The organism is Acidimangrovimonas pyrenivorans (genome assembly GCF_042643245.1).
Taxonomy (GTDB): domain Bacteria; phylum Pseudomonadota; class Alphaproteobacteria; order Rhodobacterales; family Rhodobacteraceae; genus Acidimangrovimonas; species Acidimangrovimonas pyrenivorans.
In genome coordinates this window covers 2,501-57,878 of sequence record NZ_JBHRSK010000013.1, presented here as the reverse complement: position 1 = coordinate 57,878, position 55,378 = coordinate 2,501, and the positions used below count along the sequence as shown (strand labels likewise).

Annotated in this window: 50 protein-coding genes, 2 tRNA genes and 2 rRNA genes (2 of these 54 cut by a window edge); 26 read left to right on the top strand and 28 right to left on the bottom strand. The window is 66.9% G+C overall.

Going from position 1 to position 55,378, the window contains the following annotated elements; all coding sequences use genetic code 11:
- A protein-coding gene (locus ACFOES_RS15350) for an OST-HTH/LOTUS domain-containing protein (protein ID WP_377834186.1) crosses the window boundary here: on the top strand, window positions 1-457 show its end. 1,775 nt of this gene lie to the left of the window's left edge; 457 of the gene's 2,232 nt are visible here — the last part of the coding sequence; the start codon falls outside the window, past its left edge; the stop codon is at window positions 455-457.
- A 794-nt stretch (window positions 458-1,251) separates the two neighbouring features.
- On the opposite strand, the gene ACFOES_RS15345 is transcribed toward ACFOES_RS15350, so the two are convergent.
- A complete protein-coding gene (locus ACFOES_RS15345) occupies window positions 1,252-1,812 on the bottom strand; it encodes a recombinase family protein (protein WP_377834185.1) in 561 nt (186 codons plus the stop codon).
- Window positions 1,813-2,076: 264 nt separating this feature from the next.
- Window positions 2,077-3,159, bottom strand: coding sequence for a hypothetical protein (locus ACFOES_RS15340; protein WP_377834184.1), 1,083 nt, complete (start codon window positions 3,157-3,159; stop codon window positions 2,077-2,079).
- Window positions 3,160-3,327: 168 nt separating this feature from the next.
- On the opposite strand from ACFOES_RS15340, the gene ACFOES_RS15335 reads away from it, so the two are divergent.
- Together ACFOES_RS15335 and ACFOES_RS15330 are read left to right on the top strand one after the other, a co-directional pair.
- Entirely contained in the window at window positions 3,328-3,507 is a 180-nt protein-coding gene (locus ACFOES_RS15335) for a hypothetical protein (RefSeq protein WP_377834183.1), read from the top strand.
- A gap of 141 nt (window positions 3,508-3,648) precedes the next feature.
- Window positions 3,649-3,954 (top strand): hypothetical protein, encoded by a 306-nt coding sequence (locus tag ACFOES_RS15330; RefSeq protein WP_377834182.1) that lies wholly within the window; start codon window positions 3,649-3,651, stop codon window positions 3,952-3,954.
- Between the two features lie 469 nt (window positions 3,955-4,423).
- Here the strand turns inward: ACFOES_RS15330 and ACFOES_RS15325 are convergent, their stop codons facing one another.
- The 10 genes from ACFOES_RS15325 to ACFOES_RS15280 form a co-directional block, all read right to left on the bottom strand.
- Window positions 4,424-6,526 (bottom strand): hypothetical protein, encoded by a 2,103-nt coding sequence (locus ACFOES_RS15325; protein ID WP_377834181.1) that lies wholly within the window; start codon window positions 6,524-6,526, stop codon window positions 4,424-4,426.
- Between the two features lie 183 nt (window positions 6,527-6,709).
- On the bottom strand, window positions 6,710-6,880 hold the full coding sequence (locus ACFOES_RS15320) for a hypothetical protein (RefSeq protein WP_377834180.1): 171 nt from the start codon (window positions 6,878-6,880) through the stop codon (window positions 6,710-6,712).
- Window positions 6,881-7,069: 189 nt separating this feature from the next.
- Window positions 7,070-7,264, bottom strand: coding sequence for a hypothetical protein (locus tag ACFOES_RS15315; protein ID WP_377834179.1), 195 nt, complete (start codon window positions 7,262-7,264; stop codon window positions 7,070-7,072).
- Between the two features lie 56 nt (window positions 7,265-7,320).
- The gene (locus ACFOES_RS15310) at window positions 7,321-7,689 is read right to left on the bottom strand and encodes a hypothetical protein (protein WP_377834178.1); all 369 of its coding nucleotides are present in this window, start codon (window positions 7,687-7,689) and stop codon (window positions 7,321-7,323) included.
- A gap of 126 nt (window positions 7,690-7,815) precedes the next feature.
- A complete protein-coding gene (locus ACFOES_RS15305; RefSeq protein WP_377834177.1) occupies window positions 7,816-8,073 on the bottom strand; it encodes a hypothetical protein in 258 nt (85 codons plus the stop codon).
- Window positions 8,066-8,284 (bottom strand): hypothetical protein, encoded by a 219-nt coding sequence (locus ACFOES_RS15300; RefSeq protein ID WP_377834176.1) that lies wholly within the window; start codon window positions 8,282-8,284, stop codon window positions 8,066-8,068. Before ACFOES_RS15300 ends, ACFOES_RS15305 begins: the two co-directional genes overlap by 8 nt.
- A gap of 32 nt (window positions 8,285-8,316) precedes the next feature.
- Complete coding sequence (locus ACFOES_RS15295; protein ID WP_377834175.1) at window positions 8,317-8,514, bottom strand: hypothetical protein; 198 nt, start codon at window positions 8,512-8,514, stop codon at window positions 8,317-8,319.
- Window positions 8,514-8,969: a hypothetical protein gene (locus ACFOES_RS15290; RefSeq protein ID WP_377834174.1), complete on the bottom strand. Its 456-nt coding sequence runs from the start codon at window positions 8,967-8,969 to the stop codon at window positions 8,514-8,516. The genes ACFOES_RS15295 and ACFOES_RS15290 overlap by 1 nt, the downstream gene beginning before the upstream one ends.
- A complete protein-coding gene (locus tag ACFOES_RS15285) occupies window positions 8,969-9,511 on the bottom strand; it encodes a hypothetical protein (protein ID WP_377834173.1) in 543 nt (180 codons plus the stop codon). The genes ACFOES_RS15290 and ACFOES_RS15285 overlap by 1 nt, the downstream gene beginning before the upstream one ends.
- 421 nt (window positions 9,512-9,932) lie before the next feature.
- Window positions 9,933-10,009 (bottom strand) — tRNA-Met (locus tag ACFOES_RS15280).
- Between the two features lie 262 nt (window positions 10,010-10,271).
- Here ACFOES_RS15280 and ACFOES_RS15275 point away from each other — a divergent pair.
- A complete protein-coding gene (locus ACFOES_RS15275) occupies window positions 10,272-10,877 on the top strand; it encodes a cytochrome b/b6 domain-containing protein (protein ID WP_377834172.1) in 606 nt (201 codons plus the stop codon).
- Here ACFOES_RS15275 and mprF read toward each other — a convergent pair.
- A complete protein-coding gene (mprF, locus tag ACFOES_RS15270) occupies window positions 10,863-13,529 on the bottom strand; it encodes a bifunctional lysylphosphatidylglycerol flippase/synthetase MprF (protein WP_377834171.1) in 2,667 nt (888 codons plus the stop codon). The genes ACFOES_RS15275 and mprF overlap by 15 nt on opposite strands.
- A 249-nt stretch (window positions 13,530-13,778) precedes the next feature.
- Between mprF and gndA the strand changes: the two genes are divergently transcribed.
- The 3 genes from gndA to ACFOES_RS15255 all read left to right on the top strand — a co-directional run bounded on the left by gndA (window position 13,779) and on the right by ACFOES_RS15255 (window position 18,319).
- Complete coding sequence (gene gndA, locus ACFOES_RS15265) at window positions 13,779-15,197, top strand: NADP-dependent phosphogluconate dehydrogenase (RefSeq protein WP_377834170.1); 1,419 nt, start codon at window positions 13,779-13,781, stop codon at window positions 15,195-15,197.
- Window positions 15,198-15,260: 63 nt separating this feature from the next.
- Complete coding sequence (gene mutL / locus ACFOES_RS15260) at window positions 15,261-17,156, top strand: DNA mismatch repair endonuclease MutL (protein ID WP_377834169.1); 1,896 nt, start codon at window positions 15,261-15,263, stop codon at window positions 17,154-17,156.
- Window positions 17,153-18,319, top strand: a complete 1,167-nt coding sequence (locus ACFOES_RS15255) for a DNA recombination protein RmuC (RefSeq protein ID WP_377834168.1) — start codon at window positions 17,153-17,155, stop codon at window positions 18,317-18,319. The genes mutL and ACFOES_RS15255 overlap by 4 nt, the downstream gene beginning before the upstream one ends.
- 91 nt (window positions 18,320-18,410) lie before the next feature.
- Here ACFOES_RS15255 and ACFOES_RS15250 read toward each other — a convergent pair whose 3' ends face one another.
- Complete coding sequence (locus ACFOES_RS15250) at window positions 18,411-19,553, bottom strand: saccharopine dehydrogenase family protein (RefSeq protein ID WP_377834167.1); 1,143 nt, start codon at window positions 19,551-19,553, stop codon at window positions 18,411-18,413.
- Window position 19,554: 1 nt separating this feature from the next.
- Window positions 19,555-20,622, bottom strand: coding sequence for a saccharopine dehydrogenase (locus tag ACFOES_RS15245; protein ID WP_377834166.1), 1,068 nt, complete (start codon window positions 20,620-20,622; stop codon window positions 19,555-19,557).
- Between the two features lie 121 nt (window positions 20,623-20,743).
- On the opposite strand from ACFOES_RS15245, the gene ACFOES_RS15240 reads away from it, so the two are divergent.
- Entirely contained in the window at window positions 20,744-21,943 is a 1,200-nt protein-coding gene (locus ACFOES_RS15240) for a hydantoinase/carbamoylase family amidase (RefSeq protein WP_377834165.1), read from the top strand.
- A 70-nt stretch (window positions 21,944-22,013) separates the two neighbouring features.
- Here the strand turns inward: ACFOES_RS15240 and truB are convergent, their stop codons facing one another.
- Window positions 22,014-22,919 carry a tRNA pseudouridine(55) synthase TruB gene (gene truB / locus ACFOES_RS15235; protein WP_377834164.1) on the bottom strand — a complete coding sequence of 302 codons (906 nt, stop codon included), beginning with the start codon at window positions 22,917-22,919 and terminating at the stop codon, window positions 22,014-22,016.
- Between the two features lie 87 nt (window positions 22,920-23,006).
- A complete protein-coding gene (rbfA, locus tag ACFOES_RS15230; RefSeq protein ID WP_377834163.1) occupies window positions 23,007-23,429 on the bottom strand; it encodes a 30S ribosome-binding factor RbfA in 423 nt (140 codons plus the stop codon).
- Between the two features lie 96 nt (window positions 23,430-23,525).
- On the opposite strand from rbfA, the gene dapB reads away from it, so the two are divergent.
- Together dapB and ACFOES_RS15220 are read left to right on the top strand one after the other, a co-directional pair.
- Window positions 23,526-24,335, top strand: coding sequence for a 4-hydroxy-tetrahydrodipicolinate reductase (gene dapB, locus ACFOES_RS15225; protein ID WP_377834162.1), 810 nt, complete (start codon window positions 23,526-23,528; stop codon window positions 24,333-24,335).
- A 10-nt stretch (window positions 24,336-24,345) separates the two neighbouring features.
- Complete coding sequence (locus ACFOES_RS15220) at window positions 24,346-24,852, top strand: DUF1643 domain-containing protein (protein WP_377834161.1); 507 nt, start codon at window positions 24,346-24,348, stop codon at window positions 24,850-24,852.
- Between the two features lie 90 nt (window positions 24,853-24,942).
- On the opposite strand, the gene ACFOES_RS15215 is transcribed toward ACFOES_RS15220, so the two are convergent.
- Window positions 24,943-26,106: a calcium-binding protein gene (locus tag ACFOES_RS15215; protein ID WP_377834160.1), complete on the bottom strand. Its 1,164-nt coding sequence runs from the start codon at window positions 26,104-26,106 to the stop codon at window positions 24,943-24,945.
- Between the two features lie 324 nt (window positions 26,107-26,430).
- Between ACFOES_RS15215 and rpsO the strand changes: the two genes are divergently transcribed.
- The 3 genes from rpsO (at window position 26,431) to ACFOES_RS15200 (ending at window position 30,907) form a co-directional block, all read left to right on the top strand.
- Window positions 26,431-26,700 carry a 30S ribosomal protein S15 gene (rpsO, locus tag ACFOES_RS15210; RefSeq protein WP_377834159.1) on the top strand — a complete coding sequence of 90 codons (270 nt, stop codon included), beginning with the start codon at window positions 26,431-26,433 and terminating at the stop codon, window positions 26,698-26,700.
- A 619-nt stretch (window positions 26,701-27,319) separates the two neighbouring features.
- On the top strand, window positions 27,320-29,461 hold the full coding sequence (gene pnp / locus ACFOES_RS15205) for a polyribonucleotide nucleotidyltransferase (RefSeq protein ID WP_377834158.1): 2,142 nt from the start codon (window positions 27,320-27,322) through the stop codon (window positions 29,459-29,461).
- Between the two features lie 243 nt (window positions 29,462-29,704).
- The gene (locus ACFOES_RS15200; RefSeq protein WP_377834157.1) at window positions 29,705-30,907 is read left to right on the top strand and encodes a TIGR03862 family flavoprotein; all 1,203 of its coding nucleotides are present in this window, start codon (window positions 29,705-29,707) and stop codon (window positions 30,905-30,907) included.
- On the opposite strand, the gene ACFOES_RS15195 is transcribed toward ACFOES_RS15200, so the two are convergent.
- From ACFOES_RS15195 to ACFOES_RS15185, 3 genes are all read right to left on the bottom strand, one after another.
- The gene (locus ACFOES_RS15195) at window positions 30,883-31,347 is read right to left on the bottom strand and encodes a DUF1203 domain-containing protein (RefSeq protein ID WP_377834156.1); all 465 of its coding nucleotides are present in this window, start codon (window positions 31,345-31,347) and stop codon (window positions 30,883-30,885) included. The two genes, ACFOES_RS15200 and ACFOES_RS15195, sit on opposite strands and share 25 nt — an antisense overlap.
- A 65-nt stretch (window positions 31,348-31,412) precedes the next feature.
- A complete protein-coding gene (locus tag ACFOES_RS15190; RefSeq protein WP_377834155.1) occupies window positions 31,413-31,796 on the bottom strand; it encodes an HIT domain-containing protein in 384 nt (127 codons plus the stop codon).
- Between the two features lie 8 nt (window positions 31,797-31,804).
- On the bottom strand, window positions 31,805-33,382 hold the full coding sequence (locus tag ACFOES_RS15185) for a DUF5928 domain-containing protein (RefSeq protein ID WP_377834154.1): 1,578 nt from the start codon (window positions 33,380-33,382) through the stop codon (window positions 31,805-31,807).
- A gap of 150 nt (window positions 33,383-33,532) precedes the next feature.
- On the opposite strand from ACFOES_RS15185, the gene ACFOES_RS15180 reads away from it, so the two are divergent.
- Window positions 33,533-34,351: a sulfotransferase family protein gene (locus ACFOES_RS15180; protein ID WP_377834153.1), complete on the top strand. Its 819-nt coding sequence runs from the start codon at window positions 33,533-33,535 to the stop codon at window positions 34,349-34,351.
- A gap of 277 nt (window positions 34,352-34,628) precedes the next feature.
- On the opposite strand, the gene ACFOES_RS15175 is transcribed toward ACFOES_RS15180, so the two are convergent.
- Window positions 34,629-35,615, bottom strand: coding sequence for an adenosine kinase (locus tag ACFOES_RS15175; protein WP_377834152.1), 987 nt, complete (start codon window positions 35,613-35,615; stop codon window positions 34,629-34,631).
- Window positions 35,612-36,256: an endonuclease III gene (gene nth, locus ACFOES_RS15170; RefSeq protein WP_377834151.1), complete on the bottom strand. Its 645-nt coding sequence runs from the start codon at window positions 36,254-36,256 to the stop codon at window positions 35,612-35,614. Before nth ends, ACFOES_RS15175 begins: the two co-directional genes overlap by 4 nt.
- A gap of 237 nt (window positions 36,257-36,493) precedes the next feature.
- Between nth and ACFOES_RS15165 the strand changes: the two genes are divergently transcribed.
- From ACFOES_RS15165 to ACFOES_RS15150, 4 genes are all read left to right on the top strand, one after another.
- Window positions 36,494-37,375, top strand: coding sequence for a methylated-DNA--[protein]-cysteine S-methyltransferase (locus tag ACFOES_RS15165; protein WP_377834150.1), 882 nt, complete (start codon window positions 36,494-36,496; stop codon window positions 37,373-37,375).
- Window positions 37,376-37,480: 105 nt separating this feature from the next.
- The gene (locus ACFOES_RS15160; protein WP_377834149.1) at window positions 37,481-38,146 is read left to right on the top strand and encodes an OmpA family protein; all 666 of its coding nucleotides are present in this window, start codon (window positions 37,481-37,483) and stop codon (window positions 38,144-38,146) included.
- 103 nt (window positions 38,147-38,249) lie between these two features.
- Window positions 38,250-39,017, top strand: coding sequence for a FadR/GntR family transcriptional regulator (locus ACFOES_RS15155; RefSeq protein WP_377834148.1), 768 nt, complete (start codon window positions 38,250-38,252; stop codon window positions 39,015-39,017).
- Between the two features lie 10 nt (window positions 39,018-39,027).
- Window positions 39,028-39,423, top strand: coding sequence for a DUF4937 domain-containing protein (locus tag ACFOES_RS15150; protein WP_377834147.1), 396 nt, complete (start codon window positions 39,028-39,030; stop codon window positions 39,421-39,423).
- Between the two features lie 69 nt (window positions 39,424-39,492).
- Here the strand turns inward: ACFOES_RS15150 and ACFOES_RS15145 are convergent, their stop codons facing one another.
- A complete protein-coding gene (locus ACFOES_RS15145; RefSeq protein WP_377834146.1) occupies window positions 39,493-40,233 on the bottom strand; it encodes an SDR family oxidoreductase in 741 nt (246 codons plus the stop codon).
- 134 nt (window positions 40,234-40,367) lie between these two features.
- Between ACFOES_RS15145 and argB the strand changes: the two genes are divergently transcribed.
- The 7 genes from argB (at window position 40,368) to ACFOES_RS15110 (ending at window position 47,531) form a co-directional block, all read left to right on the top strand.
- Entirely contained in the window at window positions 40,368-41,261 is an 894-nt protein-coding gene (gene argB / locus ACFOES_RS15140; protein WP_377834145.1) for an acetylglutamate kinase, read from the top strand.
- An 8-nt stretch (window positions 41,262-41,269) separates the two neighbouring features.
- The gene (locus ACFOES_RS15135; protein ID WP_377834144.1) at window positions 41,270-41,920 is read left to right on the top strand and encodes a ferredoxin; all 651 of its coding nucleotides are present in this window, start codon (window positions 41,270-41,272) and stop codon (window positions 41,918-41,920) included.
- Window positions 41,917-42,423, top strand: a complete 507-nt coding sequence (locus tag ACFOES_RS15130; RefSeq protein ID WP_377834143.1) for a SixA phosphatase family protein — start codon at window positions 41,917-41,919, stop codon at window positions 42,421-42,423. Before ACFOES_RS15135 ends, ACFOES_RS15130 begins: the two co-directional genes overlap by 4 nt.
- A gap of 206 nt (window positions 42,424-42,629) precedes the next feature.
- Window positions 42,630-43,898 carry an imelysin family protein gene (locus ACFOES_RS15125; protein ID WP_377834142.1) on the top strand — a complete coding sequence of 423 codons (1,269 nt, stop codon included), beginning with the start codon at window positions 42,630-42,632 and terminating at the stop codon, window positions 43,896-43,898.
- A 98-nt stretch (window positions 43,899-43,996) separates the two neighbouring features.
- Entirely contained in the window at window positions 43,997-45,427 is a 1,431-nt protein-coding gene (locus ACFOES_RS15120; RefSeq protein ID WP_377834263.1) for a di-heme oxidoreductase family protein, read from the top strand.
- Window positions 45,427-46,455, top strand: a complete 1,029-nt coding sequence (locus tag ACFOES_RS15115) for an imelysin family protein (protein ID WP_377834141.1) — start codon at window positions 45,427-45,429, stop codon at window positions 46,453-46,455. The genes ACFOES_RS15120 and ACFOES_RS15115 overlap by 1 nt, the downstream gene beginning before the upstream one ends.
- Window positions 46,456-46,466: 11 nt before the next feature.
- On the top strand, window positions 46,467-47,531 hold the full coding sequence (locus tag ACFOES_RS15110; RefSeq protein ID WP_377834140.1) for a DUF1513 domain-containing protein: 1,065 nt from the start codon (window positions 46,467-46,469) through the stop codon (window positions 47,529-47,531).
- Window positions 47,532-47,852: 321 nt separating this feature from the next.
- On the opposite strand, the gene ACFOES_RS15105 is transcribed toward ACFOES_RS15110, so the two are convergent.
- The gene (locus ACFOES_RS15105) at window positions 47,853-48,323 is read right to left on the bottom strand and encodes an Lrp/AsnC family transcriptional regulator (RefSeq protein ID WP_377834139.1); all 471 of its coding nucleotides are present in this window, start codon (window positions 48,321-48,323) and stop codon (window positions 47,853-47,855) included.
- 123 nt (window positions 48,324-48,446) lie between these two features.
- Here ACFOES_RS15105 and ACFOES_RS15100 point away from each other — a divergent pair, with 123 nt between their 5' ends.
- Window positions 48,447-51,839, top strand: coding sequence for an indolepyruvate ferredoxin oxidoreductase family protein (locus ACFOES_RS15100; RefSeq protein WP_377834138.1), 3,393 nt, complete (start codon window positions 48,447-48,449; stop codon window positions 51,837-51,839).
- A gap of 362 nt (window positions 51,840-52,201) precedes the next feature.
- Here ACFOES_RS15100 and ACFOES_RS15095 read toward each other — a convergent pair.
- From ACFOES_RS15095 to ACFOES_RS15085, 3 genes are all read right to left on the bottom strand, one after another.
- Window positions 52,202-52,278: transfer RNA gene (locus ACFOES_RS15095), tRNA-Met, on the bottom strand.
- A 105-nt stretch (window positions 52,279-52,383) separates the two neighbouring features.
- Window positions 52,384-52,498: ribosomal RNA gene (gene rrf / locus ACFOES_RS15090) — 5S ribosomal RNA — on the bottom strand.
- Between the two features lie 178 nt (window positions 52,499-52,676).
- Window positions 52,677-55,378, bottom strand: a 23S ribosomal RNA gene (locus tag ACFOES_RS15085); it runs 135 nt beyond the window's last position.

The window sequence follows — 55,378 nt, the reverse complement described above, 5'->3', positions numbered from 1 at the left end:
TGCCTCTCAAGGCATTCTTCTTTCAAGGATTGGCGCGGAGGCAAGGCAGCACTTTGACTTCGACGGAAGAATCCCGGATTCACTTGGATTTAGGAGCTATGTTGAGCTTCTGAATAGCATTGAAGGTATTGATGTCGTAGGTGAGTCCGCTGGCGCTCAGCGCGTTTTCCGTTCCTCTAGTGTTGAAAAATGGCAGCACCCTGACATTCCCACCAACAAAACTGATCAAATCAATCTTGAAATATTCTCGACATGGCTATATTCAATTTTGTCACTCCCCAAATACATAGATGGGATTCTTCTTTCTCAACTCGGCCATGAAGCTCGAAGGCATTTTGAAGTAAGTGGAAAGATTCCACAAATTCTTGGATTTTCAAACTATATTGCGCTTATTGATGTCATAGATGGCGTGTCAATAACTGGCAGTGCGCCGCGCCAGCGCGTATTAGCATCCTAGGTCGAGCACTTTATGGGGAAGAGATGCTGCTGCTTTGCAGGCCTCCCTGCCCTTTCTTACTTGTGCCCTTTGCGCTAGACGCATCGAATTGATGCCTCCCTCCACCTTCTCGTCAGGCGAGTGTGTTAGAGGCGACTTCAGAGTGAACAGGAGACAGGCTTACATCAATATTTGGTGGACATGCTCTGCGGCGCGGACGCTGTGGCGGATAACCCCCGGCCTGAGTATTGCAGGGATAGCCTTCGCTTCACGCTCAGCATCGCGCGGGGACGAGCCGCTGGAAATTGAGAAGACAGAGAAGCTTTCCAGCGGCCCCGGGCTATGGACAGGCCCAACGGGAATGGAGCGTCCCCGCGCCGGTCTGAGTGGCTATAATTATACCGTAAAAGGGCCTCAAAGTCCCGGATTTGGCCAAAACGGGTCACTTCACATGTGCACCAAAATATTACCGGTTTACCCAAAAAAATTTGGGGCCGGAAACGGGAAAGCAGGCCCCCCTTGTTTTCCCGGCGGGTCCCCCTTTTCGAGTGCGATGTGTCCCGGATACAAACCGGATGTGAAGTGCAAGATTCACCTACCCTGTGGTTTGCGGTTTGCACGCATACAGCTACCGCGCCTGCGTCCATATATTGAGGTAGGGGTGCCTTGGGACCCCAGAGATAGTGTCTGAAGGGTTGCCCGCTGACGCGGGCTCGCCCAATCCGCCTCACTTTCAGATTCCGCCCTATCAGGCAGCCTCAGAGGCGTGGGGTGTGGGCCGGATGGGGATGCGCCGAGGCGCCCGTCACCCGCCGTCAGGCGGGCGTCTCTGCGGCGTTCAGGATGCGATAGACGGACGTCCTGCCGATCCCCAGCTTGCGGGCAATCTCGGTCGGGCTGACGCCCGCCTTATGCAGCCCCAGAACCTCGTCGGACTGCGCCCGCACGGTAGGCTTGCGGCCCTTGTATTTGCCCGCCTCTTTGGCCTTCTGGATGCCTTCGCGCTGCCGTTCCAGCATCATTTCGCGCTCAAACTGGGCGACCGATCCAAGCATATTGAGCAACAGCGTTCCAGTCGGCGTGCTGGTGTCCATGTCCAGCGCAAGGATGCGCAGATTGGCGCCTTTCGCCCTTATTTCATTGACGATTTCACCCATGTGCAGCACCGAACGCGCGAGCCTGTCGAGCTTCGTGCACACCAGCGTGTCGCCTTCGCGCAGGTAGTCGATAGCCGCCGTCAGGCGGGGTCGTTCCCCGGTTGCGGAGGTCTGTTCCTCAAACACCTTGTCGCACCCCAGCGCGTCCAGATCGCGCTTCTGAGCGGCGAGTCCTGCCTCTTGCTCCAAGGTGCTGGTCCGAGCGTAGCCGATAAACATGATACCTCCGAATCTGTTCCACATACATCTTAGGATGTTGTGCCAAATCTGTTCCAAAATGGCAATGTTAATGTGTGTGGAACACTGAATCTGTTCGGGGTGTGTGTTCCGTTCAGGCAGGGTCTTTTGGAACGCGATGGTGGCCGCGTTAGCGGCGCTTAGCGCCGTTTTCGGCTATTCCTGACTAAAACTGTCATGACCGACAAAGTGAACTGATCGGTCCATGTTGCTACAGTCGATCTCGACGGCGGCTGACAGGGTGTTTCAGCGGTCCGTGTCGTCAAAAAGGTCGCCGTTTGCAGGTGGGGTCTCAGCATTGGTGAACTGGCCAAGCATTGCCCGGACGGCATCGTCACTGAGAGGGTCCGCCAGCTTCTCTCCGTTGAACTCTAGAACCCGGAGAACTCGTCTATTCTTGATACGCTTGCCGACAACCTGATAGGCCCACTGCACTTTCAGGTTATCGAGGACGTCAACGATTAGGTCTTTCCTCTTTACGTGAAACCAGAACTCGGCGTCTTCGATTACAAAGAAGCACTCTCTCCGAACCGAATCCTTGCCTTTCCACTGCCTCGCTTTCTGATCGTCCCGCTCCCAGTTAGGAGAGGTGACCCGGACGTTTTCAATAGCCAGCATCCAAGGCAACGGCTCGTCTTCCTTCTCCTTGCGCTCTGGTTTTTGAGCTCGCTCAGGGAAGGAGTTTCTTGGGATTGGAAAATCACCCTCAGGAGTAAAGCCGATCCGCTTGACCTCGCGGTCGTCGATGCAGGCGCGGTAGAAATCTCCGCGCGCTTCGAGCGCATCAATCATCCGGTCGTCACCGTCAATGCCGAGCAAGCGTAGTTTGATGGGGTCCTTCTCTAAGACGCCCCGGGCCATATCCGTGACGAGCTGAGCGCCAACCCTGCATTGCTCGGATGTGTCCTTAGGCACAGGGGGTGTCACGCTGGTGGGTGGCTGCTCAGCCTCCAGCGCAACTTTGCCCTTTTCCAAGAGATCGTGCGAGGTCTCACCGACCTGTTTCGCCCAGTAGACGGAGGGTTTGCCGGTCAAGCCTTCGATGTATGCGGAACCAACATCTGAGTTCACGAAAGCAAACACACTGCCAATACTGGTGACAAATATCGCGAGCTTGGAAAGGAATGTCCCCGGTTCAGGAGGGAGCACGATGATTTCATAGTCAAGCGTTCCGTCGAACAACTCTGCATTCAGAGCCCCGATTACCCGGCTAGCGCTCTCAGCGGTGCGTATGAAGGTTTCCAGCTTGAGGAAGTGTTCGGAAACGTCGAAGTGGAAATAGAGCCGATCCGATTGCCGCTCGAAGCTCCATTCGTCGATTTCAGGCATGCTGGGCGCCCACTATCATCACAACCATATGTTGAGGCTAGACGAAGCATGTGGCGCGAAGCAAGGAAATCTGACCTTGCACGCCCATACGGCCGCGACCGGTCAAGATTATCTAGACACATGTCGAGCGGTCGGCCTAGATGTGCGCAATCAGAAGGAGAGAGCGCTATGGCAATTGAAGATCATAAGCTTTTCAATGAGTGGGACGAAGCTCTGACGAACCTAAAAGAGGCCCACGAAACGTACTCCAACGCTCTTCGGGTCGGTGCAGGTAATTTGGCCTTGGCAAAATTCGAATGGGACGAGGCTCAGAAGCGCTATAACGAAGTTTCGGATCGCCTTGAATAGAGGGCACCTCACGCGCAGGCGTCGGAGCTGTACATGGCCCTGCGATGCGAGGCGCGTCGGCGTGAGGGTTGCGGCAGCTTGTCGCAGCACTATGTAGTGGAGGTGGCGTGCAGCGGACGCGCCCTGACATCGGAGGTGACCATGGGCGGTGCAAAGCGTGCGATGATGGAACACGAGGACAACCTTGCGGCAGCCACCGGATACTTGGTGGACAAGGGGGCCTTGGAGTTCTGCGAGTTCCACGGGCTGGCATACGGAGGCGGCTACAGCGACTTGGACAGCGACTTCTACCGGTTCGCCATGGCAGACCGGAATCGCGGCGAGAATGGTCCTGTCCCGTGGGCGGCAGAGTTGGAAGCCCGAGAATATACGGACGTGCTCAAGGAAGCATACGAAGAACACGCAGCCGACGAATGCTACGCCTGCGCAAAGAACATGGCGGACTGATCGCCAAAGGCTTTCCCTCCGCGCCCTGACGGGCGCCACCGATCACGACAACCACCGCGAAAACCGGGTGTAGACCCCGCGAGTCTACACCCGAGTCTACACGTCAATTTTATCGTTTAACTTCAGCAACTTATGTCGATTTTTCGCGGACGGGTGTAGGGTGTAGACTCTTTCCCCGCTCCCCCCCCAGAACACACATACATTCACGACAGCGGCGAAGGTATGTGTGATTTCCCTGAACGGTAGGGAGGAGTCTACACCTCTACACCTTTTCCAGAAGAATCTACTTAACAACCTGATTCTAAATGGAAAATAGGCGATGTAGAGTCGGGTGTAGAGTCGGTGTAGACTCCGGGGGTCTACACCCTCGCCGCAAATCGCCAATTTCTCCGCAAGGCATTGATACTAAACAGAATAACGCCCCTCACGCCTTTCGCGATAGGCGGGAGGGGCGTTCGCAGTCTTCCGATCAAAACTTACACGCTGCCCTCCTGCGCGCCTTCTCTTCGTCCGACAGATCGCCCCACGTGCGCCGTGCCCGCCGAGGCAGCGACGTGACGTTGGACTCGGGCGTGGCCTCCGGCGCGGTGGGCTCTGCGACCGCCTTGGGGGCCTCGTCTGCGTCGTGCAGTTCGGTCAGACTCCACATATGCCCGCGCTTGCCCCGCTTCTCCGACCGCTCAAGCACCCACTCCTGCCCGTCGATCTCAAAGGGGCGGTCGCGATACTTGGCGAGCCACGCACCAAGGCTCGTGGGCGTGTAGTCGAATGGGGTATCGCGGTTGACCGGCTTCACCGGGTAAGGCAGCGAGATTGAGCGCTCACGCGCAATACCGGCGAGTCCGTTCTCCACGCGGATGCCGCCTTCCCAGCGGTCGCCAACCGCGATGCTCTCGCCACCTTCCTCGCGCCATGCCGTCAGCAACTCAAGGATCGGATCATCCTCGCCCGAGTATGCCGTGCTATCGACAAGGTGCCGGTTCGCCTGCCACGTGGTCCAGTTCTCCGCAGCCGCGCCCACGATGCCGCCGACCACTTCGACGTAGCTTTCGTAACCGCCCCACACGATCTTCTCGGGCACGCCCTCAGGCCCGCCCTTCCAAGTCGTCGGCGCAGGGGCCGCCGGGCGTCCTTGCTGCACCCAATTCAGCGCGAGGACACACAGCGCCCAGATGATCCGGCCCCGGTTCTCACGGGTCCAGTCCAGAATGTTGGCGTGACGGAAGCCCGTCCTCTGCCCGGGGTGGGCCATGCGCGCGTCGAGGCGGATCACGGCAAGCCGCTCGGTCAGCTCACGCGAAAAGGTGGCGTTGTTGGTGGTAATGCCGGTGCTGTGCTGCACGGGCAACGACAGCATGTTGGACTTGCCGAGTTCACGCCCGGCGAAGATGGGATCGGTCCACCACTTGGCGAGGATCGGGGAGTCTACCTCGCCCGACACGTTGTCAATCAGAACAACTGCGTTGCTGGACCTGAGGGCCGCGACAATATCCTTTTCCAGCTTCTCGTCATCGCCGGTCAGGGCCATGGAGTGCGTGCCGCCGCTGACGGCGGTCTGGACCGCGTTCACCAGCATGGTGGCGCCCGTGCGGCTCGTGGGCTTGGTGAACAGCGTCGGAGGCAGCGGCCCCTTGATGATCGGGCGCACAACCTGTTCCAGAGCGAAGCCCACGGCGTTGAGAAGCGACGGCGGCGGCGGGTTGTCCTTATCGCCATTGAGCGCTGCCGCCTCCAAGTCAGCGCGCTTCCACCCGTCGAACGGCCAGTCGCCAAGCCATTCTTCCACGAGGATGCGCCGCGCTTCCGACAGGTCTTCCGCCGTCACCTTCGAAGGCAGCGCCGGAATATCCAGATCAGCGGGGGGCGCATAGTAGACGTAACCGTTGAGGCTGTAGCCCGGCGTCGTCGTGATCCTGTAGTTCTCGCCCATGGTGGGGAGGCGCGTCAGCGCCGCGAGATAGGGAAGCGGCAGGTCGCGGCTGTTGTAGATATACTTGGTCAGGTCGTCCGGCGGCAGACACTCGGTCAGGTCGTCCCCGGACCGCCTAAAGAACTTGACGGAGTCCGCCAGCGCCCGCTGGAACTGATCCTTGGTCAAGACGTCGATCTGGGACAGCCCGGCCTCTGCTACCTCCACAACTTCCGCCACGGTCAGGCCGTGGCGGAAAAGGGTCGGGGCGTTCCGGGGGTCATGGACCTGTTCCAAACGCTTGTGGATATAGGTCTTCTGATCTGAAAGGCCCGCCTCATTCACGATGACGCCCGCCCGCAAGGTGTCCATGCCCGGGGCGTTGCGGATGTGATAGGCGACCTTGTGGAGGGCGTCGGCATAGGTGCGCTTGACCTTCCAGCGGGTCACCATGGCGTCGGTGATTTCGGGGTATTCCGTCCCCGACACGTCCGCCCGGATCAGCCCGCAATACATCCCCACAAGCTCGGCATCGGAAGGCGCCGTGGCTTCATTGATCCATGCAAGCGCCTTGTCCTTCGAAACGCCCGGCGTCTTCGCGAGCTTCTTGCGCGTGTCTTCCGACAGCTTCCTGTAAATCTTGCCAGCTTCGCCCTTAAGCATGGCGAGCCTCAGTGTTCTTGGCGACGTCAGCCGCGCATTCTGCCTTCATCTTCTCTTCACTCCTGCCGGTGTTCCAAAGCCCGCCCCGCGCCCGGCTTAACGGGGGGCGGCTATTCGCTCGCGCTGGTCCATGGCGCATCCTCCTTTCTTGGTGGTGGTGGGGGCGCCTGACGGCGCCCACCTCTAAGCGGCTCGCCCGCCGTCAAGCCGGTCAAGCCGGTCGAGCGCTGCCAGCGCGTCCATCGCCACCGCCCGGGCACGCTGGCGGCTCTTCTTCGTGACCGGCTGCTCAGCGATCTGAGTCAGCAAGTGTGCATCCCTAATCAGGCGCGCGGCCTGCGCATCGTGTTCCATTCGCTGCCGTCCTCTTCGTTGATAATACAGGGTCAATGTAGCTGCCGACAGGGCGCCACACTAGACGTTTAATCGTGCAAAATCAGCATGTTGAAAGTTAGCTTGAAGCTAAAAACCTGCTTCGAATCCGCTGATTTTGGCCTCGATTGTTTCCGATTTGGAAATCATTCCGCTTCAAGCGAAAAACAGTCACGCGGCCTCTGCTGCGAGCGGATCACGGCCCATGTAGAACGCCACGAGGTCTTCCACATCGCCCGGCAACGCGCATCCACGGATCACCGCCCGCAGGTCGTCCTCGGATCGGAAAAGACGCGGTTCGCTACCTTCGGCGGCGATGTAGCACTGCGCCTCGCCGTCGCGGGGCAGCGGGGGCTCTACATCCATCCGCCCTCCCGTGTGAAAGTAGCCCCGCGCGAACGTGTAAACACGCAGGCCCGCCATCAGGCTACAGCCCTCAGCCCGGGGCCGAACAGAATCTTGTTGCCCGATGCCAACTCGCCGGGCGCACGGTCGGTGCAGCCGCAGCACCGCAGAGCCATTTCAGCCGCTTCGGGCGACGTCTGCATGTGTGCGCAGACATCCGAGATGGTCGCGCTGAAGCCTTCACCGCCCGCCATCGCCATGAGCTGCGCCGCGACATCAAAGACCTCCGCACAAACATCGAAGGGGCGGCGGGCAAAGACCGCGCACCGCTCCCGCATCGCCCGGGCGTCGTTCTTTTCCACCTTGCCATGGTCGAGGGCGAGGGCATCGACCATCGCCAGATACAGTGCAGAGCGCTGGCGTTCGGTAGCGAGTCCATTCATCATTTCTACTTCTCCAAGTGCGGAAATTGCAGCGCCAGCCGGGCGCCGATATCGGTTTCTGACAGGCCCAGCTTCCAAAGCCGGGCGCGTTCACGGGCGCGCTCGAAAGCGGTCCAGAGCTTGAGAGGGTCACACGCCATGGCGGCGCTCGGTTTCGTCAGCACGAGCGTGGAGTCGTTCCCGCTGCTTGCGGGCGCGGGCCTCTGCCGGGGTTTCAGCGGCGCGGATGGCGGCGTCACAGCGCCGCGCAACTTCGACAAACTCGGTCTCGGTGAGGACGGCGGGCCACATTGCGAAGTGATACCCGGGCGCCCTGCGGACGAAAAAGTTCCGCCAGCGATTGAGGTGTGGGCTGTCGATCAGGAACGAGGCGATCTTCTCAAGCATCACGGGCCTCGAACTGTCGTTCCAGCGCTGCGAAGTCTGCCGCGCTGATCGTGCGTCGATAGACAAGCTGGGGGTCAAAGGTCCTGCTTCCATCCGGCGCTGGCGCGGTGAAAAATGCCCGCCACATGCCTGCCGGGGCAGGCTGCGGCAGCGAGCGAATATAGTCCGCGATCTCTTCGACAGCGCGGTTGTCGTCGGTGTAGATAGTCATCTGTGTTCCTTGGGTCAGATTGTTAGGTGGCGCTATCGCGCCAGTTCCGGCAGCCGGTCAAGCGGGTCGGGATCAACTGCCCCAAGCGCCTGCATGACGCGACGATAGTGCCGGTCTGGCAGGGGCTCGCCGCTCTCGCGCAGCACGTGGCGGCGGCGGCTTTCGTCGAAATGGCGAGTCCACGGGCCGGGCAGTTCGCGCAGGCGGTTGATGATCTCGGTCAGGTCCATCACGCAAGCCCCCGCTTCCGGGCCTCGGAAAGGCGCACGCTCAAGCTCTTGATGCCGTTCACGACACGAAGGTCGCTCTCGCGGTCGCGCGGCCCCTTCGGCGCGACCTTCGGGCCGGTCAGTCCGAGTTCGCGAGCCTTAGTGAGCCGGGCCTGCGGGCTCAACTTCGCCATTTCATCGGCAATCTGCTGCTGCGTCTCGGCGTCGGCGTGCTTTGCGCGCAGGCGCTCTGCAACGCTCGGGACCTGCTTGAGCTGGCTCACGGCCTGCACCGTGTCGAGCGGCATATCTGCCAGAACCGCCAGCTTCACGGCCTCAAGCTGCACAAGCTCTTCGGTGCTGGCCTCAATACCCAGTGCGGATGCCGCCATCGCAACCTTGGTGGTGGAGTCCAGAAGGGCGGACATGTGTTCGTCGCCCAGAAGCGAGACAAGATGTTGCAGATTCTCGGCCATCATGCGGCCTCCTTGTTGAACAGATGAGGTGCATTGCGGGCGGCGAAGGCAGTCACGAAAAACACTTCGCGGCCCTCGGGCGGCATTTCGGCGGGGTCCCCGAAGATCGCACGAACATGGGCAGGCAGCGCCAATGCACGCACGGCAAGCGTGGGCTCGGCAACATCCCACAGGGCCATGACCAAGGCAGCGGTCACGCGCCCATAGAGCCGCTGCGCGCGCTCACCCTCTTCCGGCGTGAGGCAGCCAAGGAAATTCTCGGCGGTGGCGAGGTCCAAATCAAAACCCGCGCCAAGCGCACCCCGACGCTCGCGCTCTGCGAGGTCGGCGGCAATCAGACGCGAGAGGTCTTCACCGACCAGCCCGCGCTTGCGGTTCTGGCGGAGGGCCGGGATCAGATCGACCAGCCTATACCGTCGCTGTCCATCCGCCCCGGTCATCGTGGGCAGAGGAAGGGGCGCGAGCCAAGCGCCGACCGACGAATAACCCACGTCGAGGGTTGCCGCGACATCCGCCCGCGACAGCGTAAAAAGGTCGCTCACAATGCGCCTCCAAATATGTCTGGGAAGAGCCCACTCCGGACCCTCGGGGATGCTGTCGGCGTCTATCGCCCGCATACCTTCTTCTAGCACAAAGCCAAAAACGAATCAAGCTTTGAGGCACAACGGTTCATGCTTAACGGAAAAGTCAAGAGCTTTCCGTCAGGATGCTAGAAAAGGTCGGAGAGGCGAATCCGTCGGCACCACGGGGCGCTGACGCGCCCCAGCACCGAATCCCCCTGCCCCACGAGTCGCCAGAAGTGTTTTTGCCACCTCTTTTGCCACCTCTTTTTCCTGACAAAAGGTGGAAAACCTCAGATACGGCGGTTTTCGGGTATCCGGCGAACACGCCGAAACACCCCCGAAACTCCGCTTCAAGCGTATGTTTTCGCAGGGTTTTTAGCTTCAAGCTATATTGGGGAAATGGTAGCGGAGGAGGGACTTGAACCCCCGACACGCGGATTATGATTCCGCTGCTCTAACCAACTGAGCTACTCCGCCACAAGGCAGCGCGTAGGTAATGAAGCCGCCGCGGGGCGTCAAGGGGGAATCGTACCCTCGCTGCCGCCGATCGCCCCCATCGCTCCGCGCCATGGGGGCCGGACGGGCGCGCAACTGTTATCGCGCGTGCAGCAAGGAAACGCCGCACTGCGGAAAATGTCAGTTGCCCGTCAGCCCGAGCGCGTTAACTCAGCCCGAGGCGATCGCCCGGTTCCCGGGAATCGGCGATCAGAGCAGTAACGCAAGACATCGGAAGACCCGCATGACCAGAAGCTTGTCCTCGCACGCCGAGAGCGTGCGCCATCCCCTTTTGACCCGCCTGTTCCACGCCTGTTTCGCCCTCGCGATCCTCACCCAGCTGCTGACCAGCCTGGGAATGGAGCCGCCGCGCGGCGGGCGCCCGGCCAATGCCCTGTTCAACCTGCATGAATTCTCGGGCCTCGTGGCCTTCGGCCTCGCCTTCCTGTTCTGGCTGTCGATCCTGATCCGGCGCCGCGGCACGCCGCTGGGGGCGCTGTTTCCCTGGTTCTCGGCCCGGCGCCGCGCCGCCTTCATGGCCGACCTGATCGCCCATGTCCGGGCCGGCCGCCAGCTGCGCCTGCCGCCGCATGTCGACGGCGCCGCCTTCCCGGCCGCGATCCACGGGCTCGGGCTGCTGCTGATGTCCTTCATGGCGGTCTCGGGCACCACCTTCTTCCTGATGGTCCAGAGCGGCGTCTCCTGGAGCTATGCCCGGCCGGTGATCGAGCTGCACGCGCTGTTCGGCAACCTCGCCTGGGTCTACCTGATCGGCCATGCCGGGATGGCGCTGGTCCATCACGTCACCAACAGCCAGCCGATCACCGCGATGTGGTCACTGCGCAGTTGACCTCGCACCGCCGCGGCGGCGCGGACGCTCCGCGCGGGCTTCCGCGTCGCCGGAGATCAGGGCGGTGACGTCGCGCAGCGCGGTCAGCGGCGGCAGGGTGCCCGGCACGGCGAGGTAGCGCGGCTCCCAGTCGGGGCCGAATTTCTGCTTGAAACCGCGCAGGCCGGCAAAGTTGTAGAAGGCGCCGCCATATTTGAACAGCACGGCGCCGAAGCGGTTCCACAGCCGTGCCCCGTGCCGCGTCCGCAGCCCCGCCAGCGGCGCCATGCCGAGGCTGAACCGCGCCAGGCCCTCGTTGCGGCAGGTCTCGATCAGCGCCAGGAACAGGAATTCCATCACCCCGTCCGGCGCCTCGGGGCCGAAGCGCAGCATGTCGATCGTCGCCGCCCGCCGCGCCGGGGTTTCCATCAGGTTGGCGAAGGCGACGATCCGGCCGGCCCTGCGCGCGACGCCGATCCGGCATCTCTGCAGGTAGGCGGGATCGACCCGGCCGACCGAGAACCGTTTCTCGCGGCCCTGCATCTGGCCCAGCCAGGCGTCGGAGACGCGCCGCAGCTCGGCCAGCAACTCGGCGCTGTGCGGCGGCGGCAGCAGCTCGAACGAGATCCCCTCGCGCAGGGCCTGCGCCCGCAGCTCGCGCAGCGGCGCCCGGGCCGGTCCCTCCAGCTCGAAGGCCGGCAGCTCGATCACCGCCTCCTCGCCGATCTTGTTGACGCTCAGCCCCATCTCGACCCAGATCGGCAGGTAGCGTTCGGACAGTTCGTAGAAAACCGGGCGGCAGCCGGCGGCATAGGCGGCGTCGAAGAAGGCCCAGGCAAGGTCGGGCACGGCCAAGGCCGGGCCGACCGGATCGCCATAGGCGACCCAGGACTTGCCCTGGACGCCGTACATGATGAAGGCGTCGTTGTTTTCCGAGAAGTAGAAGGTCTTGTCGCCCGACAGCGCCAGCATGGCCTCGGGCGCCTCCTGCTTGGCGACGATCGCCGCCGCCTGTGCCAGCGCCGCGGCGTCGGGCGACGCGCTATGGGCCCGGGCCGGCTGCATCGCCAGGTAGATCAGCGCGAAGGTCATCAGCGCCGTCGCTGCCAGCCCGGCGCGCAGCGCGCGCGGCGCGTTGGCATCGGTGGCGAAGCGCAGCAGGATCTCATGTGAATAGGGCATGTTCTCCTGCATCAGGTAGAGGAAGCCGGCGGCCGAGAGCAGAATCGAGAAGATCAGCACGAACCAGCCCGGCGAGAGCAGGTTCTGGGTCAGCCGCGCAGCGCGCGAGAACTCGCCGCGGATCGGCCACAGCACCGCGGCGGCGACCAGAAGCAGCCCCGCGCTCTTGATGTCGAGCCCGTTGGCGAGCGAGGCGACGGCGCCCGCTGCCAGCGCCGCCTCGGTCAGCCAGAACGCCGCCGAGATCCGGCGCAGCAGCCCCTGGGCGAGCAGGATCATCAGCACCCCCAGCACCGCCGAGGCCAGCGCCCCGCCTTCCAGCAGGATCGCCGAGAGCAGATCGTGCGGGTAATAGGTGTCGGGCCGCACGCTGGGCATCAGCGCCATCAGGAGCAGGTAGACGCCGAGGCCGAGCACCATCGTGCCGGTGGCGGCCGGGGCGACGCCGCTCATCGCCCTGCTGACCGGCGTCATCGTTTCGGAAACGCCGCCCATCATCCGCGCGATCGGGCCCGAGGCCAGCCGCGCCTCGTTGATCGAGATCGCCAGCATGGCGATGCCGAAGGGGACGAGGTAGTAGATCATCCGGAACAGCAGCAGCGCCACCGCCGCGTGCTCGACGCTGACCCCGGCCGGCAACGCCGCGATCACCACGCTTTCGAACACCCCCAGCCCGCCGGGCACGTGGCTGAGCACCCCGACCATCACCGCCGTGGCATAGACGACGAGGAAGGTGAGGAAATCCGGCGCCCCCTGCGGCATCAGCACGTAGAGCGCCAGCGCCGCGGCGCAGGTGTCGATCGCGGTGAAGGCGAGCTGGCCCAGCAGGATGCCCGGCGACGGCGCCCGCAGCTCGAACCGCCACAGCTTCAGGCCGCGGCCGGTGACCGAGATCCAGCCCATCACCAGCACGACGAGGATCAGCGCCACCAGCGCCAGCAGCCGCAATTGGTGCAACGGCAGGGCCATGACATTGACCAGCGCGTCGGGCCGCAGCGACAGCGCCGCCAGGCCGATGACGCTGATCCCCAGGCCGAAGGCGAGGGCGACGAAGGTCGAGATCGCGGCGATCTCCATCGCGTTGATGCCGAAGGCGGAATAGATCCGGTAGCGCACCGCGCCGCCCGACAGGATCGAGATGCCGATGGTGTTGCCCAGCGAATAGCCGAGGAAACCGCCGGCCGCGACCACCGGGAAGGGCAGCTTGCGGCCGATATGGCGCAGCGCCGACCAGTCGTAGCCGATGAGGGCGGCATAGCCCGCCGCCGTCGCCCCCAGCGCGGCCAGCAGCGACGATGTCGGCATCGCCCGGGCGCCGGCCAGCACGTCGCTCATCTTGATCGGGCCCAGCAGGCGGACCAGCGCGAAGATGCCGGCGGCGAACAGGCCGATGCCGACCAGAACCGGCGCCGCCTGGCGCAACCGGGTCAACAGCCTGTGCCCCGCTTCGGCCGCCGTCGTGCCGTCGGTCTCTGCCCTGTCGTCCTGCATCCAGACGCCCCTGTCTCCTCCCGCCGGCAGCCCGAGCGCCACGGCTTGCCCCAGCCGCGAACGCCGGCTCGGCCGGTCCGGCCCTCTCTTGTTCCCGTGGGGCGCGAAAAATCAAGCCCTGACGGTGGACCGCCGCGCCGAAATGCGCGGCCGACCGCCACCGTCGCGCGCCGGCCGGGCGCGGCTTGCCCCGTCCGGCCCCGGGGTCTACCTCTGTCGCAGCGGGGCGCAACCGGCGGAGGATCGACGATGGGCAAGGCGGATATCGGGCTGGTCGGCCTGGGCACGATGGGCGCCGCGCTGGCGCTGAACATCGCCGAAAAGGGCCACGACATCGCGGTCTGGAACCGCACGCCATCCGTGACGCGGGATTTCCATGCCGGCGCCGGCGCGCTGGCCGACCGTATCGTCCCGACCGAGACGCTGGAAGAGCTCGTCGCCGCGCTGCAACCGCCGCGGGCGATCATGCTGATGGTGCCGGCCGGCGCGCCGGTCGATCAGCAGATCGCGGCGCTGCGGCCGCTGCTCGAGGCCGACGACCTGATCATCGACGCCGGCAATGCCGATTTCCACGATACCGAACGCCGGGCCAGGGCGGCCGCCGAGGCCGGCCATCCCTATCTCGGCATCGGCGTCTCGGGCGGCGAAGAAGGGGCGCGCCACGGCCCGGCGATCATGGGCGGCGGTCCCAGGCCGGCCTGGGACCGGGTCGCCCATATCCTCACCGCCATCGCCGCCGACTACCAAGGCACGCCCTGCGCGACCTGGATGGGCGAGGGCGGCGCCGGCCATTTCGTCAAGACGGTCCATAACGGCATCGAATATGCCGACATGCAGATGATCGCCGAGGCCTATGGCGCGATGCGCGACGGGCTCGGGATGCCCCCTGCCGCCATCGCCGAGGTCTTCGCCCGGTGGAATGACGGCCCGCTGCAATCCTACCTGATCGAGATCTCGGCCACCGTTTCCGCCGCCACCGATCCGGCGACCGGCCAACCGATGCTCGACGTCATCCTCGACCGCGCGGGGCAGAAGGGCACCGGCCGCTGGACTGCGATCGAGGCCCAGCACCTCGCCGCCCCGGTCCCCGCGATCGAGGCCGCGGTGGCGGCGCGCAACCTCTCGGCCCGGCTCGCGGAGCGGCAGGTCGGGGCCGGGATCTTCGGCGCGCCGCAGCCGCTGGCGCCCGAGGCGCTGGGGATCGACCAGCTCGAACAGGCGCTGATCGCGGGCAAGGTGCTGTGCTACGCCCAGGGCTTCGGGCTGCTGGCGATGGCCTCCGAGGCCTATGGCTGGGACCTGCCGATGGCCGGCATCGCCCGGGTCTGGCGCGCCGGCTGCATCATCCGTTCGGCGATGCTGAACGACATGGCCGCGGCGCTCGAGGACGCCCCGGCCCGCAACCTGATCTTCGCCCCGGACTTCTCAGCGCGGCTGCAGACCGCCCTGCCCGGCTTGCGCGCCACTGTCGCCACCGGCGCCAGCGCCGGGCTGCCGCTGCCCGCGCTCGCCGCCGGGCTGGGCTGGTTCGACACCATGCGCTCGGCCCGGACCACCGCCAACCTGATCCAGGCCCAGCGCGACTTCTTCGGCGCCCACGGCTTCGAGCGGGTCGACGGCGGCGGCTCCGGCCAGCACGGCCCCTGGGCCGGTCACGGCATGGGCTGAGACCGGCCGCAAGCATGGAAAGCGATATGGCCGAATCTCCGGCCCCGTGCTAATCCTAGTGGGATGAACGCAGAGAGCCGCAAAATAAGCCCCGCTGGCGCCCGCCCGGTGATCCGCCAGCTCGACGAATCCGCGATCAACCGGATCGCGGCGGGCGAGGTGGTCGAACGTCCGGCCTCGGCGGTGAAGGAGCTGATCGAGAACGCGCTCGATGCCGGCGCGCGGCGGATCACGGTCGAGCAGGCGGATGGCGGCAAGACGCTGATCCGGATCACCGATGACGGTTGCGGCATGACGCCCGAGGAACTGCCGCTGGCGCTGGCCCGCCACGCGACCTCGAAGATCGACGGCTCGGACCTGCTCAACATCCACAGCTTCGGCTTCCGCGGCGAGGCGCTGCCCTCGCTGGGGGCGGTCGGGCGGCTGACCATCACCTCGCGCGCCGAGGGGTCGGAGGCGGCGCAGATCGCCGTCGCCGGCGGCCGGATTGCGCCGGTCAAGCCCGCCGCCCTGTCGCGCGGCACCGTGGTCGAGCTGCGCGACCTGTTCTACGCCACCCCGGCGCGGCTGAAATTCCTCCGCTCGGACCGGGCCGAGACCCAGGCGATCTCGGAGGTGGTCAAGCGGCTGGCGATGGCCGAGCCCTTCGTCTCCTTCACCCTGCGCGACGTCTCGGGCGGCGGCGAGGGAAGGGTCACCTTCCGCGCCGACGGCCAGAGCGGCGACATGTTCGACGCCCTGCACGGCCGCCTCGCCCGGGTGCTTGGCAACGAGTTCGCCGAGAACGCGCTGCGCATCGACGCCGAGCGCGAGGGGCTGCACCTGACCGGCTATGCCGCGCTGCCGACCTATTCGCGCGGCTCCTCGGTGGCGCAGTTCCTGTTCGTCAACGGAAGGCCGGTGCAGGACAAGGTGCTGATCGGTGCCCTGCGCGCGGCCTATTTCGACTTCCTCAGCCGCGACCGCCACCCGGCCGCCGTGCTCTATATCGACTGCGACCCGCAGCTGGTCGACGTCAACGTCCATCCGGCCAAGTCCGAGGTCCGGTTCCGCGATCCCGGGCTGGCGCGCGGGCTGATCGTCTCGGCCCTGCGCCATGCCCTGGCCGAGGCCGGGCACCGCGCCTCGACCACCGTCGCCGGTGCCACCCTCGGCGCGATGCGGCCCGAGGGCGCCGGCCAGCCCCCGCGCGTCTACCAGATGGACCGGCCGTCGCAGGGGGCGATCCAGTCGTCCTACCGCTTCCAGGCGCCGCCGGGCGAGGCGCCGGACTACGCGCCCGCCCCGGCCTACAACCCGGCGCCGATGTCGGGCTTTGCCGAGGCGCCGATGCCCTCGGCCAGGGTCGAGGAGACCGCGCAGGAGGTCGAGCAGATCCACCGTCCGCTCGGTGCCGCACGGGCGCAGGTGCACGAAAACTACATCATCGCCCAGACCGAGACCGGCATCGTCATCGTCGACCAGCACGCCGCGCACGAGCGGCTGGTCTACGAGAAGCTCAAGCACCAGATGGCCGAGACCGGCGTCGCCGCCCAGGCGCTGCTGATCCCCGAGATCGTCGAGCTGTCCGAGGCCGACGCCGCCCGCCTGCTCGATTTCGCCGAGGACCTCGCCCGGCTCGGCCTGACGCTGGAACCCTTCGGCGGCGGTGCGGTCGCGGTGCGCGAGACCCCGGCGATCCTCGGCCAGGTCGACGCCAGCGGCCTGATCCGCGACATCCTCGACGAGCTGGCCGACATGGGCGACAGCCAGACGCTGCAGGCAAGGATCGAGGCGGTGCTGAGCCGCATGGCCTGCCACGGCTCGGTCCGCTCGGGCCGCTGGATGCGGGCCGAGGAGATGAACGCGCTCTTGCGCGAGATGGAGGCGACGCCGCATTCGGGCCAGTGCAATCACGGCCGCCCGACCTATGTCGAGCTGCGGCTGGCCGATATCGAACGGTTGTTCGGACGGACATGATCAAGATCGGCGAACAGGTATTCGCGTGGAACGATCCGCTGGTGCTGGGCGTCGGCGGCGTGGTCGCGCTGCTGGTGATCCTGCTGCTGCTGGTGTTGCGCGCCGCCGGGCGCTCGGCGCGCTCGGCCGATCCGCTGCTGAAGGAACTCGGCTGGCTCGGCCAGCGGGTGCAGATGCTGTCGGACGGGCAGGAGCGGCTGGCCGGCGGGCTGCACCATGTCTCGGAGAGCCAGGCGGTCAGCCAGTCCTCGATGCTGCAGCTGATGGAGAAGCGGCTGGCCGAGGTGCAGGAGAAGATGGGCGAGAGCCTGCACGGCACCGCCACCCGCACCGCGCGCAGCCTTGGCGAGTTGCAGCAGCGGCTGGAGACCATCGACCGCGCCCAGGCCAAGATCGAGAAGCTGTCGGGCGACGTCCTGTCCCTGCAGGACATCCTGTCGAACAAGCAGACCCGTGGCGCCTTCGGCGAGATCCAGCTCCACGACATCGTCCAGAAGGCGCTGCCGTCGGACAGCTTCACCATGCAGGCGACGCTGTCGAACGGCCGCCGGGCCGACTGCCTGATCCACCTGCCCAACCCGCCCGGGCCGATCGTCATCGACAGCAAGTTCCCGCTGGAAGCCTACGAGGCGCTGCGCCGGGCCAGCAACCAGGCCGAACTCAACGAGGCCGCCCGCGGCCTGCGCACCGCCGTCCGCGCCCATATCAAGGCGATCTCGGACCGCTACATCCTCGAAGGCGAAACCGCCGACGGCGCGCTGATGTTCCTGCCCTCGGAAGCCGTCTATGCCGAGCTGCACGCCAATTTCCCCGAGCTGGTGCGCGAGGGTTTCACCGCCCGGGTCTGGATCGTCTCGCCCACCACCTGCATGGCGACGCTGAACACGATGCGCGCGGTGCTCAAGGACGCGCGGATGCGCGAGCAGGCCGGCGCCATCCGCAAGGAGCTGTCGATGCTCTATGCCGATGTCGAGCGGCTGGGCAGCCGGGTCGAGAACCTCGATCGCCATTTCGGCCAGGCGGCGAAGGACATCGCCGAGATCAAGATCTCGTCCGACAAGGCGACGCGGCGGGCGCGGCGGCTGGACAATTTCGACTTCGAGGAACTGGCGCCGGAGAGCGAGACGGCGGTGGTGCCGCTGACCAAGCCGGGCGAGGGCTGAGAGAAAGGCCGGGGGGTTTCACCCCCGGACCCCCAGGATATTTTCATGAAGATGAACGGGAAAGGGGCCCTCGTCCCTTCCCCGCTTCAGGTCAGCCGAGGTGGTCGACCACCGCCATGTATTGCGCCTGGCCCTTGACAACGTCGAGCCAGCGATTGACCAGCTTGAGATCATGCGGCGCCGGGTGGACGCCGGCCGGGATCTCGCGATTGGCGACCGCCTCGATCGCCAGCGAGACCGGGATCGAGACCAGCCGCGCCATCGCCGTGCCGCGGGCATCGCCGGCGGCGTCCATGGCGTAGGTCTTGTGATAGACCGGCACGCCGTCCTTCTCGGCCTTGAGCGAGACGAAGAGGACGACGCGATCGGCCTCGCCCTCCTCATAGGCGTTGTCGCGCCAGAACTGGTCCGACATCTCCTTGAGCCGCGCCTCGCCGGCCTCGCCCTCCAGGGTCTCGATCTCGGCGAAGATGTCCTTCCAGGCCTCGGACCAGCCGTTGAGCCGGATCGTGCCGCGGACGAAGTCGCGCAGTTTCCAGCCCGGGTCGAAGCGGTAATCCTGGATGAAGGGCATGCTGTCGCGGTTGGGATAGACCTCGAAGCTTTCCGGCACCGGCAGCGGCGCGTCGTAGCGGCTGATCGCGTCCCAGGGCCGGGCGACCTCGAGCTCGGTGAACTGGCGCAGGCTGCGCGAGGGCGAGCGCAGCGCCTTCAGCACGCCCAGCGGCGACCAGCTGAACTTGTAGCGGAACGCGTTCGGCACCTTGGGGAAGCCGCCGCAATAGGAGGTGAAGGAGATCACGTTGGCGCCGTCATAGGCCTTGGAGGCGCGGTAATCGGCGACCAGCCAATGCGCCATCAGGTGGTCGATGCCCGGGTCGAGCCCGACCTCGTTGACCGACACCAGCCCCTTGTCGCGGAAGGCGGCGTCCAGGTCTTTCATCTCGGGCGCGATATAAGAGGAGGAGACGAAATGCGCCCCCTTTTCGAGGCAGGCCCTGGCGATCAGCACATGGTTGTCGGCCGGCAGCATCGAGACGGCGATATCGCCCGGCTGCAGCGCCGCGGTCAGGGCTTCGAGGCTGTAGGGCCGGATGTCGTCGGTCAGGTCGCCCACCGCCGCACGCGCCTTCTCGACCGTGCGGTTCCAGACGGCGACCTCGTGGCCGGCCTCGATGAGGCGGCGCAAGCCGGGGATGGCGGATAGGCCGGTGCCGCACCAGTGGATCGTCATGTCATGCCTCCTGTCGGATCGTTGCGATATGGCGGTCGTATTCCGCCCTGGCCCGGCCCCAGACGCCGTCGCCGAGCGCATCGAGCGTCATGAGCGAGGGCAGAAGCTGGCCGGCGTAGTCGATCGAGCTTTCCACCGGCAGCATCGAGGGCAGGTTGTCGATGGCGGTGACGTCGAGCGGCGGGTTCTCGGCCACCCGCAGCGCCGGTGCATCCCAGTCGGTCACCCGGTCATAGACCTTGACCGGCGAGAAATCCGAGCTCGGGTCGCAGGCGATGTCGCCGATCACGGTCAGCTTGCGCGGCGCGCTCACGGCGTCGGCCGGAACGAAGACCGGGCAGCCGGGGCGGGCGAGAATGCAGTTGAGGAAGATCTCGTGCTCCAGCACCTCGGGGAACGGCCCGCCATGGGCGGTTTCGGCGATGTCCCACTTGGTGACGGCAACCCCCATGATGTCGCACAGGTCGGCCGCGCCGGTGCCGACCCGACCCAGAGCGCCGATCACCAGCGCCCGCGGACGGGCGGCGCCGATCGCGTCGAGTTCCGCCTTCAGCTCGTCCAGCAGCGCATCCTTGCCGGGATATTGCCGGACCGGGCCGGCGATCTCGCCCCGCTGCTGCGCCGCCCAGCATTTCAATGCCACGGCGGCACCGGCGAAACCGGCCCAGTAGCCGAAGGCGGCGACGCGGCGGCCGGCCTCGTCGACGAGGTATTCGAGGTCGTAGAGCGTGCCACCGCCGGCATTGAAGCGCCTAAGCAGCTCCCGCCCCGCCGGCTGACCCTTGTAGGCATGGCCGAACATGATGTGGCGATGAACCAGCGGGGTGCCGTCCTCGGGCAGTTCCTTGAGGCCGAAGACGATGGCGTCGCGCGGGGCGTCGGGCCAGGAATTCTCGGCCGCGATCTCGCAGCCGGCGGCGCGGTAGCCGTCGATCGGAATCGCCCGGACCGAGCTTTCCTCGACCGTCACCCGCATCCCCGCCTCGACCAGCGCCGCGGCGCCGTCCGGGGTCAGCCCCACGCGTTCCTCGTTGGGCCGCTGCTCGGCCCGCACCCACAGATGTGTCATCCGCCTCGGCTCCTTTGTCTCGCGCTCCTGCCTATGCCAAAGCGCGGGCCGCGCCAAGGGTTGGCGTTCGCCTCGCCGCGCTGCTAGTCAAGGGGGCAGAAACCATCCGAAAGGCGCCGCCATGACCCCCGATTCCGACCGCTTCCTTGCCAGCCTGCACGCCCTACGCGCCATCGGCGCCGTCGGCACCGGGGTCGTGCGCCCGGCCTATTCCGACACCGACATCGAGGCGCGCAAATGGCTGGCCGAGCAGTTCCGCGAGGCCGGGCTGACGCCCTATTTCGACCCGGTCGGCAACCTGTTCGGCCTCGCCGGCGACGGGCCCAGCCTGCTGATGGGCTCGCATAGCGACACCCAGCCCGAGGGCGGCTGGCTCGACGGTGCGCTCGGCGTGATGGCGGCGCTGGAAATCGCGCGGGCCTCGAAGGAGGCCGGCGGGCCGCCGATCTCGGTGGTCTCGTTCCAGGACGAGGAAGGGCGCTACGGCGTCACCACCGGCAGCACGGTCTGGTCCGGTGGCCGCAGCCTCGAAGAGGCCGACAAGCTCAACGCCTCTGACGGCACCACCTATGCCGAAGGCCGGGCGCGGATGGCCGATCTGGTCAGCGGCGATTTCCTCGATCCGTCGCGCTTCACCGGCTTCATCGAGACCCATATCGAGCAGGGCCCCTATCTGGATACCGAGGGCGAGGCGGTCGGTGTCGTTACCTCGATCGTCGGCATCCGCAACATGCAGATCACCTTCACCGGCCAGAGCAACCACGCCGGCACCACGCCGATGCACCTGCGCCGCGACGCCTTCCAGGGGCTGGTCGAGTTCGCCGCGCGCCTGAATGTCCGCTTCGCCGAGGTGGTGCGGCCCGAGACGGTCTGGACCATCGGCCATGTCGCCCTCACCCCCAACGGCGCCTCGATCGTGCCGGGCAAGGCCGCCTTCTCGATGCAGTGGCGCGACGGCGATCCGCAGCGGCTGAACGCGATGGAGGCCATCGTCCGCACGACGGCCGAGGAGGTGACCAGGGAACGCGGGCTGGAACTGGACTACGGCCCGCTGCTGGGGCTGGAACCGGTGGCGATGAACGACCGGCTGCAGCAGGCGCTGGCCGATGCCGCCGAGGCCGAGGTGCCGGGCCGCTGGCGCCGGATGCCCTCGGGCGCCTTGCACGACGCCACCAACGTGGCGCGGCACATGCCCGTCGCGATGCTGTTCGTGCCGTCGATCAACGGCATCAGCCACAATTTCGACGAGGATACCGACGAGGCCGACCTCGTCACCGGGCTCAAGGTCTTGGCCCGGGCGGTGAGCAGCCTGTCGGGGTGAGATCGGCGGAGAGGCCGGGGGTTTCACACCCCCGGACCCCCGTGGGATATTTGCGTGAAGATGAAAAGGGCTACTGGTTGAACACCCGGCTGGGGTGCAGTTCGCCGGCCTTGTAGAGGCCGACGGCGACCGCCTTGCCCTGGTAGCTGGCCCAGGCCTCGTCGCCGAATTCGACATCCGAGGCGAGGACCATGCCCGGATTGCCGTTCTTCAGCCGCGCCGCGCCTTCGGCTGTCGCCTTCAGTTCCGGCAGCTCGGCGAGGCCCGTTTCCAGCGGCAGCAGGTAGGCGTCGAGCGCCTCGGTCTTGGCGTGTTCGTCCAGCAGCTCGAGGCTGACGCCCTGCTCGGCCTCGAACGGGCCCGACCAGGTCCGGCGCAGGCTCTGGACATGGCCGAGGCAGCCCAGCGCCCGGCCGAGATCGCGGGCGATCGAGCGGACATAGCCGCCCTTGCCGCAGACCATTTCCAGCTCGACATGGTCGGCATCGGGGCGCGAGATCACCTCGAGGCTCTCGACCCAGAGCGGGCGGGCCTCCAGCTCGATCTCCTCGCCCTCGCGGGCGAGGTCATAGGCGCGCTCGCCCGCGACCTTCACGGCCGAGAATTTCGGCGGCACCTGCAGGATGTCGCCGCGGAAGGCCGGCAGGGCGGCGGCGATCTCTTCGTCGCTGGGGCGGCGATCCGAGCTCTCGATCACCGCGCCTTCGGCGTCATCGGTGGTGGTGGCGGCGCCGAAGGTGACGGTGAAGCGGTAGCATTTCAGCGCGTCGGTGATGTAGGGCACGGTCTTGGTCGCCTCGCCCAGCGCCACCGCCAGCACCCCGGTCGCATCCGGGTCGAGCGTGCCGGCATGGCCCGCCTTCCTGGCGTCGAAGGCCCAGCGGACCTTGTTGACGACGGAGGTCGAGGTGATGCCCGCCGGCTTGTCGACGACCAGCCAGCCCGAGATGTCGCGCCCCTTGCGCTTGCGTGCCATATGCCCCTCCGAAGAGCCGCTGCGAAGAAAGCCCGCCTGCTAGCGCGGCACGGCCGGCCCGTCAACGGGGCCTGTCAACGGGGCCGGTCACTCGGTGCCGCCGTCCTCGTCCGTCTCGCCGGCGACGTCGCGCTTGACGGTCTCTTCGTTGAGCAGCCGCCTTGTCTCGTCCATCTGGTCGAAGGTCCGGTCGAGGGCGAAGCGCAGCTCGGGCGCGAATTTCAGCGACAGCTCCTTGGCGACAAGGTGGCGCAGCTCGCGGGTGTTGCGGCGCAGCCCGGCCAGCGCCTCCTCGGCCCCCTGCCCGCCCAGCGGCAGGACATAGGCCGTGGCGACCTTGAGGTCGGGCGAGCAGCGCACCTCGCCCACGGTGATCGAGATCCGGTTGAGATCCGGGTCGTGGACGTCGCCGCGCAGCAGCACGTCGGACAGGCGGCGGCGGATCAGCTCGCCGACGCGGAGCTGACGTTGCGAGGGGCCGGAGCCCGTGTTGAAGCGGTTCGATGCCATCCGCGTCAGATAGGGTATCGCAGGCGCCACGGCAACCGGGCTTTGCCAAGCGGGCACGAAGCGGATAAACGACGCGAAAGACAGAGGGAGAGCGCCATGACCGACTTGCCGGGTATCGTCATCACCGGGGCCTCGGGCCGGATGGGCCAGATGCTGGTCAAGACCGTGAGCGAAAGCGACAAGGCGCGGCTGGTCGGCTGCGTCGAGCGCGCCGGCCATCCCTGGATCGGCCAGGATATCGGCGTGGCGATGGGCGGGCCGGAACTGGGCGTCACCGTGACCGACGACGCGCTGGTCGCCTTTTCCCGCGCCCAGGCGGTGATCGACTTCTCGGCCCCGGCGGCGACGGTGGAATTCGTCAAGCTCGCCGCCCAGGCCCGCGCCTGCCATGTCATCGGCACTACCGGGCTGGCGCCCGAGCACCTGCGCCATATCGAGCTGGCCGCCCGCCACGCGCCGATCGTCCGGGCCGGCAACATGAGCCTCGGCGTCAACCTGCTGGTCCAGCTGACCCGCAAGGTGGCGGCGGCGCTGGACGCCGATTTCGACATCGAGGTCGTCGAGGCCCATCACCGCCACAAGGTCGACGCGCCCTCGGGCACGGCGCTGATGCTGGGCGAGGCGGCGGCCGAGGGCCGCGGCGTCGAACTGGGCGAGGTCGCCGACCGCGGCCGCGACGGCATCACCGGCGCCCGCGAGCGCGGCCATATCGGTTTCTCGGCGATCCGCGGCGGCGACATCGTCGGCGAGCATGACGTGATTTTCGCCGCCGATGGCGAGCGCATCGTGCTGCGCCACGTCGCCACCGACCGGGCGATCTTCGCCCGCGGCGCGCTCAAGGCCGCGCTCTGGGGCCAAGACCGGGCGCCGGGCGAATACGACATGTTCGACGTGCTCGGCCTCTGACGCCCGCCGCATGATCACCCGCAGCCATACCAAGGGCGACGCGCCCTCGACCGCGGTCTATTCGCCCTGCGAAAGCTACCGCTACCTGCTGACCCGGACCTGGGACGCGGGCGGGCGCAAGGCGCTGTTCATCATGCTCAACCCCTCGACCGCGACCGAGGTCCAGAACGACCCGACGGTCGAACGCTGCGAGCGCCGCGCCCGGGCACTTGGCTTCGGCGCCTTCCGGGTCTGCAACATCTTCGCCTGGCGCGACACCGACCCGAAGAAGATGCGCGCAGCCGCCGATCCGGTCGGGCCGGAAAACGATGCCGCGATCCTGGAAAGCTGTGACTGGGCCGACCAGATCATCTGCGCCTGGGGCGCCCATGGTGCGCATCTCGACCGCGGCGCGGCGGTCGAGAACCTGCTCCGCGCCACCGGCCTGCCGCTTTACCATCTCGGCCTGACCAAGGCCGGCCAGCCCAAGCACCCGCTCTATATCAGCTACGACCGCCAGCCCGAGCCCTGGGACTGAGCCCGCCGCCCAGCCGCTGCGCCTCCCGGCCGCCGCGGAAACGATCCCGAGCGGTGCGTCCGGCGGCCGGGGCCTGGCCCGCGCCCGCCGTCAGCCCCGACGCAGGTCGATATCCTCGGGCCGCAGCCCGGCGCCGCCCTGGATCTCGGCCAGGCGTGCACCGTCGAGCGTGACATAGACCGAATTGCCATTGCCCGGCTCGACCCCCACCACCGGCAGCCGCTGGGTCGCCGGATCGACCAGCACGACCAGCCTGTCCTGCGCACCATCGAAATCGTGGACCACCGCCGGGCCGGCGGTTTCGTCGCCGCGCGCCTCCGGACCGTCCGGCCCGCCCTCGCCCAGCACGAAGAGATCGCTGCCCGCGCCGCCGGTGCCGTGATCGCCGGCCCCCAGCATCAGCCGGTCGTCGCCGGCGCCGCCGTTGAGGTAATCGGTGCCGTCCGGCGCCACCGGATGCCTGGCCCGCGACCCGATCAGCAGGTCGTCGCCCGCCCCGCCGTCCAGCGTGTCGCCGCCGCTCCCGCCGATCATCACGTCCGCGCCGGCATCGCCGACCAGGGCATCGTCGCCGCGGCCGCCGCTCAGGCTGTCGGCCCCGTCGCCCCCGATCAGCGTATCGGCGCCGCCGCCGCCGACAAGAACGTCCCGACCGCTCTGCCCGGCGAGAGAATCGTCACCGACGCGGCCCTCCAGCCGGTCGTCGTCCGCGCCGCCGGTCAGCGTGTCGTCGCCGGCCTCGCCCTGCAGCGTATCCGCACCGCCTTCGCCTGCCGCCCAGTCGTTGCCCGCGCCGCCCCGGATCAGGTCGGGGCCGGCTCGGCCGTTCATCAGGTCGACCCCAGCGCCGCCCTCGATCCTGTCGGCCGCCTGCGTGCCCGAGAGGATGTCATCGCCCGGCCCGCCGAGAAGCTCTGCGCCGGCCTGGCCCCCGCCGCCTGTCCCGTCCCGGCCCGTGCCGTCGTGATCGGCGCCGTGCTGGTCCGTCGCCGTGCCGGAGCCCGCGCCCTCCCGGGCCTCCGCCCCCGCCCCGTCATCGGGGCTCGTCTCCGGGCTCCCCTTCCCGCCGTCGATCGCGTCGAGCAGGTCGCCACCGTTCATGTCATGCGCCGTGCCACCCGCCCCGGCGGCGCCGTGTTCGTCCTCGGCGGCCGCGTCACCGCCGCCGTCACTGCCGTCATGGGTCCCCCCGACGAACAGGTCAGCGAACAGGCCGAGCCCAAGGATTCCGAACAGACTTGCCAGCCCCAGCATTGCCGCCCCTCCAATCTCCGTCGCGCGCCACGCCGTGCGCACGTCCGTTAACACATTGTTCAGCAATGAAGATTACGCGCGCCGACCGTGGCGCAAACAAGGCCGGCGGCCGGCGGAGGGGCGGCAGAAAGATCGGGTTTTAGCGATCGCCGCGCCGGCGCGGGCGGCGCCGAGGGCGGCGGCGCCGAATTCCCCCTTTCCTTTTGCGGCGATTCCCCCTATACGCGCCCATCCGTCCCCGGATGCGCCGGGGCGGACCCTCCAAGGGCCCTGCTGGACGACATCCCGGCTTGCGCCATAACCCTTTTGTTCAAGGAGACCCCGATGTCGATCACCGCCGACGAGAAAGCCCGCGTCATCAAGGAATTCGGCACCAAGGAAGGCGACACCGGCTCGCCCGAGGTCCAGGTTGCCATCCTCAGCTCGCGGATCGCCACGCTGACGGAACACTTCAAGACCCACAAGAAGGACAACCATTCCCGCCGTGGGCTGCTGATGATGGTCGCCCAGCGCCGCAAGCTGCTGGACTACCTCAAGGGCAAGGACGAAGGCCGCTACCAGGACCTGATCAAGCGTCTCGGCCTGCGCCGCTAAGCGTCCGGCACAGCCAGTTTCAGGAGGTCGGGGCCCGCGCCCCGGCCTCTTTTTCTTTCGGCGCTCGCCCTTTGGCCGGGGGCGCGCGCCTTGGGCCCTTTGCGAACATCGCTGCCAGACGGCACCACCAGCAGGGCGAGTGCCTGCCCGTGGGGTGGCGCTCGCAGCCGTCGAGCGACGCGCTTTATGGCAACCAAGCCCCGCCAGAATACTTGCGTCGCGTGCCGGCCTCCAAAGCGCCAGCCCGCCGGGACGGGCAGGCGCTCGCCCTGCGCGTTACACGCGCGCACCGGGCGGAGCGGCGCAGAGCAGGACGATCCGTTTCCTCCGCGAAGCGGAACAACGCGCTTTCGGGACGCCGCCACACGTCTCCCGGTTCCAGCCAAGCCGGCGGAAGCTTGGCGGGATGGAACCGGATGCGCCGGGCGCGCCGGCCCGGAGCCCGTTTCGGCTTTCCGCTTCCAAATCGGCGCAAACTGCTGTATGGCCCCGGCATCTGAGACGTGACGCCTTCGGCCCCCGGGCGCGTGCAACAGGATAGGGGGCGGCGGCAATGGGGCCGCCATGCAAACGGGAGACCCGGGAGGGCCCGGGAGTGCTCCCTCATAGGATACGCTAGATGTTCAACGTTACCAAAAAGTCCATCGAGTGGGGCGGTGAGACCCTCACTCTGGAAACGGGCAAGGTCGCCCGCCAGGCCGACGGTTCGGTCATCGCCACGCTCGGCGAGACCTCGGTCATGGCCAACGTGACCTTCGCCAAGGCGCCGAAGCCGGGGCAGGACTTCTTCCCGCTCACGGTCCACTACCAGGAAAAATACTACGCCGCGGGCAAGGTTCCCGGCGGCTTCTTCAAGCGCGAGGCCCGGCCGTCCGAGAAAGAGACGCTGACCGCCCGCCTGATCGACCGTCCCTGCCGGCCGCTGTTCGTGCCGGGCTTCAAGAACGAAGTCCTCGTCATGTGCACCGTGCTGAGCCATGACCTGGTCAACGAGCCCGACATCGTCGCCATGATCGCCGCCTCGGCCGCCCTGACCATCTCGGGCGTGCCGTTCATGGGCCCGATCGCCGGCGCCCGCGTCGGCTTCGCCGACGGCGAATACGTCCTCAACCCGGACGTCGACGACATGCAGAAGCTGCGCGAGAATCCCGAGCAGCGGCTCGACCTCGTCGTCGCCGGCACCAAGGACGCGGTGATGATGGTGGAATCGGAAGCCTACGAGCTTTCGGAAGCCGAGATGCTGGGCGCCGTGAAGTTCGGCCACGAGGCGATGCAGCCGGTGATCGACCTCATCATCGACCTCGCCGAGGACGCCGCCAAGGAACCCTTCGACTTCACCCCGCCCGATTACAGCGCCCTCTACGAGAAGGTGAAGGCCGCCGGTGAGGACCAGATGCGCGCCGCTTTCGCCATCCGCGACAAGCAGGAACGCACCAACGCGATCGCCGCCGCCCGCGACGCCATCAAGGCGGCGCTGAGCGAGGAAGAGCTGGAAGACCCGAACCTCGGCTCGGCCTTCAAGAAGCTGGAAAGCTCGATCCTGCGCGGCGACATCATCTCGGGCGGCGCCCGGATCGACGGCCGCGACCGCGAGACGGTGCGCCCGATCGTGGCGGAAACCGGCATCCTGCCGCGCACCCACGGCTCGGCCCTGTTCACCCGCGGCGAGACCCAGGCGCTGGTGGTCACCACGCTGGGCACCGGCGAGGACGAGCAGATCATCGACGCGCTGCACGGCAACTACCGCTCGAACTTCCTGCTGCACTACAACTTCCCGCCCTACTCGGTCGGCGAGGTTGGCCGTGTGGGTAGCCCGGGCCGGCGCGAGATCGGCCATGGCAAGCTGGCCTGGCGCGCGCTGCAGGCGGTGCTGCCGGCGGCGACCGACTTCCCCTACACCCTGCGCCTGGTCTCCGAGATCACCGAGTCGAACGGCTCGTCCTCGATGGCCACGGTCTGCGGCTCGTCGCTGGCGATGATGGATGCCGGCGTGCCGCTGAAGGCCCCGGTGGCCGGCGTCGCCATGGGCCTGATCCTCGAAGAGGATGGCCGTTGGGCGGTCCTGACCGACATCCTGGGCGACGAGGACCACCTCGGCGACATGGACTTCAAGGTCGCGGGCACCGAAGACGGCATCACCTCGCTGCAGATGGACATCAAGGTCGCCGGCATCACGCCGGAGATCATGGAGCAGGCCCTGGCCCAGGCCAAGGACGGCCGGATGCATATCCTGGGCGAGATGGCCAAGGCGATCTCGGCCCCGCAGGGCTTCAGCGAATACGCGCCGAAGATCGAGACCATGCAGATCGCGACCGACAAGATCCGCGAAGTGATCGGCTCGGGCGGCAAGGTGATCCGCGAGATCGTGGAAACCTCGGGCGCCAAGGTCGACATCAACGACGACGGCGTGATCAAGATCGCCTCGAGCGATGCCGAGGCGATCAAGAAGGCCCATGACATGATCTGGTCGATCGTGGCCGAGCCGGAAGAAGGCAAGATCTACACCGGCAAGGTGGTCAAGCTGGTCGATTTCGGCGCCTTCGTGAACTTCTTCGGCAAGCGCGACGGCCTGGTCCATGTCAGCCAGATCGCCAACAAGCGCCTCAACCACCCCTCGGACATGCTGAAAGAGGGCCAGGAGGTGAAGGTCAAGCTGCTCGGCTTCGACGACCGCGGCAAGGTGCGGCTCGGCATGAAGATGGTCGACCAGGAGACCGGCGAGGAAATCTCGCCCGAGAAGAAGAAGGAAGACGCCGAGTAAGGCGGCCTTTCCGACAGATCGGGGCCCCGGCGGAAACGCCGGGGCCTTTTTCGTTGGAGAGCCCCCCTGCCGGGCAGCCGTTGCCTTTGCGGCCGTTGCCGTCTGGCACGACATGCACAGGCGAGCAGGGGGCGAGCTTGGCCCGACCTCCTGCAACATCTCGCAATGCACATCAAACCCATCGTGCCCCTTGCCTGACGCCGCCGAGGATGCGACAGCGACGAGGCCCGCGGGAAAACCAGCATGACCGACACGCCACAGGACCCATTCGACGCGCTGATCGTCGGCGCCGGCCCGGCCGGGCTGATGGCGGCCGAGGAACTGGTGCGCGCCGGCCATCGGGTGCTGATGGCCGAAGCCAAGCCGAGCCCGGCGCGGAAGTTCCTGATGGCCGGGAAATCCGGGCTCAACCTGACCAAGGACGAGCCCCTCGAAACCTTCCTGGGCGCCTATGACGAGGCCGCCGGCTGGCTGCGGCCGATGCTGGCCGAATTCGGCCCGGCGGAGGTCCAGGACTGGGCGCGCGGGCTGGAACAGGAGGTCTTCACCGGCTCCTCGGGCCGGGTCTTCCCTACCGCGATGAAGGCGTCGCCGCTGCTGCGCGCCTGGCTCAAACGCCTCGACAGTCTCGGCGTCACCCTGCGCACCCGCTGGCGCTGGCAGGGCTTCGATGGTGCCGCGCTGGTCTTCGACACCCCCGAAGGCCGCCGCCGGCTGCGCCCCCGTATCACCGTGCTGGCGCTTGGCGGGGCGAGCTGGTCAAGGCTGGGCTCGGACGGCGCCTGGGCGCCGTGGCTGGCCGAAAGGGGCGTCGCACTGGCCCCGTTCCAGCCCGCCAACATGGGCTTCCGCGGCGACTGGTCCGACCACATGGCCCGGCATTTCGGCGCCCCGGTGAAGGGCACCGCGCTCTGCGTCGGAGACCGGCGCCTGCGGGCCGAGTTCGTCATCTCCGAGCGCGGGCTCGAGGGCGGCGGCATCTACGCCGTCTCGCGGGCCCTGCGCGAAGGCGCGGCGCTGGCGCTCGACCTCATGCCCGACCTGGCGCAAGCCGAGATCTCGGCCCGCCTCGCCCGCCGCGGCAAAGCGAGCCTGGCCAACCACCTGCGCAAGGCGCTGCGGCTCGACCCGGCGCGGATCGCGCTGCTCCAGGAATGGGGCCGGCCGTTGCCGACCGAGCCTGCACAACTGGCGCGATTGCTCAAGGCGCTGCCGGTGCCATTGCAGGGCCCGCGGCCGCTGGACGAGGCCATCTCGACCGCCGGCGGCATCGCCCGGAAGGCGCTCACCGACGATCTCGAGCTGCGCGCCCTGCCCGGGGTCTTCGCCGCCGGCGAGATGCTGGACTGGGAGGCGCCGACCGGCGGCTACCTGCTGACCGGCTGCCTCGCCACCGGGCGCTGGGCCGGGCGGGCGGCGGTTCAGGCGCTCTCGACCCGCAGCTGATAGCAGTTGTTCGCCGCCGAGCGGACATGGACATAAGCCACGTCGTCGCGGGCCAGCAATTCCTCGCAGCGGTCGGGGATCGCCGGTGTCGCCACCACCCCGCCGGTGCCGTAGACGATGCGGTCGTCGGCGCCGTAGCCGCGGACGATGTATTGCGGCGCGGCCAGCATGTCCGGAAGCTCCGCCCCGCCACCGGCCGCGCAGGGATCGGCGCAGAGGAAGATCGGCCCGCATTCGGCATAGGGCTGCAGCGCCGGAAAGGGGCGGTGGGCAAGGACCAGATAGTCGCGGCCGGCCGGCACCGGGGACAGGCAATGGCGGCAGGGCACGCCGACGCCGTCGGATGTGCGACGCTCGGGCCGCTGGCCGTTGGCGTCCGGGCCGCCGGCCTGCAGGGCGCGGACGGTCTCGGTGGGAATGGGAATGAAACGTATGGCCATGGGGCACCTCCTGCCCCCTGGCCTAGCCGGGCCGCCCCCTGCGGCGCGACCCGGTTCCTGCGGCTTCAGTCCCGCCGCTGCAGCATCCGCCCCAGTGGTCGGCCGCCGAGGACGTGGACGTGCAGGTGCGGCACCTCCTGCACCCCGGATTCGCCGGCATTCGAGATCGTGCGATAGCCGCCGCCGCCCTCGCCCGGCCGCACGCCCAGCATCTCGCAGACCTTGCCGATGGTGCGGATGTAGTCGACGATCTCGGCATCCGTCGCCTCGGTGGCGAAATGGTCGTAGGTGACGTAGGGGCCCTTGGGGATCACCAGCACATGGACCGGCGCCTGCGGGTTGATGTCCTCGAAGGCCAGCGTGTGCTCGGTCTCGAGCACGGTCTTGTTCGGGATCTCGCCGCGCAGGATGCGGGCAAAGATATTCTGGTCGTCATAGTTATAGGGCATGGCATTCCTCAATCGGCAAATAGGCGGTCGGTCGCCGCGATCTCGCGCGCGGTGTTTTCGGGCACATCCAGGAAACCCGCAAGGGGCGGCACATTCTCGTCGACCGAGGCGCCCTCGCGCAGGCGGTAATGGCCCGGGAAGCGGGCATCGCGGATGCGGTCGGCCTCGGACCTGATATCGTAGCGGATCGTCGGCAGCAGCCGCGTCATCGCCGCGCGCGGGGTCTGGTCGCCGGCCAGCCCGATGCGCCGGGCATGGCCGGCGAGGTAGTCATCGGAGAAGGCGCAGTCGATCTCGAGCAGTCGCGTCGTCGAGCTGTCGGCATAGAAGTCCTGCATCAGGTCCAGGTTCGCCGTGTCCATGCACAGGATCAGCCGGTCGGTCTCGAAATAGTCGAACAGCATCCGCACCAGCGCCCGGCGGTGGCGGGTGCGCTTTTCCAGCGTCGTCTCGATACCGCCGAGATCGGGCAGCGGCGTGTCCTCCTCGCTGAACAGGTAATCGACCGCGGGCAGGTTGGTCACCTGGCGGATGCGCTCGACCAGCCGCTTGGCGACATGCCATTTCTTGCAGGTCACGATCATCAGCTCGCGCTCGCGCCCCAGGCTGGCCTCGGCCTCCCAGAAGCGCGGCGCGAAGCGCCGGCCGATGCGGCCGCGGCCGGTCAGGAACTGGAACAGCTTGCGGCCCTCGTTCGAGATCGGGAACGCGACCCCGGTGCTGGCATAGAGCCGGCCCAGCCGCGCCTTCAGCTCCAGCGCGTCGGGCGAGATCTTGCGCGCGAACAAGGTGTCCTGGCCGATCAGCAGGTCGTAGTGATCGTTGTAGAAGGTCACCGGCATGCCGTAATCGGTGAACATCAGGAAGGTCGGCGAGCGCGAGCGGATCTCGGTCTCGGGCACGAGGTGGCGGACGAGGGTCTGGAAGAAGGTCTCGTCGGGGATCCAGCTGCGGCGGAAGAAGCGGATCACGTCGCGGCGGTCGCGCAGGAAGGCGAGGATTTCCTCGACCGTGCGCCGGCGCAGGCACCACCACTGGCTGCCGATCTGGATCTGCAGATCGGCCGGGATCGTCCGGCGCAGCCCGAGCCGGCGCTGGACCTCGAGCGACCAGTAGAACAGCCGCTTGTGCTTCCGTTCGTTGAGGAAATGGCGATAGATCAGCCGCTCTTCCTTCATCCCGGTCTTGATCCAGTCGGAGGAGAAGAAATCCACGCTCTCGATGTAATCCGCCTCGTCCCGGTCGAGGAAATCGTGGATATACTCGGCCGACTTGATCGCCATGCAGTCGCCCGAGAGCATGTAGAAATGGCTCGCCTGCGGGAAGGCGTCGAGCGCCGCCTCGACGGCGTTGAGCGTCGCCTGCACCAGGCTCCACTCGCCCCAGCCGCATTTCACCCGGCGGGTGGCGAAGGCGACGTTGGGGTTGTCCTTCAGCCGGTCGCGGAGCCGGCCATAGTCGACTAGCGACGCGCGGGCGTCGAAATGGATCGCCATGACATCGCCCGCCGCGGTCAGACGTTCGGCCTGCGCGATGACCCCGTCCGGGTCCTTGTGACACAACAGGATATAGGCGATCCGCGCCATCGCTTGGCTCTGCCGGCCCCTCTTGCCGCTCGGTTTCCCCTAGATAGCGTGATCGCCCGTTGAAAAGACAGCACTTCTTTGCTCTGTTGAGACGGATTGTCCCGCCCGCGCCATCCCGGCCGGCGCCGGGGCACTGGAGGCAAGACATCTATGGGTTTTCCCGGCACCTGGATGACCGAGAGCGAAAGCGTCGTCTATCGCGTGGTCCCGAAATGCGCCTGCTCGACCATCGGCCAGATCCTCTACTATTCCGATCACGGGGAGTTCTTCGACGGCGATATCCACGATTCCACCGCCGGCCTTCACAAATGGGCGCAGGAGGAGAGCCAGCCGCTGATCGAGGCCAATGTGAAGGCGCACAAGTCCTATGCCTTCACCTGCGTCCGCAATCCCTATACCCGCATCCTGTCGTCCTTCTTCGACAAGATCTGCGGCATCCAGCGCAACGGCAAGCGCTACCGCGGCAACCTGGTGCCGCTGCTGGTGCAGAAATACGGGATCGAGGTCGGCAGCCCCGAGGACGGGTTCGAATTCGACCAGATCGCCAGCTTCCGCCGCTTCCTGCTGTTTGCCCGCGACACCATCCGCTGGCGCAAGCCGATGGAGCCGGACATCCACTGGTCGGCGATGTCGGGCCATGTCTCGACCTTCATCGTCAACGGCGGCCGCTACGACAACATCTTCTTCACCGAGAGGTTCAACGAGGGCATGCAGAGCGTGCTCGACGCGATCGAAACGCCGGTGCCGGTCGATCTGGCCGCGGTGCCGCGCTTCAACGAGAGCGAAGGCCACGGCCCCAAGCGCGCCCACCCGGTCGTGGCCTATTTCGACGACTTGTCGATGCACCTCGTCTACGAGATCTACAAGCGCGACTTCGAGCTGTTCAAATACGATTTCGAAAACCCGGCCAACAAGATGCCGGTGAGCGAGATCGACCTTGACGAGGTGCACGCCAAGCTGGGCGAGTAGGACTTCATGGCCGCGGCCGGGGGCCAGCCCCCGGACCCCCGGGATATTTGGACTGAGAGGAAAGCCATTCAGGCTTTCTTAACGCCGGATTCAAATATTGGAGGGGCGGTACAGGCTGGGAAGCCGATGACCGTCTGAGGGGAAGGCGCCCCGGCGTGAGCCGAACCCGGCAGCGACCGGGGTGCCTGACTCTTCCCTGTTCTTCCTCTCAGCGAAAATATCCTCGGGGGGTCCGGGGGGCAGACAGCCCCCCGGCCTCGCCACATATGACGCGGCCTCAGATCAGGCCGGACTGGCGGAACAGCGCCTTCAGGTCGGTCTCGGGCCGGGCGCCGAAATGGCCGATGACCTCGGCGGCGGCGGCGACGCCCATGCGGCCGCAGGTCTGCAGCGGCTGGCCGGTGGCGAGGCCGTAGAGGAAGCCGGCGGCGAACTGGTCGCCGGCGCCGGTGGCATCGACCGGGGTGACCTCTTGCACCGGCACGATCTCTTCCTCGTCGCCGCGCACCAGCACCACGTCGTGGCCCGAGCGGGTGCAGACGACAAGGCCGCTTTCGGCCGCGGCCTGTTCCAGCGCCGTGCTCAGGTCGGTCTGGTAGAGCGATTCCCATTCTTGCTCGTTGCCGATGACGTAGTCGAGTTCGCGCACCAGGCGGCGGAAGTCGTCGCGGTGGCGATCGACGCAGAACGGGTCGGAGAGCGCGATGCCGGCCTTGCCGCCATTGTCGCGGCAGATCCGGGCAGCGCGTTCGAAGGCCTGCTTGCCCTTGGGCTTGTCGTAGAGATAGCCCTCGAGGAACAGCAGTTCGGCCCGGCCGGCAACCTCGTCGGCGACATCGTCGGGGCCGAGCTCGGCCGAGATGCCGAGATAGGTGTTCATCGAGCGTTCGCCGTCGGGCGAGACGAAGATCATCGAGCGCGAGGTCGGCAGCTCGCCGCCCGGCACCGGCGGGTTGACGAAATCGGTGCCGCCGCGCGCCATTTCCTCGGCGTAGAACCGGCCCAGCGCGTCGTCATGCACGCGGCCGATGAAGCCGGTGCTCAGGCCCAGGTTGCCGATCCCCGCCAAGGTGTTGGCGACCGAGCCGCCGGGCGCCTGGGTGCGCTCCTTCATCGCGCCGTAGAGCATCTCGCCGCGCTCGCGCTCGACCAGTTGCATGATGCCCTTCTGGATCCCCATCAGGTCGAGGAAGCTGTCGTCGGATTGGGTCAGAACGTCGACGATCGCGTTGCCGATGCCGACCACCTGGTAGGTCTTGGTCACAGTGTCTTTTCCTCATAGGGGCAGAGATCGCGGATGATGCAGTCGCCGCAGCGCGGCTTGCGCGCGGTGCAGATGTAGCGACCGTGCAGGATCAGCCAGTGATGGGCGTGACGCTGGAACTCCGCCGGGATGTGGTCTTCGATGGCGCGCTCGACCGCGGCGACATCCTTGCCCGGCGCGATGCCGGTGCGGTTGCCGACCCGGAAGATATGGGTGTCGACCGCCTGGGCGGGCTGCTCGAACCACATGTTCAGCACCACGTTGGCGGTCTTGCGGCCGACGCCGGGCAGCGCCTGAAGCGCGGCGCGGGACGAGGGCACTTCGCCGTCGTATTGCTCGACCAGGATGCGGCTGAGCCTGATGACGTTCTTGGCCTTCTGGCGGAACAGGCCGATGGTCTTGATATGCTCGGTCAGCCCCTCTTCGCCCAGCGCCAGCATCTTCTCGGGCGTGTCGGCGACCTTGAACAGAGCGCGCGTCGCCTTGTTGACGCCGGCATCAGTGGCCTGGGCCGAGAGCGCGACGGCGACCAGCAGGGTATAGGCGTTGACATGCTCGAGCTCGCCCTTGGGCTCGGGCTCGGCCGCCTGGAAGCGACGGAAGATCTCGCGGATCGTGTGGTAGTCGAGTTGCTTGGCCATCCGCAGCGGTATGCCCTGTGGGACACAAGGCTGCAAGGCTTGTGGGCGGAAGGGTCGCAGGTCGCGCGGTCGGCTTGACGGCGGGGCCACAGGGGTGAGTGAAGTAGGGGCGGCCCGTTCATGCCTTGCCGAGCATCGAGGCCCGAAGGGAATGTTCCGCCCTGCCCTCCAACCCGCAAGAACCGGGTCGCGCGGGCGCGGCGGGCGCCCTACAGTCGAGGGGTGAAAGGATGCCCGATGCTCGATCACCCCGACAACCCCGCCTATCATTACCGCGTCATCGGCCGCGCGCTGAAGATCATCGACGAGGGCGGGCCGCAGATGTCGCTCGACGATCTCGCCGGGCGGATGGGGATGAGCCCGGCGCATTTCCAGCGCGTCTTCAGCCGCTGGGTCGGGGTCTCGCCCAAACGCTACCAGCAATACCTGACGCTCGACCTCGCCAAGCGGCTGCTGCTCGAACGCCATACCGTGCTCGACACCGCGCTCAATGCCGGGTTGTCGGGCGGCGGCCGGCTGCATGACCTGTTCCTGCGCTGGGAGGCGATGAGCCCGGGCCACTATGCCCGCGGCGGCGCCGGGCTGACGATCAATTGGGGCTGGTTCGAAAGCCCCTTCGGCCCGGCACTGGCGATGGGCACCGACAAGGGCATCTGCGGCATGGGCTTCGCCGCCGAGACCGGGGCCGAAGCGGTGATGACCGACATGCTCGCGCGCTGGCCGCGGGCGGATTTCGTCGAGGACCCGGAGCGGCTGCGGCCCTGGGTCGCCGCCGCCTTCGGGACGGGCAGGCCGGGAGCCGAGGCGCCGCTGGTCCTGATCGGGGCGCCGTTCCAGATCAAGGTCTGGGAGGCGCTGCTGCAGATCCCCTCGGGCCATGTCACCACCTATTCCGACATCGCCGCCGCGATCGGCAATCCCAGGGCGGTGCGGGCGGTGGGCACGGCGGTCGGGCGCAACCCGGTCAGCTGGCTGATCCCCTGCCACCGGGCGCTGCGCAAGTCCGGCGCCCTGGGCGGCTATCACTGGGGCCTGCCGGTCAAGCGCTCCATGCTGGCCTGGGAGGCGGCGCGCGACGACGCGGCGGCATCACGGGACCGTGCAATCGCCCAGAGTTGATGGGCGAATTCATGCCGAAGGCCGCCGGGGTGGCTACGCCTCGACCAACGCGTTGATATATTGCCGCCAATGGCCGCGAACAGGCCGCAAGCAAGAGGCTTAGCAATGCGTTTCAAACTCCCCCTGATGCTCGCCACCGCGAGCGCCCTGGCGCTGGCCGGCTGCGAGGCGCCGAACCCCAACGCCTATCCGAACGATCCCAATGCCCGCACCAAGAGCGGGGCGATCACCGGGGCCATCGTCGGCGCCGGGCTTGCCGGGGTGTTCGGCAAAGGGGACCGTCTGGCCCAGGCCGCGGCCGGCGCCGCGGTCGGCGCTGCCGTCGGCGGGGCCATCGGCCAGTCGCTCGACCGGCAGGCGGCCGACCTGCGCGCCCAGCTCGGCAACGACAACATCTCGGTCGCCAATACCGGCTCGTCGCTGGTGGTGACGATGCCGCAGGACATCCTCTTCGCCACCGACAGCGACAAGATCCGCCCGAGCCTGCAGGCCGACCTGCGCGCCGTCGCCGACAACCTCGCCCAGTATCCCAACAGCCATGTCCAGGTGATCGGCCATACCGACAACACCGGCTCGGCCGCCTATAACCAGGAGCTGTCGCAACGCCGCGCCGGCTCGGTCGCCGGGGTGCTGATCGGCGCCGGGGTGGCGCCGGCCCGGATCACCGCCATCGGCAAGGGCGAATCCCAGCCCGTCGCCACCAACCTGACGGCGGCCGGCCGGGCCCAGAACCGCCGGGTCGAGATCATCATCATCCCGAACAACGGTTGATCTCCAAGGCCTGAACGCAGCCGGGTGCCCCCTGGGGCGCCCGGCTTTTCTGTTGAGACTTCCCGGTCGCGGTCATATGAATTGACCAATTCGGGGAGACATCATGCCGTTCCACAAGGTCCAGTCGGAAAAGCTCTCGCAATCGGTCGTGCGCCAGATCGAGCTGTTGATCCTGCGCGGCATCCTGCGGCCGGGAGAGCGGCTGCCATCGGAGCGCGAACTGTCCGAGAAACTCGGCGTCTCGCGGCCGAGCCTGCGCGACGCCGTGGCCGAGCTGCAGGAGCGCGGGCTGCTGGCCAGCCGCGCCGGCGCCGGCATCTATGTCGCCGAGGTCCTCGGCTCGGCCTTCTCGCCGGCGCTAGTGCAGCTTTTCTCCGCCCATGACGAGGCGGTGTTCGACTACATCGCCTTCCGCCGCGACATGGAGGGGCTGGCCGCCGAGCGCGCCGCCCGGATGGGCTCGGATACCGATCTGAAGGTGATCGGGACGATCTTCGAGAAGATGGAAGCCGCCCTGCCCAAGCGCAACCCGGCCGACGAGGCCCGGCTCGATGCCGATTTTCACATGGCGATCATCGAGGCGAGCCACAACGTCATCATGCTGCACATGATGCGCTCGATGTACGACCTGCTGCGCGAGGGCGTGTTCTACAACCGCCAGGTCATGTTCAAGCAGCGCACCAACCGCGAACAGCTGCTCGACCAGCACCGGGCGATCAACGACGCCCTGCAGGCCCGCGATCCCGACGCGGCGCGCGACGCGGTCGAGGCGCATCTCGACTATGTCGAGGCGGCGCTGCTGCGCCAGCGCAAGGCCGAGCATCACGAGGAAATCGCCCGCCAGCGCCTGCTGCACGAGCGGGAGCGCTGAGGCGCTCGCCATGCTGCTGAAATGGATCACCTTGCGTGTCCCTCCGGCGCACCGGGCGGGTTTCGCCACGGCGCAGGACGGCTGGCGGGCGCTGGCGTCGGTGCCCGGTTTCCGCTGGCAGGTCGCGGGCTGGGCTGTGGACGATCCGGACCGCTTCGGCGCGCTGGCGCTGTGGGAAAGCCGCCCGGCCTACGATGCCTTCATGGCCGGGCCGCATGACGGGTTGGCGGCAGGGCAGGTCGGGCTTTACCGCGATGTCGAGAGCCGTCTGGTCGAGGTGGGAGATGCCATCGCCTGTCCGAACGTTGAGCGGCTGCGGCTGAGCGGCTGGCCCCTGCTGCCGGCGTCAGTTCCACGGCCCGAGCTGATGCTGGAACCACGTTGGCGGGTGTTCGGTAAAGCATAGCCCCCGGGCGGAACGGCAGATCAGCGGCAGCTAGGTTCCGCGCATCCCCCGATTGGTTTGTGCTCGCCCTCAAACGTGCTGGGCGCCGTTGACCTCGATCTCGGTGCCGGAGACGTAGCTCGAATCCTGCGAGCACAGGAACCAGATCACGTTGGCCACTTCCGAAGGCTGGCCGAGACGGCGCAGCGGCAAGGCCTCGACGATCTTCTCGGTCCCCGGCGACAGGATCGCGGTTTCCACCTCGCCCGGGGCGATGGCGTTGACCCGCACCCCCATCGGCCCGAAATCATGCGCCATCTCGCGCGTCAGCGCCGCCAGCGCCGCCTTCGAGGTGGCATAGGCCGCCCCGGCGAAGGGATGGACGCGGCTGCCGGCGATCGAGGTCACGTTGACCACGCTGCCGCCGGTCGCCGCCAGTTCCTCCTTCAGCCCGCGGGCCAGCACGACGGGGGCGAAGAAGTTGACGTGGAAGACATGGCCCCAGGTCTTGAGGTCGGTATCGAGCGTGTTCAGCCGGCTGCCACCCGGACCCTTGGGCGAGATCCCGGCATTGTTGACCAGCGCGTCCAGCTTGCCGTCCAGCTTTTCCTTGATCACCTCGATCGCGGCGATGGTCCTGGTCGGGTCTGCGAGGTCGAGCTCGATGTGGTTCTCCTCGCCGCCCGGCCAGGGGCAGCGCGGATCGAAGGGCTGGCGCGAGCAGGTCAGCACCCGCCAGCCGCCGGCCGAGAACCGCTTGACCGTGGCATGGCCGATGCCCCGGCTCGCCCCGGTCAGCACCAGCGTCTTCTGTCTGTCTTCGCCGCTCATCGCCGCCTCCATCGTTCGGCCAGACCCTATAGCGCGGGAAGGAAAATTCAACGCCATGTGAGCGCCGGCCGCCCATGCTCTTGGCAGCCCGACGCAAAACGACTACCAACAAGGCAGTTCCAGGATCGCCGCCGATGAAGAAGCAGCCGCCCATGCGTGACCCGATCGCCACCGCCCGGACCCTGTCCGAGGCCCTGCCCTACCTGCAGCGCTATACCGGCGCCGTCGTCGTCATCAAGTTCGGTGGCAACGCCATGGGCGACGAGCAGGCGATGGCCGAATTCGCCCGCGACATCGTGCTGATGAAGCAGGTCGGCGTGAACCCGGTCGTCGTCCATGGCGGTGGGCCGATGATCAACAAGCTGCTGGGCGAGCTGGGGATCAAATCCGAATTCGTCCGCGGCAAGCGGGTGACCGACAAGGCCACGGTCGAGGTTGTCGAGATGGTCCTCTCCGGTCTCGTCAACAAGCGCATCGTCCAGGCGATCAACGACGAGGGCGGGCGCGCCGTGGGGATTTCCGGCAAGGACGACGACCTGATGGTCTGCGTCGCCGACGACCCGGAGCTGGGCTTCGTCGGCAAGCCGGTCGAGATGAATGTCGAGATCATCCGCGACCTCTACAAGGCGGGCATGATCCCGGTCATCGCCCCGGTGGCGACCGGAATGGAGGAGAACGAGACCTTCAACGTCAACGGCGACACCGCCGCCGGTGCCATCGCCGGCGCGCTGAAGGCCGATCGGCTGCTGCTGCTGACCGACGTCGCCGGGGTGAAGGACGAAAGCGGCACCGTGGTCACCGAACTGACCCCCGACGAGGTCCGCGCGATGACCGAGGCGGGCACGATCTCGGGCGGGATGATCCCCAAGACCGAGACCGCGCTGGCCGCCATCGACGCCGGCGTGCGCGCCGTCACGATCATCGACGGCCGGGTGCCCAATGCCTGCCTGCTCGAGCTCTACACCGAGCACGGCGCCGGCAGCATCATCCGCTCCTCCGCCTCGCAGGAACGGGTGCGGTCGCGGTGAGCCCCGCGATGGGCGACCTCGACAGGATCGCCCGCGCCGCCGGGGCGGAACATCTGGCGATCCTCGGCGGCCTCCATCCCGAACCGCAGGACGATCTCGGAAACGCCGGCACCCTGCTGCTGCTCGGCCCGGCCGAGCCCGGCTTCTGGCGCCACTTCACCGCCCAGCCCGAATGGCGGGACGGCGCGCCCGACCCGCTCGACCGCTGGTCGGCGCGGGTGGTCGGGGCGCTGGCGGACGCGTTCGGCGGCGCGGCCCACTTTCCCTTCGGCGGTCCGCCCTACCGGCCGTTCTATTCCTGGGCGCGGCGCTCGGGCCGGGCCTGGGCCTCGCCGGTCACCCTGCTGGTGCACGATAGCGCCGGGCTGATGGTCTCCTATCGCGGCGCCCTCGCCCTGCCCGGACGGCTGAACCTGCCGGCGCCGCCGGCCGCACCCTGCGGCAGCTGCGCAGAGAAACCCTGCCTGACCGCCTGCCCGGCCGGGGCGCTGACGGCCGCGGGCTATGACGTGCCCGCCTGCCACGCCTTCCTCGACGGCCCCGACGGCACCGGCTGCCTGTCACGCGGCTGTGCAGTCCGTCGGGCCTGTCCCGTGTCGCAAAGCTATGCCAGAGTGGCGGAGCAATCCGCCTATCACATGGGGCTGTTCCACCGATGACCAAGCGCCTGATCCTGATCCGCCACACGAAATCGAGCTGGGACGATCCGCTGTTGCCCGACCGCGAGCGCCCCTTGAACAAGCGCGGCAAGCACGCAGCCGAGTCCCTGGGCGGCTGGCTCGCCTCGCGCGGCTACCTGCCCGACGAGGTCATCTGCTCCGATGCGCGCCGGACGCAGGAAACCTGGGAGCGGATCGCTCCGGCGCTTGCCACCGCGCCGGAGCCGCGGCTGACCGACCGGCTCTACGAGGCGAATTCGGACACCATGCTGGCGGTGCTGCGCCATGCCACCGGCGACACGGTGCTGATGCTGGGCCACAATCCCGGCCTTGCCGAATTCGCCCATCGCCTGGTCGCCCGTGCGCCGCTCGAGCCCGAATTCCAACGTTACCCGACCGGCGCGACGCTGGTCGCCGAGTTCGAGATCGGCGATTGGAGCGAGGCGGCGCCCGGCATGGCGGCGGCGCTGGACTTCGTCGTCCCGCGCCAGCTGGAAGACTGAGCCCGGTCCTTCATTCCCCGCCTTTCCAGATCGCTACCCGTTCCGCCGCCGCGCGGAGCGGGGTTTTCGCGTGGCCGTCCACGGCCCTTCGCAGGCTGCCGTCGCGTCAAAATTTATTTGTGAGTATTTTGCTCAGGTTTACAAATCTGACAGATTTAGTAGGCATTAGTGGAAACGATTCGACGCGTGAACAGAGAGGACAAATGATGAGACCCGCCCATCTGGCCGCCTGCGCCCTGGCCTTCACCCTGCCGGCGCTGACCCCCGCCAAGGCCGAGATCGACCGCAGCGCCATTGTCGCCAATTACGCCGACATCGCCGCCGCCGGCTATGCCGACAGCCTGACGGGGGCCAAGGCGCTGTCGGCGGCCGTCGACGCCTTCCTCGCCGCGCCCTCCGAGGACACGCTCGCCGCCGCCCGCACCGCCTGGCGCGCCGCCCGCACGCCCTACATGCAGACCGAGGTGTTCCGCTTCGGCAACCCGATCGTCGACGACTGGGAGGGCCGGGTGAACGCCTGGCCGCTGGACGAGGGCCTGATCGACTACGTCGCGCCGGGCTATTTCGGCGCCGAGGAGAACACCGTCGCCGAGCTCAACGTCGTCGCGACGCCGAAATTCACCCTCTCGGGCCAGCAGGTCGACGCGAGCCGGATCACCCCCGCCCTGCTCAGCGACGTGCTGCAGGAGGCCGACGGCAACGAGGCCAATGTCGCCACCGGTTACCACGCGATCGAATTCCTGCTCTGGGGCCAGGACCTGACCAGCGACAAGCCGGTCGCCGGTCAGCGCCCCTATACCGATTACCTCCAGGGCGACGGCTGCACCCACGGCAACTGCGACCGCCGCGCCGCCTATCTCAAGACCGCCACCGACCTGCTGGTCTCGGACCTGAGCTGGATGACCGCGCAATGGACCCAGGACGGCCCCGCCCGCACCCGGCTGATGGCCGACCCGGACGCCGGCATCGCCGCGATCCTGACCGGCATGGGCAGCCTGTCCTATGGCGAGCTCGCCGGCCAGCGGGTCAAGCTGGGGCTGATGCTGCACGATCCGGAGGAGGAACACGATTGCTTCTCGGACAACACGCCCGAGAGCCATCATGACGACGTGCTCGGCGTGCAGAACGTCTATCTCGGCCGCTACACCCGCACCGACGGCTCGGTGGTCTCGGGCCCGTCGCTGTCCGCGCTGGTGGCCGCCGCCGATCCCGATCTCGACGCGGCGCTGAAGGGCCAGCTGACGGCCTCGCTCGCCGCCACCCAGGCGCTGCGCGACGCCTCGGCCAGGGGCATGCATTACGACATGATGCTGCAGGTCGGCAACGATGCCGGCGGCAAACTGATCATGGCGCTGGTCGATACCCTGGTCGCGCAGTCGCGCTCGATCGAGCGGGTGTCGACGGCGCTGCACCTGTCCGGCGTCAACGTCGCCGGCGACGACAGCCTCAACGCCCCGGGAGAAGTGTTCAAGTGAAACCAACGCCCCTCGGCGCCGCCGCGCTTGGCCTGATCCTGGCCGGCGCGGCGGCGCCCGCCGCCGATCTGCCCGATCTGAAGGACCTCCAGGTCCGGATGTTGCCCCGCACCGCCGACGAGGCGGCGCGGATTTCGCGTATCGTGACCCCGACGCGGGACTTCTCGAAACCCGAGCGGTTCGAGGCCAAGCCGGCCGGCGCCGCAACGGTGCGCGCCAAGCCGACCACCGACGCCTTTTCCGACCCTTCGGCCAATGTCGGGCTGGAAGGGCGGATGACGTTCAACCTCGGCAACGGCCTCTTTACCCGCAGCTGGGTCTCGGCCCCGTCCTCGACCACCGCCGCCGACGGGCTCGGCCCGCTCTACAATGCCCGCGCCTGCCAGAGCTGCCACCTCAAGGACGGCCGCGGCCACCCGCCGGCGACGGCGGACGAACCCGCGGTGTCGATGTTCCTGCGCCTGTCGGTGCCGGCCAAGCCCGATGCCGCGATGGCCCGGATCGCCGGCTACCTCGCCACCGCGCCGGCACCGGTCTATGGCGGCCAGTTGCAGAATTTCGCCCTGCCCGGCTTGCCCGCCGAGGGGCATATGAAGATCCGCTATGCCGAAAAGCCGGTGAAACTGGCCGGCGGCGAAGTGGTCCGGCTGCGCCAGCCGCACTACTCGATCGCCGACCCGGGCTATGGCCCCTTGCCCAAGGACCTGATGATTTCGCCCCGCGTCGCGCCGCAGATGATCGGGCTCGGGTTGCTCGAGGCGATCCCTGCGGCCGAAATCCTTGCCCATGCCGATCCCGACGACCGCGACGGCGATGGCATCTCGGGCCGGGCCAACGTGGTGATCTCGGACCAGTTCGGCGTGCCGATGCTGGGCCGCTTCGGCCACAAGGCGGGCCAGCCCAGCATCCGCGAGCAATCCGCCGCCGCCTTCTCGGGCGACATGGGGTTGTCGACACCGATCCATCCCTCGGGCGCCGGGGAATGCACCGAGGATCAGACCGCCTGCCGCGCCATGCCCGACGGCGCCGACCCGGAGGACGGGCTGGAAGTCAGCAAGGCCTCGCTCGACCTGGTCACCTTCTATGCCCGCAACCTCGGCGTTCCGGCCCGGCGCGACATGGACGACCCGCAGGTGCTGCACGGCAAGAAGGTCTTCTACGACAGCGGCTGCATCGCCTGCCACCGGCCGAAATTCGTCACCGGCCGGCTCAAGGACCAGCCGGCGCAGAGCTTCCAGCTGATCTGGCCCTATACCGACCTGCTCTTGCACGACATGGGCGAGGGGCTGGCCGATCGCCGGCCCGAGGGCCGGGCGACCGGCCGCGAATGGCGCACCGCGCCGCTCTGGGGCATCGGGCTGACCGAGCAGGTGACCGGCCGCACCAGCTACCTGCATGACGGCCGCGCCCGCACCCTGCTCGAGGCCATCCTGTGGCATGGTGGCGAGGCCAAAGCCGCGCGCGACCGCGTCGTCTCGATGCCGCCCGAAGACCGTGCCGCCCTGATCCGTTACCTGAAGAGCCTGTGATGCGTATCTCCCGACTTCTCGCCCCCGCCCTCACCGCCTGCGCCCTGCTGCTGCCGGGCACGGCAAGCGCCGCCGACCCGGTGGTCGACCGCGTGCTCGACACGCTGGTGCTGCCGAAGATCGCCGCGTTCAAGACCGTCACCGCCGGGCTTGCCGCCGCCGCCAAGGCCGATTGCCGGCCCGACAACGCCGAACTCCGCAAGGCCTGGAACGGCGCCATGGATGCCTGGCTGCAGGTGCAGGATTTCCGCTTCGGCCCGCTGGAAGACGGTGGCCGGCGCCAGGCGATCGCCTATTGGCCCGATCGCAACGGCCACCGCCGCCGGGCGCTGAAGCGCATCCTGACCGGCGCCGACCCGATCCTGAAGGCACCGGACCGCTACCAGGCCGAGTCGGTCGCCGCCCGCGGCCTCTATGCCGTCGAGGCGATGCTCTACGATCCCGCCTTCTCGAAATACGGCGCCGGCGATCCCGGCTGCACCCTGGTCCGGGCGGCCAGCGCCGACCTTGCCAATGTCGCCGCCGATGTCGACCGGCAATGGCGCGAGAGCTTCGCCCAGATCATGCGCACGGCCGGCGCCGACGACAACGAGCGTTTCCTCGATCCCTCGGAGGCGCGGCAGGCGATCTTCACCGCGCTGCTGACCAGCATGCAGTTCGACATCGACGAAAGGCTGGGCGAACCGCTGGGCACCTTCGACCGCCCGCGCCCCACGCGGGCCGAGAGCCGCCATTCCGGCCGCTCGCTGCGCAATCTGCAACTGTCGCTGGCCGCCCATGAGGCGCTGGCCAAGGCGCTGGTGCCGGGCCCGGACAAGGACACCCTGACCCGCGAGGATTTCGAGCGCGTGCGCTGGATGGCCGGCAAGCTGGACGAGCCCGTCTTCGCCGGCGTCACCGACCCCGAGCGGCGCTTCCGCATCGAGGCGCTGCAGACCGCGCTGACCATGCTGCGCGAGGAGGTGAACCAGGAACTGAGTGCCGCGCTCGGCGTCACCATGGGCCTGAACGCCTTCGACGGCGACTGAAGGAGGGACAGATGACCGACCGACGCCGCTTCCTCGGCACCCTGCTCGCCGCCTCGGCCATGCCGCGGCTGAGCTGGGCCGATGCCGGCAGCCCCGCCTTCCTCGCCGCCGCACGTGAACGCAATGGCGCCTATGCTCTGTTCGGCCTGACCGCCCGCGGCGAGGACCTGTTCCGCGTTCCCCTGCCCGGCCGCGGCCATGCCGGCGCCGCCCATCCCGAGCGGCCCGAGGCGGTGGTCTTCGCCCGCCGCCCCGGCACCTATGCCCTCGTGCTCAGCTGCGTCGGCGGCCACGTCAGGCACCGGCTGGCGGCGCCCGAGGGCCGGGCCTTCAACGGCCACGGGGCGTTCTCGCTCGGCGGCGACAGGCTCTACACCTCGGAGGTGATCGCCGAGACCGGCGAGGGCCGGATCGGGCTCTGGGACCGCAACGCGGGCTATCGGCGAGTGGGTGACATCCCCTCGCACGGGATCGGCCCGCACGAGATCCGGCGGATGCCGGGCTCGGAGCTGCTGGTGGTCGCCAATGGCGGTATCCACACCCAGCCCGGCGGGCGCGAGAAGCTGAACATCCCGACCATGGCGCCGAACCTGAGCTATGTCGCCCCGGACGGAACCCTGCGCCAGCAGATCGCCCCCGCCCATCACATGCAGTCGATCCGACATGTCTCGATCAGCGCCACCGGCCTCGTCGCCTTTGCCATGCAATGGCAGGGCGACCTGCTCGAGACGCCGCCGCTGCTGGGGCTGCACCGGCTGGGCGATGCGGCGCCGGTCTGGGCGCAGGCCGGAGAGCGGCATTTCGCGATGAAGGGCTATGTCGGCTCGGTCAGTTTCTTCGCCCGCGACAGCCGGGTCGCCATCTCCTCGCCCTGGGGCGGACGGGTGCAGATCTTCGACGCCAAGGGGCGCTACCTGGAAGAGCTGCGCCGCACCGATGTCTGCGGTCTGGCGGCCGAGGGCCGGGCGCTGGTGGTGACCGACGGGCTGGGCACCTTCGCCACGGTCGAGCACGGCCGCTTCACCGGCCACACCAAGGCGCCGCGCAGCTGGGACCACCATATCGTGCCGCTGTAACGGGTGGATTGACGGCTAAGTCGATTTGGACAATCGGCAAGCCGAAGCAACCTTTCGTGCCCCGAGCACCCCGCCCGGTGCGCGCCGGAACCGCGCAGGGCGAGCGCCTGCCCGCCCCGGCGGGCTGGCGCCTTGGCCATCCTCGCGCTGAGTTCGTATGGCGGAGGAACCTGGCAGCCATGAAGCGCGCCGGTCTACTGTTGCGAGCGCCACCCCACGAGCAGGCACTCGCCCCGCTCTTCTCGTATCTTGCCGCATGGTTGGGCAAGATCTGAAAGCCGGCTCGGTCGACGCGTGGCGTCCCCGCTTCGGCCCACGCCGTCACCCGAAACTCACCGCCGTTTCGTGCTTGATCTGCTTCAGCACCATGTTGGTGTGGACATTGGCGACGCCGGGCAGGCCGAAGAGGAAATTGTCGAGAAAGTCGTTATAGGCGTCGAGGTCGGGGCACAGCACCCGCAGGTGGTAGTCGGACTCGCCGGTGGTGGCGAAGCAGTCCAGCACTTCCTCGCGCCGCTGCACCTCGGCGATGAAATTCACCACGTGGTCGCGGCTGTGGCGGCTGAGCTTGACCAGGACGATGGCGTGGAAGGCCATGCCGGCCCGGCGCGCATCGACCAGCGCGACGTAGCGGGCGATGATCCCCGCCTCCTCCAGCGCCTTGACCCGGCGCCAGCAGGCCGAGGTCGACATCGCCGTGCGTTCGGCCAGATCCTGGTTCGAGATCCGCCCGTCGCGCTGTAGCAGCGCCAGAATCCGGCGGTCCTGATCCGTCAGCTCGAACCCCGTCATTGGCAGCTTCTTCCCGTGAACAGCGACTATCCGGAACAGGCTACCAGATTTTCGACAAAAGCCGCAACGAATGAAATCCCCTCCCGGCCCGACAGGCGTAGACTCCGCGCAGGAGGATCGCCGATGACCGAACAGAAACTGCCGCTCGCCCCCTACGAGCTTTCCGACCGCTATGAAAAGACCTCGGGCCGTGTCTTCCTGACCGGCACCCAGGCGCTGGTGCGGGTCGTGCTCGATCAGGCGCGGCGTGACAGGCAGGCGGGGTTGAAGACCGGCGGCCTCGTCTCGGGCTATCGCGGCTCGCCGCTGGGCGGGCTCGATCTCGAGATGTGGCGGGTGAAGAAGAAGCTCGACACCGCGGGCATCGAATTCCTGCCGGCGGTGAACGAAGACCTCGCCGCCACCGCTATCCTCGGCAGCCAGCAGGTCGAAACCGATCCCGACCGCCAGGTCGAGGGCGTCTTCGGCATGTGGTATGGCAAGGGACCGGGCGTCGACCGCTCGGGCGACGCGCTCAAGCACGGCAACGCCTACGGCTCCTCGCCCCATGGCGGGGTGCTGGTGGTGGCCGGCGACGACCACGGCTGCGTCTCCTCCTCGATGCCGCACCAGTCCGACGTCGCCTTCATGTCCTGGTTCATGCCGACGCTGGCCCCGGCCTCGGTGGCCGAATACCTGTCCTTTGGCGAATACGGCTACGCCCTGTCGCGCTTTTCGGGCATGTGGGTCGGGTTCAAGGCGATCTCCGACACCGTCGAATCCGCCGCCTCGGTGCAGCTGCCGGCCGATCGCGAGTTCAAACAGCCCGACTACACCCCGCCTGCCACCGGCCTGCACTACCGCTGGCCCGACCTGCCCGGGCCGCAGATCGAAGAGCGGATGGAGGACAAGAAGGCCGCCGTCCTCGCCTTCGCCGAGGCCAACCCGATCGACCGCCACATTTACGACGTGCCCGAGGCCAGCTTCGGCATCGTCACCGCCGGCAAGGCCCATCTCGACCTGATGGAGGCGCTGCGGCTGCTGGGCGTCGACGAAGCGACCTGCCGCCGGCTGGGGATCGACATCTACAAGGTCGGCATGGTCTGGCCGCTGGCGCGCAAGTCGGCGCTCGACTTCGTCCGCGGCAAGCGCGAGGTACTGGTGGTCGAGGAGAAGCGTGGCATCGTCGAGAGCCAGTTCAAGGAATATTTCTACGACTGGCCCGGCGACAAGCCCGAGCGCATGGTCGGCAAGCGCGACGAGAACGGCGACCGGCTGCTGCCCTGGACCGGAGAGCTGACGCCGCTGATGCTGGTGCCGGTGGTCGCGGCGCGGCTGGAGACGCTGTTCCCGGGCGAGGGTTTCGCCGAGAAGGCCCGGGCGCTGACCGCGCCGAAGCCGATCCTGCTCAAGATCCCCGGCGCCACCCGCACGCCCTATTTCTGCTCGGGCTGCCCGCACAACAGCTCGACCAAGGTGCCCGAGGGCTCGAAGGCGCTGGCCGGGATCGGCTGCCACTTCATGGCCAGCTGGATGAACCGCGAGACCTCGTCGCTGATCCAGATGGGCGGCGAAGGCGTCAACTGGGCCGCCTCGTCGAAATTCACCGGCAAGGGCCACGTGTTCCAGAACCTCGGCGAAGGGACGTGGTATCACTCCGGCTCGATGGCGATCCGCCAGGCGGTCGCCGCCGGCGCCAACATCACCTACAAGATCCTCTACAACGACGCCGTGGCGATGACGGGCGGCCAGCCGGTCGACGGCCCGGTCTCGGTGCAGGCCATCGCCCAGAGCTGCCGCGCCGAGGGCGTGCAGCGCATCGCCCTGGTCTCGGACCTGCCCGGGAAATACGACCGCCGCGACCTGCCCGCCGGCACCACCGTCCACCATCGCGACCAGCTGGACGCGGTCCAGCGCGAGCTGCGCGAGGTGCCCGGCGTCTCGGTCCTGATCTACGAACAGACCTGCGCCACCGAGAAGCGCCGGCGCCGCAAGCGCGGAACGATGGAAGACCCGCAGAAATTCGTCGTCATCAACGAACTGGTCTGCGAGGGCTGCGGCGACTGCTCGGTCGAGAGCAACTGCCTGAGCGTCGAGCCGGTGGAAACCGAGTTCGGCACCAAGCGGCGGATCAACCAGTCGACCTGCAACAAGGACTATTCCTGTCTCAACGGCTTTTGCCCCAGCTTCGTCACCGTCGAGGGCGCGGCCCGGCGCAAGCCGCAGCCGAAAGCCTCGTCGAAGCTGGTGGCGGCGCTGCAGACCCTGCCGGAACCCGAGCTGCCGGCGCTGGTGAAGCCCTATGACCTGATGGTGACGGGGGTCGGTGGCACCGGCGTCGTCACGGTCGGGGCGCTGATCAGCATGGCGGCGCATCTCGAAGGGCGCGGCTCCAGCGTGCTCGACTTCACCGGCTTCGCCCAGAAATTCGGCCCGGTGATCAGTTACCTGCGCCTCGCCCCCACGCCCGAGGACATCCAGCAGGTGCGTATCGACAAGGGCGCGGCGGATGCGCTCATTGGCTGCGACGTCGTCGTCTCCTCCTCGCCCAAGGCCTCGATCGCCTACCGGCCGGGCACCAAGGCGGCGGTCAACCTGGCCGAGATGCCGACCGGCGACATCGTGCTGCGCCGCGATGCCAGCCTGAAGGTGGGCGAGCGGATCGGCGCGATTGCCGGTGCGGTCGGGGTGCAGAACCTGTCGGCCGTCGATGCCAACAAGCTGGCCGAGAAGCTGCTGGGCGACAGCGTCTTCGCCAATGTCATCATGCTGGGCTTCGCCTGGCAGGCCGGTCTGGTGCCGGTCTCGCTCGCCGCGCTCGAACGCGCGATCGAGCTCAACGGCGTCGTGCCCGAGAAGAACCGCAAGGCGCTGGCCATCGGCCGGCTGGCCAGCACCGACCCCGACCTGCTGCGCGAGGTCACCGGCGACAGGCCGCAGCCCGAGCGGACGGTCGAGGAGCTGATCTCGGCCCGCGCGGCCTTCCTGACCGACTATCAGGACGCCGCCTATGCCGCGCGTTACCAGAAGGCGCTGGCGCCGCTGCCGGCGGAGCTGAAGGAGGTCGCCGCCAAGGCGCTGTTCAAGCTGATGGCCTACAAGGACGAATACGAGGTCGCCCGGCTGCACAGCGACCCCGGCTTCGCCAAGCGCATCGCCGCGGAGTTCGAGGACGGGGCGAAGCTGAAATACCACCTCGCCCCGCCGCTCCTGCCCGGTCGCGACGCCCGCGGCCGGCCGCGCAAGCGCCAGTTCGGATCGTGGCTGCGCCCGGTCTTCCCGGTGCTGGCGAAAATGAAGACGCTGCGCGGCACGGCCTTCGACCCCTTCGGCCATACCGCCGAACGCCGGATGGAGCGCGCGCTGATCGCCTGGTACGAGGACCTGCTGGCCCGCGCCGGGCGCGACGGCGGCAGCTTCGAGACCTGGCAACAGATCCTCGCCCAGCCGCTCGAGATCCGCGGCTACGGGCCGGTGAAGGAAGCGGCGGCGCAAGAGGCGCGGGCGAAAGTCGCGCCCCTGCTCGAGACGCTCTGACGCGAGCGCCGACGGCGCTCCTTCCGCCGGGATACGGGTCAGGAAACGCCCTGAGCCTCCCCCGAGCCTCTGCCGCTGATCTGGTCCAGCGCCATGCTTGGGAAACGGAAGGCCAGGGACGGCAAACAAACGACATTGGAGGGGCGTTCCGCCCCTGATCCGAGGAAGGCCTCGCACCCCGGAAGAGATTGTCGCGAAGCTGCGGCAGGTTGCGCTGCTTGACGGACGGCCCTGTACCTCGGGTCCACGATAGGAGAGGCACGGAGGCGGGGTGGTTCTCGACCGTCGTCACCGCATGCGCCAGGCATGCATGCAACAGGCGCCCCAAAGGGCGCCGACGTGTTGATCTGGTGTTGAGATTTTGGTTGCGGGGGTAGGATTTGAACCTACGACCTTCAGGTTATGAGCCTGACGAGCTACCGGGCTGCTCCACCCCGCGACAGGGCCCCGAGGGCTTTTTTTGCGATCGGGGTTTTTCATCGTTTTGGAGAGATACGTTATTGCCTGTCGCTTTGGTAGCTTGAGGCGCAGTGTTTCTTTCTAGGTTTGGCGGCGACCTACTCTCCCACGTCTTGAGACGCAGTACCATCGGCGCGGCGGCACTTAACGGCCGAGTTCGGGATGGGATCGGGTGTTTTGCTCGCGCTATGACCACCAAACCGAGGAAGAAACACTGAATGCGTGGCCTACCGCTTCGCTGCTTGAGGCCGGTTGGCGCGACTTCGGGAGCTTGTCCTGAAGTCATGGCCGGCGCCTGGTTCGAAGGGGTTGGTCACTTATGTCCAAGTCATGTTCTGCTTTTGATCTGGGATAGCGGAAGTCTTGCTTCTGCTGGATCAAATCAAGCCTATCGAGCAATTAGTACCGGTCAACTGAACGCATTGCTGCGCTTACATCTCCGGCCTATCGACGTGGTGGTCTTCCACGGCTCTCAAGGGAGACCTTGTTTTGAAGGGGGCTTCCCGCTTAGATGCCTTCAGCGGTTATCCTGTCCGCTCATAGCTACCCAGCACTGCCGTTGGCACGACAACTGGTCCACCAGTGGAGCGTTCACCCCGGTCCTCTCGTACTAGGGGCAACTCTTCTCAAGTCTCCTACACCCACGGCAGATAGGGACCGAACTGTCTCACGACGTTCTAAACCCAGCTCACGTACCTCTTTAAACGGCGAACAGCCGTACCCTTGGGACCTGCTCCAGCCCCAGGATGAGATGAGCCGACATCGAGGTGCCAAACGATGCCGTCGATATGGACTCTTGGGCATCATCAGCCTGTTATCCCCGGCGTACCTTTTATCCGTTGAGCGATGGCCCTTCCACTCGGGACCACCGGATCACTATGGCCGACTTTCGTCTCTGCTCGACTTGTCAGTCTTGCAGTCAGGCTGGCTTCTGCCATTGCACTCAACGAGCGATTTCCGACCGCTCTGAGCCAACCGTCGCGCGCCTCCGTTACGCTTTGGGAGGCGACCGCCCCAGTCAAACTACCCGCCACAGAAGGTCCCGGACCCGGATAACGGGCCGCGGTTAGACATCAAGAGTGCGAAGGGTGGTATCTCAAGGGAGGCTCCACCGGAACTGGCGTCCCGGTTTCAAAGCCCACCACCTATCCTGCACATCGCAATCCTGATGCCAGTCTGAAGCTGTAGTAAAGGTGCACGGGGTCTTTCCGTCTAACCGCGGGAAGTCTGCATCTTGACAGACAGTTCAATTTCGCTGAGTCCACATTTGAGACAGCGGGGAAGTCGTTACGCCATTCGTGCAGGTCGGAACTTACCCGACAAGGAATTTCGCTACCTTAGGACCGTTATAGTTACGGCCGCCGTTTACCGGGGCTTCAATTCGGAGCTTGCACTCCTCCTTTTAACCTTCCGGCACCGGGCAGGCGTCAGACCCTATACGTCGCCTTACGGCTTCGCAGAGCCCTGTGTTTTTAGTAAACAGTCGCCACCCCCTGGTTTGTGCCCCCCGCCAACAGTTGCCTGCCAACGGGGCCTCCTTCTCGCGAACTTACGGAGGTATTTTGCCGAGTTCCTTAAATGTGGTTCTCTCAAGCGCCTTGGTATTCTCTACCAGTCCACCTGTGTCGGTTTAGGGTACGGTCTGATGGAGGGCTATTTCCAGGAACCCCTAAGCAGCCCGTTCAATCCGATAAGAACGAACTACCCTCGGGATCCGTCACCATCTCCTGGCCCAGGAATATTAACCTGGTTCCCATCGACTACGCCTTTCGGCCTCGCCTTAGGGGCCGGCTTACCCTGCTCAGATTAGCTTTAAGCAGGAACCCTTGGACTTTCGGCGACAGGGTCTCTCACCCTGTTTGTCGCTACTCATGTCAACATTCTCGCTTCCGATCACTCCACCGGATGCCTTACAGCCCGGCTTCACAGTCAGCACCGATCCGACCAAGGCCGATCCGAGGATCGGCTAAAGTCGGAAGGTGCTATATCACGGAACGCTCCGCTACCACGCACATTGCTGTGCATCCTAAGCTTCGGCTCGTGGCTTGAGCCCCGTTACATCTTCGCCGCAGGACCTCTTATTTAGACCAGTGAGCTGTTACGCTATCTTTAAAGGATGGCTGCTTCTAAGCCAACCTCCTGGTTGTTTTGGAAGTCCCACATGCTTTCCCACTTAGCCACGAATTGGGGGCCTTAGCTGTAGGTCAGGGTTGTTTCCCTCTCCACGACGGACGTTAGCACCCGCCGTGTGTCTCCCGGATAGTACTCTACGGTATTCGGAGTTTGCTTAGGCTCAGTAAGTCTGTGGGACCCCATCACCCATGCAGTGCTCTACCCCCGCAGGCATTCGTCCGAGGCGCTACCTAAATAGCTTTCGCGGAGAACCAGCTATCTCCGAGTTTGATTGGCCTTTCACCCCTAGGCACAAGTCATCCCGACCTTTTTCAACAGGTGTGGGTTCGGACCTCCAGTAAGTGTTACCTTACCTTCATCCTGCTCATGCCTAGATCACTCGGTTTCGGGTCTGATCCCACGAACTCATGCGCCCATTTAAGACTCGCTTTCGCTGCGCCTACACCTAGCGGCTTAAGCTTGCTCGTGAGACCAAGTCGTTGACCCATTATACAAAAGGTACGCCGTCAGCTCTCGAGGAGCCTCCGACTGCTTGTAGGCGTCCGGTTTCAGGAACTGTTTCACTCCCCTCGTCGGGGTGCTTTTCACCTTTCCCTCACGGTACTGGTTCACTATCGGTCAGCAAGGAGTACTTAGCCTTCGAGGGTGGTCCCCCGATCTTCAGACAGGATTTCACGTGTCCCGCCCTACTTAATACGTCCCATCGAGCTTCCCATACGGGGCTGTCACCCGCTCTGGCCATGCTTTCCAGCATGTTCTGGTCACTCTCAAGGCTCGGCTGGTCCCCGTTCGCTCGCCGCTACTAGGGGAGTATCTGTTGATTTCCTTTCCTCCGGGTACTTAGATGTTTCAGTTCCCCGGGTTTGCTCTTAAAACCCTATGTATTCAGGTCTTAAGTACCTGTCTTATCCGATTATTGATACCCGAAGGTAACAATAACCGAATAT

Bases quoted from the DNA above. Each gene is read 5' to 3' on its own strand.
- ACFOES_RS15345 (WP_377834185.1), bottom strand. From the start codon at position 1,812: ATGTTTATCGGCTACGCTCGGACCAGCACCTTGGAGCAAGAGGCAGGA.
- ACFOES_RS15340 (WP_377834184.1), bottom strand. From the start codon at position 3,159: ATGCCTGAAATCGACGAATGGAGCTTCGAGCGGCAATCGGATCGGCTC.
- ACFOES_RS15335 (WP_377834183.1), top strand. From the start codon at position 3,328: ATGGCAATTGAAGATCATAAGCTTTTCAATGAGTGGGACGAAGCTCTG.
- ACFOES_RS15330 (WP_377834182.1), top strand. From the start codon at position 3,649: ATGGGCGGTGCAAAGCGTGCGATGATGGAACACGAGGACAACCTTGCG.
- ACFOES_RS15325 (WP_377834181.1), bottom strand. From the start codon at position 6,526: ATGCTTAAGGGCGAAGCTGGCAAGATTTACAGGAAGCTGTCGGAAGAC.
- ACFOES_RS15320 (WP_377834180.1), bottom strand. From the start codon at position 6,880: ATGGAACACGATGCGCAGGCCGCGCGCCTGATTAGGGATGCACACTTG.
- ACFOES_RS15315 (WP_377834179.1), bottom strand. From the start codon at position 7,264: ATGGATGTAGAGCCCCCGCTGCCCCGCGACGGCGAGGCGCAGTGCTAC.
- ACFOES_RS15310 (WP_377834178.1), bottom strand. From the start codon at position 7,689: ATGATGAATGGACTCGCTACCGAACGCCAGCGCTCTGCACTGTATCTG.
- ACFOES_RS15305 (WP_377834177.1), bottom strand. From the start codon at position 8,073: ATGCTTGAGAAGATCGCCTCGTTCCTGATCGACAGCCCACACCTCAAT.
- ACFOES_RS15300 (WP_377834176.1), bottom strand. From the start codon at position 8,284: ATGACTATCTACACCGACGACAACCGCGCTGTCGAAGAGATCGCGGAC.
- ACFOES_RS15295 (WP_377834175.1), bottom strand. From the start codon at position 8,514: ATGGACCTGACCGAGATCATCAACCGCCTGCGCGAACTGCCCGGCCCG.
- ACFOES_RS15290 (WP_377834174.1), bottom strand. From the start codon at position 8,969: ATGGCCGAGAATCTGCAACATCTTGTCTCGCTTCTGGGCGACGAACAC.
- ACFOES_RS15275 (WP_377834172.1), top strand. From the start codon at position 10,272: ATGACCAGAAGCTTGTCCTCGCACGCCGAGAGCGTGCGCCATCCCCTT.
- mprF (WP_377834171.1), bottom strand. From the start codon at position 13,529: ATGCAGGACGACAGGGCAGAGACCGACGGCACGACGGCGGCCGAAGCG.
- gndA (WP_377834170.1), top strand. From the start codon at position 13,779: ATGGGCAAGGCGGATATCGGGCTGGTCGGCCTGGGCACGATGGGCGCC.
- mutL (WP_377834169.1), top strand. From the start codon at position 15,261: ATGAACGCAGAGAGCCGCAAAATAAGCCCCGCTGGCGCCCGCCCGGTG.
- ACFOES_RS15255 (WP_377834168.1), top strand. From the start codon at position 17,153: ATGATCAAGATCGGCGAACAGGTATTCGCGTGGAACGATCCGCTGGTG.
- ACFOES_RS15250 (WP_377834167.1), bottom strand. From the start codon at position 19,553: ATGACGATCCACTGGTGCGGCACCGGCCTATCCGCCATCCCCGGCTTG.
- ACFOES_RS15245 (WP_377834166.1), bottom strand. From the start codon at position 20,622: ATGACACATCTGTGGGTGCGGGCCGAGCAGCGGCCCAACGAGGAACGC.
- ACFOES_RS15240 (WP_377834165.1), top strand. From the start codon at position 20,744: ATGACCCCCGATTCCGACCGCTTCCTTGCCAGCCTGCACGCCCTACGC.
- truB (WP_377834164.1), bottom strand. From the start codon at position 22,919: ATGGCACGCAAGCGCAAGGGGCGCGACATCTCGGGCTGGCTGGTCGTC.
- rbfA (WP_377834163.1), bottom strand. From the start codon at position 23,429: ATGGCATCGAACCGCTTCAACACGGGCTCCGGCCCCTCGCAACGTCAG.
- dapB (WP_377834162.1), top strand. From the start codon at position 23,526: ATGACCGACTTGCCGGGTATCGTCATCACCGGGGCCTCGGGCCGGATG.
- ACFOES_RS15220 (WP_377834161.1), top strand. From the start codon at position 24,346: ATGATCACCCGCAGCCATACCAAGGGCGACGCGCCCTCGACCGCGGTC.
- ACFOES_RS15215 (WP_377834160.1), bottom strand. From the start codon at position 26,106: ATGCTGGGGCTGGCAAGTCTGTTCGGAATCCTTGGGCTCGGCCTGTTC.
- rpsO (WP_377834159.1), top strand. From the start codon at position 26,431: ATGTCGATCACCGCCGACGAGAAAGCCCGCGTCATCAAGGAATTCGGC.
- pnp (WP_377834158.1), top strand. From the start codon at position 27,320: ATGTTCAACGTTACCAAAAAGTCCATCGAGTGGGGCGGTGAGACCCTC.
- ACFOES_RS15200 (WP_377834157.1), top strand. From the start codon at position 29,705: ATGACCGACACGCCACAGGACCCATTCGACGCGCTGATCGTCGGCGCC.
- ACFOES_RS15195 (WP_377834156.1), bottom strand. From the start codon at position 31,347: ATGGCCATACGTTTCATTCCCATTCCCACCGAGACCGTCCGCGCCCTG.
- ACFOES_RS15190 (WP_377834155.1), bottom strand. From the start codon at position 31,796: ATGCCCTATAACTATGACGACCAGAATATCTTTGCCCGCATCCTGCGC.
- ACFOES_RS15185 (WP_377834154.1), bottom strand. From the start codon at position 33,382: ATGGCGCGGATCGCCTATATCCTGTTGTGTCACAAGGACCCGGACGGG.
- ACFOES_RS15180 (WP_377834153.1), top strand. From the start codon at position 33,533: ATGGGTTTTCCCGGCACCTGGATGACCGAGAGCGAAAGCGTCGTCTAT.
- nth (WP_377834151.1), bottom strand. From the start codon at position 36,256: ATGGCCAAGCAACTCGACTACCACACGATCCGCGAGATCTTCCGTCGC.
- ACFOES_RS15165 (WP_377834150.1), top strand. From the start codon at position 36,494: ATGCTCGATCACCCCGACAACCCCGCCTATCATTACCGCGTCATCGGC.
- ACFOES_RS15160 (WP_377834149.1), top strand. From the start codon at position 37,481: ATGCGTTTCAAACTCCCCCTGATGCTCGCCACCGCGAGCGCCCTGGCG.
- ACFOES_RS15155 (WP_377834148.1), top strand. From the start codon at position 38,250: ATGCCGTTCCACAAGGTCCAGTCGGAAAAGCTCTCGCAATCGGTCGTG.
- ACFOES_RS15150 (WP_377834147.1), top strand. From the start codon at position 39,028: ATGCTGCTGAAATGGATCACCTTGCGTGTCCCTCCGGCGCACCGGGCG.
- ACFOES_RS15145 (WP_377834146.1), bottom strand. From the start codon at position 40,233: ATGAGCGGCGAAGACAGACAGAAGACGCTGGTGCTGACCGGGGCGAGC.
- argB (WP_377834145.1), top strand. From the start codon at position 40,368: ATGAAGAAGCAGCCGCCCATGCGTGACCCGATCGCCACCGCCCGGACC.
- ACFOES_RS15135 (WP_377834144.1), top strand. From the start codon at position 41,270: ATGGGCGACCTCGACAGGATCGCCCGCGCCGCCGGGGCGGAACATCTG.
- ACFOES_RS15130 (WP_377834143.1), top strand. From the start codon at position 41,917: ATGACCAAGCGCCTGATCCTGATCCGCCACACGAAATCGAGCTGGGAC.
- ACFOES_RS15125 (WP_377834142.1), top strand. From the start codon at position 42,630: ATGAGACCCGCCCATCTGGCCGCCTGCGCCCTGGCCTTCACCCTGCCG.
- ACFOES_RS15120 (WP_377834263.1), top strand. From the start codon at position 43,997: ATGTTGCCCCGCACCGCCGACGAGGCGGCGCGGATTTCGCGTATCGTG.
- ACFOES_RS15115 (WP_377834141.1), top strand. From the start codon at position 45,427: ATGCGTATCTCCCGACTTCTCGCCCCCGCCCTCACCGCCTGCGCCCTG.
- ACFOES_RS15110 (WP_377834140.1), top strand. From the start codon at position 46,467: ATGACCGACCGACGCCGCTTCCTCGGCACCCTGCTCGCCGCCTCGGCC.
- ACFOES_RS15105 (WP_377834139.1), bottom strand. From the start codon at position 48,323: ATGACGGGGTTCGAGCTGACGGATCAGGACCGCCGGATTCTGGCGCTG.
- ACFOES_RS15100 (WP_377834138.1), top strand. From the start codon at position 48,447: ATGACCGAACAGAAACTGCCGCTCGCCCCCTACGAGCTTTCCGACCGC.